Origin of the sequence: Sphingomonas oligophenolica, from assembly GCF_039522915.1 — a bacterium.
In the GTDB taxonomy this organism is placed as follows: Bacteria; Pseudomonadota; Alphaproteobacteria; order Sphingomonadales; family Sphingomonadaceae; genus Sphingomonas; species Sphingomonas oligophenolica.
Genome location: NZ_BAAAEH010000067.1, coordinates 1 through 55,390, shown reverse-complemented (window position 1 = coordinate 55,390; position 55,390 = coordinate 1). Strand labels below are relative to the sequence as shown.

58 protein-coding genes (1 of these 58 cut by a window edge) are annotated in these 55,390 nt (G+C 65.5%); 27 read left to right on the top strand and 31 right to left on the bottom strand.

Translation table 11 applies throughout. The features are described from left to right. Positions 1-1,136, top strand: the 3' portion of a protein-coding gene (gene thiC / locus ABD050_RS28750; RefSeq protein ID WP_343893018.1) for a phosphomethylpyrimidine synthase ThiC. Its footprint begins 820 nt before the window's first position; the window shows 1,136 of its 1,956 coding nt (coding positions 821-1,956); the start codon falls outside the window, past its left edge; its stop codon occupies positions 1,134-1,136. 104 nt (positions 1,137-1,240) lie between these two features. Here thiC and ABD050_RS28745 read toward each other — a convergent pair whose 3' ends face one another. Continuing rightward, positions 1,241-1,903: a hypothetical protein gene (locus ABD050_RS28745; RefSeq protein WP_343893017.1), complete on the bottom strand. Its 663-nt coding sequence runs from the start codon at positions 1,901-1,903 to the stop codon at positions 1,241-1,243. On the opposite strand from ABD050_RS28745, the gene ABD050_RS28740 reads away from it, so the two are divergent. The 4 genes from ABD050_RS28740 (at position 1,892) to ABD050_RS28725 (ending at position 5,153) form a co-directional block, all read left to right on the top strand. After that, positions 1,892-2,455 (top strand): DUF5681 domain-containing protein, encoded by a 564-nt coding sequence (locus tag ABD050_RS28740; RefSeq protein ID WP_343893016.1) that lies wholly within the window; start codon positions 1,892-1,894, stop codon positions 2,453-2,455. The genes ABD050_RS28745 and ABD050_RS28740 overlap by 12 nt on opposite strands. 112 nt (positions 2,456-2,567) lie before the next feature. Further along, positions 2,568-3,020: a GFA family protein gene (locus ABD050_RS28735; RefSeq protein ID WP_343893015.1), complete on the top strand. Its 453-nt coding sequence runs from the start codon at positions 2,568-2,570 to the stop codon at positions 3,018-3,020. A gap of 160 nt (positions 3,021-3,180) precedes the next feature. Next, positions 3,181-3,723, top strand: a complete 543-nt coding sequence (locus tag ABD050_RS28730) for a DUF2199 domain-containing protein (protein WP_343893014.1) — start codon at positions 3,181-3,183, stop codon at positions 3,721-3,723. 431 nt (positions 3,724-4,154) lie between these two features. After that, positions 4,155-5,153 (top strand): SIR2 family protein, encoded by a 999-nt coding sequence (locus ABD050_RS28725; protein ID WP_343893013.1) that lies wholly within the window; start codon positions 4,155-4,157, stop codon positions 5,151-5,153. 127 nt (positions 5,154-5,280) lie between these two features. Here ABD050_RS28725 and ABD050_RS28720 read toward each other — a convergent pair whose 3' ends face one another. From ABD050_RS28720 to ABD050_RS28705, 4 genes are all read right to left on the bottom strand, one after another. After that, positions 5,281-5,547: a Txe/YoeB family addiction module toxin gene (locus ABD050_RS28720; protein ID WP_343893012.1), complete on the bottom strand. Its 267-nt coding sequence runs from the start codon at positions 5,545-5,547 to the stop codon at positions 5,281-5,283. Beyond that, positions 5,544-5,798 carry a type II toxin-antitoxin system Phd/YefM family antitoxin gene (locus ABD050_RS28715; RefSeq protein WP_343893011.1) on the bottom strand — a complete coding sequence of 85 codons (255 nt, stop codon included), beginning with the start codon at positions 5,796-5,798 and terminating at the stop codon, positions 5,544-5,546. Before ABD050_RS28715 ends, ABD050_RS28720 begins: the two co-directional genes overlap by 4 nt. A 332-nt stretch (positions 5,799-6,130) precedes the next feature. Beyond that, positions 6,131-6,553, bottom strand: coding sequence for a VOC family protein (locus ABD050_RS28710; RefSeq protein ID WP_343893010.1), 423 nt, complete (start codon positions 6,551-6,553; stop codon positions 6,131-6,133). Positions 6,554-6,560: 7 nt separating this feature from the next. Beyond that, positions 6,561-7,256, bottom strand: coding sequence for a hemerythrin domain-containing protein (locus ABD050_RS28705; RefSeq protein ID WP_343893009.1), 696 nt, complete (start codon positions 7,254-7,256; stop codon positions 6,561-6,563). Positions 7,257-7,402: 146 nt separating this feature from the next. Here ABD050_RS28705 and ABD050_RS28700 point away from each other — a divergent pair, with 146 nt between their 5' ends. Then, complete coding sequence (locus ABD050_RS28700; RefSeq protein WP_343893008.1) at positions 7,403-7,798, top strand: DUF6632 domain-containing protein; 396 nt, start codon at positions 7,403-7,405, stop codon at positions 7,796-7,798. A 64-nt stretch (positions 7,799-7,862) separates the two neighbouring features. Here ABD050_RS28700 and ABD050_RS28695 read toward each other — a convergent pair whose 3' ends face one another. After that, positions 7,863-8,525, bottom strand: a complete 663-nt coding sequence (locus ABD050_RS28695) for a DUF2490 domain-containing protein (RefSeq protein WP_343893006.1) — start codon at positions 8,523-8,525, stop codon at positions 7,863-7,865. 248 nt (positions 8,526-8,773) lie between these two features. On the opposite strand from ABD050_RS28695, the gene ABD050_RS28690 reads away from it, so the two are divergent. From ABD050_RS28690 to ABD050_RS28655, 8 genes are read left to right on the top strand one after another with little or no spacing between them, the layout of a single operon-like run. Then, entirely contained in the window at positions 8,774-9,268 is a 495-nt protein-coding gene (locus ABD050_RS28690) for a hypothetical protein (RefSeq protein WP_343893005.1), read from the top strand. A gap of 20 nt (positions 9,269-9,288) precedes the next feature. Beyond that, on the top strand, positions 9,289-9,696 hold the full coding sequence (locus tag ABD050_RS28685; RefSeq protein ID WP_343893004.1) for a VOC family protein: 408 nt from the start codon (positions 9,289-9,291) through the stop codon (positions 9,694-9,696). Between the two features lie 60 nt (positions 9,697-9,756). Next, positions 9,757-11,523 carry a DNA helicase RecQ gene (gene recQ, locus ABD050_RS28680; protein WP_343893003.1) on the top strand — a complete coding sequence of 589 codons (1,767 nt, stop codon included), beginning with the start codon at positions 9,757-9,759 and terminating at the stop codon, positions 11,521-11,523. Continuing rightward, positions 11,520-11,948, top strand: a complete 429-nt coding sequence (locus ABD050_RS28675) for a protein tyrosine phosphatase family protein (protein WP_343893002.1) — start codon at positions 11,520-11,522, stop codon at positions 11,946-11,948. The genes recQ and ABD050_RS28675 overlap by 4 nt, the downstream gene beginning before the upstream one ends. After that, positions 11,945-12,334, top strand: a complete 390-nt coding sequence (locus tag ABD050_RS28670) for a hypothetical protein (RefSeq protein WP_343893001.1) — start codon at positions 11,945-11,947, stop codon at positions 12,332-12,334. Before ABD050_RS28675 ends, ABD050_RS28670 begins: the two co-directional genes overlap by 4 nt. A 9-nt stretch (positions 12,335-12,343) precedes the next feature. Further along, a complete protein-coding gene (locus tag ABD050_RS28665; protein ID WP_343893050.1) occupies positions 12,344-13,309 on the top strand; it encodes a sterol desaturase family protein in 966 nt (321 codons plus the stop codon). Continuing rightward, positions 13,243-14,832: a GMC family oxidoreductase gene (locus tag ABD050_RS28660; protein ID WP_343893000.1), complete on the top strand. Its 1,590-nt coding sequence runs from the start codon at positions 13,243-13,245 to the stop codon at positions 14,830-14,832. The genes ABD050_RS28665 and ABD050_RS28660 overlap by 67 nt, the downstream gene beginning before the upstream one ends. A gap of 54 nt (positions 14,833-14,886) precedes the next feature. Then, positions 14,887-15,033 carry a hypothetical protein gene (locus ABD050_RS28655; RefSeq protein WP_343892999.1) on the top strand — a complete coding sequence of 49 codons (147 nt, stop codon included), beginning with the start codon at positions 14,887-14,889 and terminating at the stop codon, positions 15,031-15,033. A gap of 120 nt (positions 15,034-15,153) precedes the next feature. Here the strand turns inward: ABD050_RS28655 and ABD050_RS28650 are convergent, their stop codons facing one another. The 5 genes from ABD050_RS28650 to ABD050_RS28630 form a co-directional block, all read right to left on the bottom strand. Beyond that, positions 15,154-16,617 (bottom strand): ammonium transporter, encoded by a 1,464-nt coding sequence (locus tag ABD050_RS28650; protein ID WP_343892998.1) that lies wholly within the window; start codon positions 16,615-16,617, stop codon positions 15,154-15,156. A 14-nt stretch (positions 16,618-16,631) separates the two neighbouring features. Further along, a complete protein-coding gene (locus tag ABD050_RS28645) occupies positions 16,632-16,970 on the bottom strand; it encodes a P-II family nitrogen regulator (RefSeq protein WP_343892997.1) in 339 nt (112 codons plus the stop codon). A gap of 144 nt (positions 16,971-17,114) precedes the next feature. After that, positions 17,115-17,318: a putative signal transducing protein gene (locus ABD050_RS28640; protein WP_343892996.1), complete on the bottom strand. Its 204-nt coding sequence runs from the start codon at positions 17,316-17,318 to the stop codon at positions 17,115-17,117. After that, entirely contained in the window at positions 17,318-17,869 is a 552-nt protein-coding gene (locus tag ABD050_RS28635) for a pyridoxamine 5'-phosphate oxidase family protein (RefSeq protein WP_343892995.1), read from the bottom strand. The genes ABD050_RS28640 and ABD050_RS28635 overlap by 1 nt, the downstream gene beginning before the upstream one ends. 118 nt (positions 17,870-17,987) lie before the next feature. Further along, positions 17,988-18,932, bottom strand: coding sequence for a DUF5996 family protein (locus ABD050_RS28630; protein WP_343892994.1), 945 nt, complete (start codon positions 18,930-18,932; stop codon positions 17,988-17,990). Positions 18,933-18,984: 52 nt separating this feature from the next. On the opposite strand from ABD050_RS28630, the gene ABD050_RS28625 reads away from it, so the two are divergent. Continuing rightward, on the top strand, positions 18,985-19,320 hold the full coding sequence (locus ABD050_RS28625; RefSeq protein ID WP_343892993.1) for a hypothetical protein: 336 nt from the start codon (positions 18,985-18,987) through the stop codon (positions 19,318-19,320). Here ABD050_RS28625 and tldD read toward each other — a convergent pair. Together tldD and ABD050_RS28615 are read right to left on the bottom strand one after the other, a co-directional pair. Further along, positions 19,317-20,747: a metalloprotease TldD gene (gene tldD / locus ABD050_RS28620; RefSeq protein ID WP_343892992.1), complete on the bottom strand. Its 1,431-nt coding sequence runs from the start codon at positions 20,745-20,747 to the stop codon at positions 19,317-19,319. The genes ABD050_RS28625 and tldD overlap by 4 nt on opposite strands. 19 nt (positions 20,748-20,766) lie before the next feature. Then, a complete protein-coding gene (locus ABD050_RS28615) occupies positions 20,767-21,000 on the bottom strand; it encodes a zinc-finger domain-containing protein (RefSeq protein WP_343892991.1) in 234 nt (77 codons plus the stop codon). Positions 21,001-21,097: 97 nt separating this feature from the next. Here ABD050_RS28615 and ABD050_RS28610 point away from each other — a divergent pair, with 97 nt between their 5' ends. The 3 genes from ABD050_RS28610 to nadB are packed head-to-tail and all read left to right on the top strand — an operon-like array spanning position 21,098 to position 24,203. Further along, positions 21,098-21,661 carry a hypothetical protein gene (locus ABD050_RS28610; RefSeq protein ID WP_343892990.1) on the top strand — a complete coding sequence of 188 codons (564 nt, stop codon included), beginning with the start codon at positions 21,098-21,100 and terminating at the stop codon, positions 21,659-21,661. A 37-nt stretch (positions 21,662-21,698) separates the two neighbouring features. Beyond that, entirely contained in the window at positions 21,699-22,622 is a 924-nt protein-coding gene (locus tag ABD050_RS28605; protein ID WP_343892989.1) for an ABC transporter ATP-binding protein, read from the top strand. After that, positions 22,623-24,203: an L-aspartate oxidase gene (gene nadB, locus ABD050_RS28600; RefSeq protein WP_343892988.1), complete on the top strand. Its 1,581-nt coding sequence runs from the start codon at positions 22,623-22,625 to the stop codon at positions 24,201-24,203. A 94-nt stretch (positions 24,204-24,297) separates the two neighbouring features. Here the strand turns inward: nadB and ABD050_RS28595 are convergent, their stop codons facing one another. Continuing rightward, positions 24,298-25,845 (bottom strand): hypothetical protein, encoded by a 1,548-nt coding sequence (locus ABD050_RS28595; protein ID WP_343892987.1) that lies wholly within the window; start codon positions 25,843-25,845, stop codon positions 24,298-24,300. Positions 25,846-25,902: 57 nt separating this feature from the next. Beyond that, positions 25,903-26,136, bottom strand: coding sequence for a hypothetical protein (locus ABD050_RS28590; protein ID WP_343892986.1), 234 nt, complete (start codon positions 26,134-26,136; stop codon positions 25,903-25,905). A 191-nt stretch (positions 26,137-26,327) separates the two neighbouring features. Here ABD050_RS28590 and ABD050_RS28585 point away from each other — a divergent pair, with 191 nt between their 5' ends. From ABD050_RS28585 to ABD050_RS28575, 3 genes are all read left to right on the top strand, one after another. Next, the gene (locus ABD050_RS28585) at positions 26,328-27,509 is read left to right on the top strand and encodes a serine hydrolase (protein WP_343892985.1); all 1,182 of its coding nucleotides are present in this window, start codon (positions 26,328-26,330) and stop codon (positions 27,507-27,509) included. A gap of 60 nt (positions 27,510-27,569) precedes the next feature. Next, positions 27,570-30,329 (top strand): DNA polymerase I, encoded by a 2,760-nt coding sequence (gene polA, locus ABD050_RS28580; RefSeq protein ID WP_343892984.1) that lies wholly within the window; start codon positions 27,570-27,572, stop codon positions 30,327-30,329. A 62-nt stretch (positions 30,330-30,391) separates the two neighbouring features. Further along, positions 30,392-31,834: a lipopolysaccharide biosynthesis protein gene (locus ABD050_RS28575; RefSeq protein WP_343893049.1), complete on the top strand. Its 1,443-nt coding sequence runs from the start codon at positions 30,392-30,394 to the stop codon at positions 31,832-31,834. A gap of 9 nt (positions 31,835-31,843) precedes the next feature. Here the strand turns inward: ABD050_RS28575 and purH are convergent, their stop codons facing one another. The 4 genes from purH to ABD050_RS28555 are packed head-to-tail and all read right to left on the bottom strand — an operon-like array spanning position 31,844 to position 37,198. Further along, positions 31,844-33,427 (bottom strand): bifunctional phosphoribosylaminoimidazolecarboxamide formyltransferase/IMP cyclohydrolase, encoded by a 1,584-nt coding sequence (purH, locus tag ABD050_RS28570; protein ID WP_343892983.1) that lies wholly within the window; start codon positions 33,425-33,427, stop codon positions 31,844-31,846. 37 nt (positions 33,428-33,464) lie between these two features. Further along, positions 33,465-35,198: a heparinase II/III family protein gene (locus tag ABD050_RS28565; protein WP_343892982.1), complete on the bottom strand. Its 1,734-nt coding sequence runs from the start codon at positions 35,196-35,198 to the stop codon at positions 33,465-33,467. Beyond that, a complete protein-coding gene (gene rpe / locus ABD050_RS28560; RefSeq protein WP_343892981.1) occupies positions 35,195-35,857 on the bottom strand; it encodes a ribulose-phosphate 3-epimerase in 663 nt (220 codons plus the stop codon). Before rpe ends, ABD050_RS28565 begins: the two co-directional genes overlap by 4 nt. Positions 35,858-35,899: 42 nt before the next feature. Next, positions 35,900-37,198, bottom strand: a complete 1,299-nt coding sequence (locus tag ABD050_RS28555) for an RsmB/NOP family class I SAM-dependent RNA methyltransferase (protein ID WP_343892980.1) — start codon at positions 37,196-37,198, stop codon at positions 35,900-35,902. 62 nt (positions 37,199-37,260) lie between these two features. Here ABD050_RS28555 and ABD050_RS28550 point away from each other — a divergent pair, with 62 nt between their 5' ends. Further along, a complete protein-coding gene (locus ABD050_RS28550) occupies positions 37,261-37,428 on the top strand; it encodes a DUF1674 domain-containing protein (protein WP_343892979.1) in 168 nt (55 codons plus the stop codon). 27 nt (positions 37,429-37,455) lie between these two features. Here the strand turns inward: ABD050_RS28550 and ABD050_RS28545 are convergent, their stop codons facing one another. Genes ABD050_RS28545 through tsaD form a run of 3 tightly spaced genes read right to left on the bottom strand, consistent with a single transcriptional unit; the run spans position 37,456 to position 40,008 of the window. Continuing rightward, positions 37,456-37,986: a DUF1697 domain-containing protein gene (locus ABD050_RS28545; protein WP_343892978.1), complete on the bottom strand. Its 531-nt coding sequence runs from the start codon at positions 37,984-37,986 to the stop codon at positions 37,456-37,458. After that, the gene (locus ABD050_RS28540) at positions 37,986-38,963 is read right to left on the bottom strand and encodes an NAD(P)H-dependent glycerol-3-phosphate dehydrogenase (protein WP_343892977.1); all 978 of its coding nucleotides are present in this window, start codon (positions 38,961-38,963) and stop codon (positions 37,986-37,988) included. Before ABD050_RS28540 ends, ABD050_RS28545 begins: the two co-directional genes overlap by 1 nt. Positions 38,964-38,973: 10 nt before the next feature. Continuing rightward, positions 38,974-40,008, bottom strand: coding sequence for a tRNA (adenosine(37)-N6)-threonylcarbamoyltransferase complex transferase subunit TsaD (gene tsaD, locus ABD050_RS28535; protein ID WP_343892975.1), 1,035 nt, complete (start codon positions 40,006-40,008; stop codon positions 38,974-38,976). Positions 40,009-40,091: 83 nt separating this feature from the next. On the opposite strand from tsaD, the gene hemC reads away from it, so the two are divergent. From hemC to ABD050_RS28520, 3 genes are all read left to right on the top strand, one after another. Then, positions 40,092-41,012 (top strand): hydroxymethylbilane synthase, encoded by a 921-nt coding sequence (hemC, locus tag ABD050_RS28530; protein WP_343892974.1) that lies wholly within the window; start codon positions 40,092-40,094, stop codon positions 41,010-41,012. Further along, positions 41,009-41,695, top strand: coding sequence for a uroporphyrinogen-III synthase (locus tag ABD050_RS28525; protein ID WP_343892973.1), 687 nt, complete (start codon positions 41,009-41,011; stop codon positions 41,693-41,695). Before hemC ends, ABD050_RS28525 begins: the two co-directional genes overlap by 4 nt. Positions 41,696-41,764: 69 nt before the next feature. Continuing rightward, positions 41,765-42,679 carry a hypothetical protein gene (locus ABD050_RS28520; protein WP_343892972.1) on the top strand — a complete coding sequence of 305 codons (915 nt, stop codon included), beginning with the start codon at positions 41,765-41,767 and terminating at the stop codon, positions 42,677-42,679. On the opposite strand, the gene ABD050_RS28515 is transcribed toward ABD050_RS28520, so the two are convergent. Further along, positions 42,680-43,483 (bottom strand): DUF72 domain-containing protein, encoded by an 804-nt coding sequence (locus ABD050_RS28515; protein ID WP_343892971.1) that lies wholly within the window; start codon positions 43,481-43,483, stop codon positions 42,680-42,682. 83 nt (positions 43,484-43,566) lie between these two features. Between ABD050_RS28515 and ABD050_RS28510 the strand changes: the two genes are divergently transcribed. After that, complete coding sequence (locus ABD050_RS28510) at positions 43,567-45,222, top strand: FAD-dependent oxidoreductase (protein WP_343892970.1); 1,656 nt, start codon at positions 43,567-43,569, stop codon at positions 45,220-45,222. Between the two features lie 6 nt (positions 45,223-45,228). Here the strand turns inward: ABD050_RS28510 and ABD050_RS28505 are convergent, their stop codons facing one another. After that, positions 45,229-45,426 carry a KTSC domain-containing protein gene (locus ABD050_RS28505; RefSeq protein ID WP_343892969.1) on the bottom strand — a complete coding sequence of 66 codons (198 nt, stop codon included), beginning with the start codon at positions 45,424-45,426 and terminating at the stop codon, positions 45,229-45,231. A 45-nt stretch (positions 45,427-45,471) separates the two neighbouring features. Between ABD050_RS28505 and ABD050_RS28500 the strand changes: the two genes are divergently transcribed. Beyond that, positions 45,472-46,059, top strand: a complete 588-nt coding sequence (locus tag ABD050_RS28500) for a uracil-DNA glycosylase family protein (protein WP_343892968.1) — start codon at positions 45,472-45,474, stop codon at positions 46,057-46,059. 8 nt (positions 46,060-46,067) lie between these two features. Here the strand turns inward: ABD050_RS28500 and ABD050_RS28495 are convergent, their stop codons facing one another. The 7 genes from ABD050_RS28495 to ABD050_RS28465 form a co-directional block, all read right to left on the bottom strand. Beyond that, positions 46,068-46,763, bottom strand: a complete 696-nt coding sequence (locus tag ABD050_RS28495; protein WP_343892967.1) for a response regulator — start codon at positions 46,761-46,763, stop codon at positions 46,068-46,070. After that, on the bottom strand, positions 46,760-49,414 hold the full coding sequence (locus ABD050_RS28490) for a DUF4118 domain-containing protein (RefSeq protein ID WP_343892966.1): 2,655 nt from the start codon (positions 49,412-49,414) through the stop codon (positions 46,760-46,762). The genes ABD050_RS28495 and ABD050_RS28490 overlap by 4 nt, the downstream gene beginning before the upstream one ends. Beyond that, on the bottom strand, positions 49,411-50,001 hold the full coding sequence (gene kdpC / locus ABD050_RS28485) for a potassium-transporting ATPase subunit KdpC (protein WP_343892965.1): 591 nt from the start codon (positions 49,999-50,001) through the stop codon (positions 49,411-49,413). The genes ABD050_RS28490 and kdpC overlap by 4 nt, the downstream gene beginning before the upstream one ends. Positions 50,002-50,011: 10 nt before the next feature. Continuing rightward, positions 50,012-52,042: a potassium-transporting ATPase subunit KdpB gene (gene kdpB / locus ABD050_RS28480; protein ID WP_343892964.1), complete on the bottom strand. Its 2,031-nt coding sequence runs from the start codon at positions 52,040-52,042 to the stop codon at positions 50,012-50,014. A gap of 13 nt (positions 52,043-52,055) precedes the next feature. Further along, the gene (gene kdpA / locus ABD050_RS28475; RefSeq protein ID WP_343892963.1) at positions 52,056-53,759 is read right to left on the bottom strand and encodes a potassium-transporting ATPase subunit KdpA; all 1,704 of its coding nucleotides are present in this window, start codon (positions 53,757-53,759) and stop codon (positions 52,056-52,058) included. A gap of 13 nt (positions 53,760-53,772) precedes the next feature. After that, complete coding sequence (kdpF, locus tag ABD050_RS28470; RefSeq protein ID WP_343892962.1) at positions 53,773-53,862, bottom strand: K(+)-transporting ATPase subunit F; 90 nt, start codon at positions 53,860-53,862, stop codon at positions 53,773-53,775. 593 nt (positions 53,863-54,455) lie between these two features. Further along, the gene (locus ABD050_RS28465; RefSeq protein ID WP_343892961.1) at positions 54,456-55,256 is read right to left on the bottom strand and encodes an SDR family NAD(P)-dependent oxidoreductase; all 801 of its coding nucleotides are present in this window, start codon (positions 55,254-55,256) and stop codon (positions 54,456-54,458) included. Between the last annotated feature and the right edge of the window lie 134 nt (positions 55,257-55,390).

Genomic DNA, 55,390 nt, shown 5'->3' with positions numbered 1-55,390 from the left:
GGATCATCCGCAACAGCCCGGTGCCGATCGGCACCGTGCCGATCTACCAGGCGCTGGAGAAGGTCGGCGGCGTGGCCGAGGACCTGACCTGGGAGATCTTCCGCGATACGCTGATCGAGCAGGCCGAGCAGGGCGTCGACTATTTCACCATCCATGCCGGCGTCCGCCTCGCCTATATTCCGATGACCGCCAAGCGCGTGACCGGCATCGTCAGCCGCGGCGGCTCGATCATGGCGAAATGGTGCCTCAGCCACCACAAGGAGAGCTTCCTCTACGAGCGCTTCGACGAGATCACCGAGATCATGAAGGCGTATGACATCGCCTACAGCCTCGGCGATGGCCTGCGCCCCGGCAGCATTGCGGACGCAAACGACGAGGCGCAGTTCAGCGAGCTCTACACGCTCGGCGAGCTCACCCACCGCGCGTGGAAGAGCGACGTCCAGGTGATGATCGAGGGCCCCGGCCATGTGCCGATGCACAAGATCAAGGAGAATATGGACAAGCAGCTCGAGGTCTGCGGCGAGGCGCCCTTCTACACGCTCGGGCCGCTCACCACCGACATCGCGCCGGGATACGACCATATCACCAGCGGCATCGGTGCTGCGATGATCGGCTGGTACGGCACGGCGATGCTCTGCTACGTCACGCCCAAGGAGCATCTTGGCCTCCCCGACCGCGACGATGTGAAGGTGGGTGTCGTCACCTACAAGCTCGCGGCGCACGCAGCCGATCTCGCCAAGGGGCATCCGGCGGCGAAGATGCGCGACGATGCGGTGAGCCGCGCGCGGTTCGAGTTCCGCTGGCGCGACCAGTTCAACCTCAGTCTCGATCCGGATACCGCTGAGCAATATCATGACGAGACGCTCCCGGCGGAGGGCGCCAAGACGGCGCATTTCTGCTCGATGTGCGGGCCGAAATTCTGCTCGATGAAGATCACCCAGGAGGTGCGCGACTTCGCGGCGAAGCAGAATGCGCCGGCGGATACCTTCCTTGCGGCCGATGCGCCGGCGGATGGGGATGCGGCGCGCTCGCTGTTCGCCAACCCGGTTTCAGTTGCCGAGGCCGAGAAGGGCATGAACGAGATGAGCGAGAAATTCCGCGAGAAGGGCGGGGAGATCTATCTTCCCGCCGAGTGATCGGCGCTCGTTCCGTACTTTCAGGACGGGGATCGGGGCTGGGCCGAGGGAGGAATAGCCCCGATCCATATCGGGGACGGCGCTTCGCCGGAGCGTTGTACTGTTCACGCGAAGGCGCGAAGGCGCGAAGATGTTGCGCGGGAGGGGAAGGCCCTTTCCATTTCGTCGCGCAGCGCGTGATGGGGCCGGCTGCTGCGCGAGACGGTTCCGCCAGTACACACGCTCTTCGCGCCTTCGCGCCTTCGCGTGAAATCACCTTCTTTTTGATTTTCGCGCGGAGGCGCGGAGGCGCTGAGAGGCTTCCCGGAGGGGGGGCCCTCTCTCCCTTTCGTCGCGGACGGACTGGCGGCGCCCTCTGCTCGGGGCGTTTCCGCTCCCACACTCTCTCTGCGCCTCTGCGCCTCCGCGCGAATCACCTCTTCGTGCCGACGGTCGCCGTGTCCGGACGCAGTCGAAGGATCGAGGCTGCGGACTGACCCGCTTTTTACGCTGTTATCGGGCCGGAACAGCGAAAGAACAGCGAAAGAAATTTTTTCGGGCGCTTTTTCCGACGTCTTGTTGGAAATATTTCTCTGTTCGATCAGTCGCTTAAGCCTCGTTTTCGCTGTTATTCGATAACAGCGTAAACGATCCGCGGAACAGCGAAACGCCGCCGCCATAACAGCGAAAGCCAGGGCGCCTTCCAGCGAAGCTCGATTCAACATTGCCGCGAGATCGGCTTTGAGGGGGCGACTCTTCATGAGGAGCACGCTGACATGGCTGACCATGATTTTGAATCGCGCGAGGACAGGGGTGGCATGGCGGGCGCGGGTGCGCCCGGCGGGTGGCGGATCGGGAAGGGCAAGCCGCCGGTCGAACACCAGTTCCCGAAAGGGCGATCTGGGAACCCGGCGGGCCGGCCGCGCCGCTCGGGCGCGCCGGGCGACCGGCTGCGCGGCGCCGACGAGCCGACCCGGCAGACGATCCTCGACGAAGCCTATCGGATGGTCGAGGTGCGCGAGGGCGACACGGTCCTCACCCTCTCCATGAACCAGGCGGTGTTCCGCGCGATCGGCATGGCCGCGCTCAGCGGCAACCAGCGGGCGCAGGAGCGCTGGGCCGCGATGGTGCAAGCGGCGGAATATGAGCAGAAGCGGGCGCAGCTGGCGATCTTCAATGTGATCGAGCGCGAGGAGAAGGAGCGCGCTGCCAAGCGGCGGGAGCGGCTCGGGGTGGAGGATGAATATGATCCTTACGAGGAGGATATCATCGTCGACCAGCGATCGGGATCGGTGGTGATCCGGGATGTCGGGGAGCAGGATGGGGGTGACGGGCAGTGATCTCTGATCAGGTCGGCGCTACCCAAGGCCTGGAACCGGAATTTGAGATTATGGCACGTCACTGTAGGTCAACCGCGATTCAGGCACCGCTGCCGGGAGGGGCGTGGAGGAAATGAGCGTGTTCCGTGAGCAGGGCGGGGAATCCATCTCCCCGCCGCCGAGTACATTGGCCGAAGGCGGCTGCCTGTGCGGCGCAGTCCGCTACCGCGTGACGGGCACCCCGATCGCGCGGACCCTGTGCCACTGTGTCTCCTGCCGCCGCGCGACGGGCGGCGTCAGTGTCGGCTGGGCGGTGTTCGCCAAGACCGACTTCGCGCTGCTTGCGGGCGCGGTGCGCGAATACAGCTCGTCACCGGGCATCCACTGGGGCTCCTGCGCCACCTGCGGCAGCCTCGTCACCTATCGCCGCGACACCCGCCCCGACCATCACGACATCACCACTGCGACCCTCGACGAGCCGGATGCATTTCCTCCTACGGTGGAGATTTGGGTTGGCGAGAAGATCGCGTGGGAGACGCTAGATCCGGCGCTGCCGCACAGGCTGCGGAGCACGTTGAATGAATAGGCCGCGCTGGTAACTTCTGTTCCTCCCTATACTCGCATTGGGGGGCACGGACGTGCTGCGTTGAGAGGAGCATCGGCGAGATGATGGAGAAGTTCTCCGAGAAGGGCGGGGCAACCTGCCTGCCGACCACGACGTGAGGCTCTTCAGCCGCAAGCGACCTATGTCGGCATTGGATCGTCTGCGCGGCGCGGATTGGAACTGCGGATCCTGCGGCATCCTTCATCAGGGAATGTTCGATCTCGCAGCGTTCGCCCCCGATTACTGGGAGGGCCCGCGCACCTATGAACACAACGGCGCGGTCCGCCTCGACGGCGATTTTCTGTCGGAAGATTTCTGCGTCGTGGGCGGCGAGCACTTCTTCGTGCGCTGCGTGTTCGAAATCCCGGTGCACGGCCTCGCGCATAGATTCGGCTTTGGTATCTGGTCGACACTCTCACGCGCCAATTTCGATATCTACCTCGATGGCTTTGACGATGGGGCCTATGCGAACATGGGACCGTGGACTGGCTGGTTCTCCAACCGCCTCGCACTATTCGAGGATACGCTGAACCAGGGGTGCTGGGTTCAACCACGCCTTGGCCGGAAGCGGCCGCTTGTTACCCTGGCGGACGCGGAGCACGAACTTGCGCGGGCGCAGGAGGACGGCATTACACCGGAGCGAGTGCTGGAGTTATATGTGGCGCATGGTCATGTCGTGAGCTGAGTTAGCTGCTTTTCTCGTGTTGGAGTTAAGCGTGGTGTCGCTGGATTCCTAAATTTAGGAGAAAAATCTTGGAGAGCGATCACACGGAGAAAGGCGAGGCATGTGCGTGTGCGATATGTTCGCTAAATATTGAGTTTGATCTCGACCCTCACCTCCTCCGCGAAATTGAGCGCCATAATTGCACTGTATTTGCAGGAGCAGGTATAAGTACAGAAACAAGATATGCTCATCCAAACAGATTCTACAATCAAATAAAATCGGAAACGGACTGCGGGGATGACCTCCCTTTTCCGCAAATAATCGACCTATTCGAGGCCCGGCCTAATGGTCGATAAGAGCTTATTCAAAGAATAATTGACAGATTCGACTATATTAATTCGTTTAGAGAACTTAAGGTCACGGCAACTCGATTCCATCGAGAGCTGTCCACAATGCCATATTTTGGTACTATAATAACAACAAATTGGGATCGTTATTTTGAAGAAGTGACCGGAGCGACTCCTTTTGTGTATGAGAGCGACGTTCCTTTCTGGGAAACAGCAAAGAGACCTGTATTAAAAATTCATGGGTCTATAGATAACTATACTTCAATCGTTTCCTCGACTGAAGATTATGAGCGCTGTGAAGGCAGATTGAGAGATGGGGCTCTAGGCGCAGTCCTAAAGCAGATTTTTGCAACGAAAACCTGTATATTCTTTGGGTATTCGGCAACAGATCAGGATTTTCTAAATATTTATAATACTGTCCGCGCAGGCTTGGGGCCCCTAGCGCGGACACATTATCTTGTTTCTCCCTTTGTTTCGGAAGAAGAAAGCAGCAGACTGAAGCTATTAAATATCATTTCGGTAAAAACCGACGCTACCCATTTTCTGAAAACGATAAAAGATCACATGGTAAGCAAATTTTGCTTCTCTAGAGATGACACTTTTTCCTCGGTAAGTAGTCTTTTAATCGAAGCTTATGATGCCCACTTTAAATTTACTAATTCATTCAGGCCTTCAGAATCCCCTCATTTAGTTTTCTCGGCCGTATATCAAGATGGCTTAATACATGCCCTGCAGAGGATATTGGACTTGGCCCATACGGGACAATATTCAGATCTTCATTATGTCCGTGGTCAGATAAGTAAATATGAGAATATGATTGCTGGCTACAGAAGAAAGAAAGACTATTGGGAAATTTCATATTTCACTGGGTACTTGCTGGGCTTGGAGTTCTTTGAATTGAGCAATTTTGTATCTGATGAAGAGTTACCTCCACCGCCCTTGTTTTTCCACCCTGGAGTTGGTCAAATCGACGAGGCGGAATTTGAGAGAGAAATTCGAAATAGGCAGGATATTCATAAGCTTGCCTTGGCTCAAGCCAAAAGAATTCTGAAAAGAAGTGGTTCAGCCGGCGCAGAGGTTATTCAACATCTTCCTTGGGCATAACCTAAATCCTAAGGTTGCGTTCGCGTCAATGGCGCAGGATTGTCTTACCGTCACGACCTACCGTACATCGATTCTGGTATTATTCCGGTGACCCTCCAATTATGTCTCGCCAGGGCATACGACCGCCTCAATAATGATACCGACACTGCGCAACCTCCAGCGCCCGCTCCACAACGCCTCCCGTCACCCGATACACCAGCCGATGCTCGCGCGTGATCCGGCGCGACCACCAGCCGCTCAGATTGCCGGCGAGCGGCTCCGGCTTTCCCGTTCCGCGGAACGGATCGCGCGTGCACTCCTTGAGCAGCGCGTTCAGTCGGTCGAGCATCTTCGCATCTTCGGCCTGCCAGTAGAGATAGTCCTCCCAGGCCGTCGGCCAGAAGATGATCTTCACGGCTCGATCAGCGCATGTTCCTCACCTTTGCCGGCTTCAAGCCCGCGAATTGCCTCAAGCAGGCGGGCGGCGTTCCGGGGCGACTGGAGCAGATACAGCGTCTCCTCGATCGACTCCCATTCGCTTTGCGCGATCATCACCACGCCTTCGCCCTTGGCTCGTGCGATGGAGATTGGCGCCTTGTCGGCAACGACGCGATCAAGCACTGCCTTCAGATTGGCGCGCGTATCGGAGATGGTCAGCGTTTCCATGGATCGCAACGTACAATATTTTGTACAAAAATCAATCCGGCCCAGCGCTGCCGGTCGGAGTGGAGCAGCACCCCGCCCAGCTGCTCCAGCGGCCAGCGCTCAATCTGATCCATTCGTCCTGAGGTGTCGCGCAGTGGCGTATGGGGAGGGCGTGCGCCCCGAGCGACAACCTGTCCTTCGATACGGGCCCTCGATACGCCTTCGGCTACTCGGTCCCTACTCGGGACGAACGGGGTGGGGGGTTCTGTGCGGCGTAGCTCAGCGGCAGAGCGGCGGGTTGAAGATCCGCGCGTCAGTGCGATTCCACCCTTCGGCACCATGGCGAAAGCCGGTCAGATCCAGCCCGGCGCGTGGACCAGCTCGAGCTTCATCCCATCGGGATCCTCGAAGAAGACCGCGTAATAATCGCCTGAATATTGCGGATAATGCGCCGGCGGATCGAGTATCGTGATGCCCCGCGCCACCAGCAGTTCGTGCAGCCGATCGACCTCTTCCCGGCTCGCCGCGCGCCAGGCGAGATGGTGCAGGCCGGGCGCATGGCGCTCGTGGCGATGCTGGCGCAGCGCGGGATCGCACAGTCTCAGCCCGAGCGAGGCGCCATGCCCGTCGGGGCCGAGATCCCATTCGCAGTGATCGGGCGTGTCGGTGACGCAGCGATAGCCGAGAAACTCGAGCACCGGGCCATAGACTGCCCTGGAAGCAGCCACATCCGAGACGTTCAGATCGATATGATGGAAACCGCCGCGCGCCTGCATGTGCCCGTCACCCGACCGCCGGCGCGGTGAAGCGGGCGAGATCGGCAATCCCCAGCCGCCGCTCGATCGCGGCGACGCGGTCGACGCCCATGTCGAAGCCGTCGCCCTTGAACTGCTTGCGCTCGATCGCCTCGAACTGCTCGGACGCCTCGTCGAGATCATGCTTCGACAGCGCTTTCTTCCACGCCTGAAACACCACCGTATCCTCGAGCGCGGCATGGATTTCATACATGCGGGCAAAGCTCTCCATCGCCCTGGCGACGGCCTCGGTACTGGCGCTCGCGATGCTGCCGGTGCGGCAGCGATCGATCAGGAACAGGTTGATCTCCCGGCCGCGCCGATGCTGGGCGACCAGGGTATCGATCAAAGCCGCCGCCGCGCCGCCCGCCTTCTTCACCGCTGGGAAGACATGCTCCTCCTCCAGCCTGCGCTCGTGATACTCCTCGCCGAACTGGCGGAACAGATCGGCGGCGTCAGCGATCGCCCGCGCGTCGAGCCGCGTGCCGGCGCGCAGCATCGTCGCGGTCTCGCGATAGGCGACCAGGATGCGGCGGAGCACGCCATGCTCGCGCATCATGTCCTCGGTCGCCGAGACGTCCTCGCCGCCCTCCTCATGCCCGCAGCCCGCCAGCGTCGCCAGCGCGCCGGCGCCGGCCAGCGCGAGCAGCGCAGTGCGCCGATCGGTGAAGTCGATAGCGGCCATCCTATGCACTCCCTTGCCCGGCCATCCTTCGGCTGAACGGCGGAGGCCGCGTGGCGTTCCCGGCGCTGCCGGGGCTTCGATTTGCCAGCACGGAAGGCGCGGGCTAGCCTTGCTTCCTTGAGCGCCTCCTGGGGAAGGATTCCGCCATGTTCCAGCGCAGCACATTGCTTCAGATCGCCCTTATCCTGTTCGGGATCGCCTTCTGCCTCCTCTATCCGCTGTCGATCGTCTGGCCGTCGGGCTGGGCGTGGCACGAAGGCCCGCCGGCTGCCTCGCATTATTTCATGATGATCGTCGGCGTCTATGCCACGCTCGGCATCTTCCTGATCCGCGCAGCGCGCGACCCGGCGGCGAACCGGTCCCTGATCTGGTTCACCATCTGGTCGAGCCTCGTCCATGCCGCGATCATGGCGGCGCAGTCGCTCGGCAGCCCGATGCATGGCGGACATATGCTCGGCGATGTGCCCGCCCTGCTGCTCGTCGCGATCGTGCTTGGCTGGCTGATGGCGACCGAGCGTGCGGGCGCCGCAGCGGCATCATGATACCCGCTGACCCGGAAGCCTGCGACCAGACCCCTTAAGCTGCCCCAACGGGCCGAATTCGACCCTAGAAGCGGACATTCAGCGTGACGGGCACCGCATCGATCGAGACGTCACCCGAAGGCCGGTGCAGATACTGGTTGAGATAGCCGACCTCGACCTCGACATGCTTCGCCACCGGCACCGACACGCCGATGAAATTCCGGATCTGATCGAAGGTCTCGCGATTCGCGCTGGTGTGGTTGAGCGCGACGAACGGTTCGGTCCAGGCAACCAGGCTGGTGCCGTTCCGCGCGACCGGGAGGGCAAGACGAAGCTGTGCGCGGAGCCGCCAGTTGGTCGCGTCCGCACCGCGCTGGAAGCGCTGTTCGAGCCGGGTGCGCGACGAGATCGTCACGCCGAGGACGGAGCCCATCGCCCAGTTGAGCTGCTCGACGCTCTGATTCTCGATGCCGGCGGGCTGGCCGAGATGATAGGTCACCACATGGACATAGCCGGCCCAGAGCGTGACCGAGCCGGAAAGGTGGCGGCCCAGTTGAAGCCGCGCCTCGAGCTGCGACGGGCGGGCCGGATCGCCCGAGACCCGGTTGACCAATTCCCCTGACGCCGACCAGCCCCTGGCGACCGGCGCGCTGACGAAGATCGTCGGCCAGGGCTGGACCCGCTGCGCGGCAACCGACGCCGGGGCCGTGGCGAAGAGGCCTGCGGCGATCAGGTGATAGCGGTTCATCGCCGCCGGCCTTAGCGCATCATTACAGTTTTATGACATATTTATTACAGCGCGGCAGAAAGAAAATGAATCCCCGCCAAGGCAGCCGGGCCGCCGGTGCTCAATGCCGGAAGTCGAATCCGACCGAGGGTGAAACCATAGCCGATCCTCCGGCGTGCCGTTCGGCACGGTTGGAACGCCTCCGAAATAAGCTGGCCAAGCGCGTGCCGGTCGGGTTAGGCTCGGTATCCCATCGGCGGAGATCGGCCATGATTTTCGGACTTTCGGTAGCGGCATTCACCAAATTGCACACCCTGATCAGCCTGATCGGCATCGCGGCCGGGCTTGTCTTCCTCGCCGGCCTGCTCGGGCGGCGCTGGCTCGGCGGGTGGAACCTGGCGTTCCTGGCCTTCACCATCCTGACCAGCGTGACGGGCTTCCCCTTCCTGCTGGTGCACCCGAAAATCGGCCCGCCGCATATCGTCGGGCTTATCTCGCTGGTCGATCTCGCGATCGCGCTCGTTGCCCTGTATCAGTTCAAGCGGGTCGGGATCTGGCGGCCGGTTTATACGATCACCGCCGTCATCGCGCTGTACCTGAACTGCTTCGTGCTGGTGGTGCAGTCGTTCCAGAAGGTCCCCTTCCTCCACCCGCTCGCGCCGACCGGATCGGAGCCGCCCTTCGCCATCGCCCAGGGGCTGGTGCTGATCGCCTTCATCATCGCCGGCTTCCTCGCGGTGCGGCGGCCGGTCGCCCTGGTGTGACCGGCTGATCCGACAGGTCGATGCCGCAATCGCTTGCCCATGTCGCGCTGGTCGTCCGCGACTATGACGAGGCGCTTGCCTTTTATGTCGGCAAGCTCGGCTTCACCCTGGTCGAAGACACATACCAGCCCGAGCAGGACAAGCGCTGGGTGGTCGTGGCGCCGCCCGGCGCGCCCGCCGGCGGCGCCTCGCTCCTGCTCGCGCGCGCAGCCACGCCCGAACAGGCCGGCTTTATCGGCAACCAGGCGGGCGGGCGCGTCTTCCTGTTCCTCGCGACCGACGATTTCGCCCGCGATCACGCAGCGATGACGGCGGCCGGCATCAATTTCGTCCGCGAGCCGGCCGTGCATGATTATGGCACGGTGGCCGTGTTCGAGGATCTCTACGGCAATCTCTGGGATCTGATTCAATTCGCCGGCGACCGCTGATCCGGTCTTCACCTCAAAACCATTTCCCGTTTTTCGGCGCCATGCTCTAACAGGCCGCTGATGCTCGACCCTCTCCCCATCCTGCAATCCACTTTCGGCTTTCCCGAGTTTCGCGGGGTGCAGCGCCAGGTCGTCGACCGCGTGCTGGCCGGCGAGAACAGCCTGGCGGTGATGCCGACCGGCGCCGGCAAGTCGCTCTGCTATCAGCTGCCCGCGGTCGCGCTGCCCGGCACCTGCGTCGTCGTGTCGCCGCTGATCGCGCTGATGCACGACCAGCTCCGCGCCGCCGAGGCGATCGGCATCCGCGCCGCGACCCTGACCTCGGTCGACACCAACCAGGCCGAGACGATCGCGCGCTTCAGGGCCGGGGCGCTCGACCTGCTCTATGTCGCACCCGAACGGGCGTCGGGCGAAAGCTTCCGCACCCTGCTCGGCCAGGCGCCGCTCGCCCTGTTCGCGATCGACGAGGCGCATTGCGTTTCCGAATGGGGGCATGATTTCCGGCCCGACTATCGGCTGCTGCGGCCGCTGCTCGACCATTTCCCGGCGGTGCCGCGGCTCGCGCTGACCGCGACCGCCGATGCGCACACCCGCGCCGATATCCTCGAGCAGCTCGGCATCCCGCAGGCCGGCATGATCGTCGCCGGATTCGACCGCCCGAATATCCGCTATCTGATCACGCCGCGCGACAACACGACGCGCCAGATCGCCGACCTGATCGCCGAGCAGCCGGGCCCCGGCATCGTCTATGCCCAGACCCGCAAGGCAGTCGAGCAGCTCGCCGAGAAGCTCGCCGCGACCGGCCGCTCGACCCGCGCCTATCATGCCGGGCTCGACCCCCATGTCCGCGCGCGGAACCAGGCCGATTTCGTCGCCTCGGAGGATATGGTGATCGTCGCGACGGTCGCGTTCGGCATGGGGATCGACAAGCCCGATGTCCGCTTCGTCGCCCATGCCGGCCTGCCCAAATCGATCGAGAGCTATTATCAGGAGACCGGCCGCGCCGGCCGCGACGGTGATCCGGCAATCGCGCACCTTTTCTGGGGCGCCGAGGATTTCGCCAAGGCGCGGCAGCGGATCGGCGAGGTCGAGCCGCACCGCCAGGCCGGCGAGCGCACCAGGCTCAACGCGCTTGGCGCGCTGGTCGAGACGGCCGCCTGCCGCCGCGCCGTGCTGCTCCGCCATTTCGGCGACCATCCACCCGAGACCTGCGGCAATTGCGACAATTGCCTCAACCCGCCAAGCGCGGTGAATGCGACGGAGGTGGCGAGGAAATTCCTCTCCGCGGTGTTTCGCACGGGGCAGAGCTTTGGCGTCGGCTATATCGAAAGCATCCTGACCGGCCAGTCGAGCGAGCGGAGCCTGATGAACGGGCATGAGGCGCTCTCGGTGTTCGGCATCGCCTCGAGCCCGGAGGAAACGGCGCTGATCAAGCCGGTGGCGCGCGCGCTGCTGCTCCGCGATGCGCTCAGGGCGAATGATTTCGGCGGGCTCGAATTCGGCCCCGGCGCCAGGGCGATCCTGAAAGGCGAGACCGAGGTAGCGCTGATCCTGCCGCCGAAGCGCGAACGGCGAGGGCGGCGCGGGAGTGCTGCACCCAACCCGATCGGCGATCCGCTGTTCGAGGCGCTGCGCGCCAAGCGCCGCGAGCTGGCCCAGGAGGCGCAGGTGCCGCCCTATGTCATCTTCCATGATTCAGTGCTGCGCGAGATGGCGACGATGCGGCCGGCCAACCTCGCGACGATGGCCCGCATCTCGGGCGTTGGCGAGCGCAAGCTGCAGGCCTATGGCGATGCCTTCCTCAATGTGATCCGCGAGGCAGCATGATCCGCCCCATCGACGAAACCATCGCCGTCGCCCCCCAGATCTCGGTCGGAGACGTGCCCGGGCTTGCCGCGGCGGGCTTCGTCGCGATCATCAACAACCGGCCCGATGGCGAGGATGCGGGCCAGCCCGAAGGGGCGTCGATCCGCGCCGCCGCCGAGGCAGCGGGGCTGTCCTATACCGAGATCCCCGTCACCCATGCCGGCTTTTCGGGCAATCAGGTCGATGCGATGGCGGCAGCGCTGAGCGCGGCGAACGGCCCGGTACTGGCCTATTGCCGCTCCGGCACGCGCTCCTGCAATCTCTGGGCGCTGGCCCGCGCGAAGCTCGGCGACAATCCCGACCGGCTGATGGCGAAGGCGGCTGCCACCGGCTATGACCTGAGCGGCATCCGTCCGCTGCTCGATGCGCTCGCGGGCGGCAAATGAACTGGGTTCAGCTCGCCGGGTCGATCGTCGCGATCCTGGCGCTGGCGGGGGTCGCGCGGCTGTTGCGGCTGGGTGAGAGCCGGATCTCGAGCGCAGCCGATGCGCGGCGCATCGCCGAGGAGATGCTCGCCGGGTTCGACGCGCATGCGGCTTTGGTCAGCGAGGACGGTGGCGCGGCGCTGGTTGCCGGCAATGGCGCGATCGCCGTGCTGAAACGCCACGGCGCGCAGGTCGCCGCGCGCCGGCTGTTGCCGCCGCTCACATTCCACGCGGCGGTGGAGGGCGTGACGATCGAGACGGGCGAGCGCCTGTTCGGCAGCGTGACCCTGCTCGGCGTGATCGACAGCGATGTACGGGGGCTGGAAGCGTCACTGACAAGAGTGTAAGCAGTGGCGATGCACCTGCCCAATCCAGTCGATTATGCAGTTCCGGCCTTCATCCTGCTCGTGCTCGCCGAGATGCTCGTCGCATGGGCGAAGGACCGCAGGCGCTATGAGCCGAAGGACACGCTGACCTCGCTCGCGCTCGGCACGGGCAGCACCGTCGCCGGTGCGCTGACCGCCACCCTGCTCTACAATCTGGCGGTGTGGCTGTGGCAGTTCCGCCTCTTCGACATCGGCTATGCGTGGTACTGGTTCGCGCTCTGCTTCGTCATCGACGATTTCGCTTATTATCTGTTCCACCGCTCGGCGCACCGCGTCCGCTGGTTCTGGGCGAGCCATGTCATCCATCATTCGAGCCAGCATTATAACCTGTCGACCGCGCTTCGGCAGACCTGGACCGGCTTCATCTCGATCGCCTTCCTGTTCCGCCTGCCTTTGTTCCTGATCGGCTTTCCGCCCGCGATGGTGTTCTTCGTCGGCGGCCTCAACCTGATCTACCAGTTCTGGATCCATACCGAGGTGATCGGGCGGATGCCGCGCTGGTTCGAGGCAGTGATGAACACGCCCTCGCATCACCGGGTCCATCACGCGACCAACCCGCGCTATCTCGATCGCAACTATGCCGGGGTGTTCATCGTCTGGGATAAATGGCTCGGCAGCTTCGAGCCCGAGCGCGACGACGATGCGCCGCGTTACGGCATCGTCAAGAATCTCGGGAGCTTCAACCTGCTCTGGGCCGCGTTCCACGAATGGGTGGGAATCGCGAAGGATGTGTGGGCAGCGCCGGGATTGCGTGCCAAACTGGGTTATCTGGTGATGCCGCCGGGCTGGAGCCACGACGGCAGCCGCGATACGTCCGAGATCATCAAGGAACGCTGGCTCGCAAAAGAGCGGGCGCGGGAGGGGGCCGAGTGGAAGAAGCCGACATCGTCGTCGTCGGGGGCGGATCGGGCGGAGCGGCGGCAGCCGGCCGGCTGAGCGAGGACGGCCGCTGGTCGGTCGCCCTGCTCGAAGCCGGCGGGCGCAACACGGGCCTGCGCACCCGCGTGCCCGGCTTCCTCGCCTTCCAGACCGAGAAGACCAACTGGCAGTTCGAGACAGTGCCGCAGGCCGGGCTCGGCGGCAGGCGTGGCTATCAGCCGCGCGGGCGCGGGCTTGGCGGATCGAGCGCGATCAACGCGATGCTCTATCTGCGCGGCAACAGATGGGATTACGACAATTGGGCGGCGATGGGCTGCCCGGGCTGGTCCTATGACGAGGTACTGCCCTGGTTCAAGCGGGCCGAGCACAATGCGCGCGGCGCCGATGCATATCATGGCGGCGACGGGCCGCTGTTCGTCAGCGACCAGTGCGATCCGCATCCCGGCTCGGTCGACTTCGTCGAAGCGGCGCGGCAGCTCCAGATCCCGGTCAACGAGGATTTCAACGGCCGCACGCAGGATGGTGTCGGCATCTATCAGGTGACGCAGAAAGGCGGCGAGCGCTGGAGCTCGTCGCGCGCCTATATCGAGCCCGGTGCGAAGCGCGAGACGCTCACCGTGCTGACGGACGTGATCGCGGAGCGCGTGCTGTTCGACGAAGGCCGCGCCTGGGGGGTCGCCTATCTCCAGGACGGCAAGGCCAGGGTGATCCGGGCGCGGCGCGCGGTCGTGCTGGCGGGCGGCGTGTTCGGGACGCCGCAATTGCTGATGCTTTCGGGCATCGGCCCCGGCGGCCATCTGCGCGAGCACGGCATTGCGGTGCGGATCGACCGGCCGGCGGTCGGCGCCAATCTCCAGGACCATGTCGATTATGTCGCCGGGTTCGAGACCAGGGGCCGCTATTTCCTGGGCTCGAGCCTTGCCGGAACGCTGAAGATGGCGGGCGCCGTGGTGCAGTGGATGCGGCACCGGCGCGGCATCATGACGACGCCGTTCGCCGAAGCGGGCGGCTTCATCACCGTCGACCCGGCCTCGCCGGCGCCCGACATCCAGCTCCATTTCGTGCCGCTGGTGCTCGAGGATCACGGCCGCATCAAGGTGAAGAGCCACGGCTTTTCCTGCCATGCCTGTGTGCTGCGGCCGGAAAGCCACGGCACCGTCCGGCTGCAATCGATCGACGCGCGCGCCGCGCCGCTGATCGACCCCGCCTTCCTGGCTGACCCGCGCGACATGGCGCTGCTCAAGAAGGGCGTCCGGGCGATGTACCGAATCCTGGAAACGCCGCCGCTCGCCAGTCACAAGGGGCGCGACCGCTATCCGATCGATCTCGACGACGATGACGCGCTGGAGCGGCTGATCCGCGCGCGGGCCGACACCATCTACCACCCGGTCGGCACCGCGCGGATGGGATCGGACGAGATGGCGGTGTGCGACCCTAAGCTGCGCGTGCGCGGGGTGGAGGGGCTCTATGTCGCCGACGCGTCGATCATGCCCAAGCTGATCTCGGGCAACACCAACGCGCCCTCGATCATGATCGGCGAGCGCTGCGCCGATTTCGTGAAGGCCGATCTCGCCGACTGATTTCCCCCGCCTTTTTCCAGCGCGCGTTCAGCTTCGTGCGTATAGCGACACGCGATGGACAGAAAGACGTTGAACCGGATCGGGCTTGCCGCCGCGATCCTACTGGTGCCGGGCGGCCTCATCCTCGGTGCTGGGCTTGCCGCGCGGCGCTATCGCAAGCGGACGGAGGACGCTGACGCCGCGAAGGCCGATAGCCAATAACGTCATCCCGGCGACGCCCCCTACGCACGAGAAAAAAAGGGCCGGTGCGTTGCCGCACCGGCCTTAGGTCGTCCGCAGGAGGAACGAGGTGAGGGGCCGGCCTTCGCCGGCCCCAAACTTTCAATAATGATAGGCGCGCTCGCCATGCTCGGTGATGTCGAGGCCTTCGACCTCTTTCTCTGCCGAGATGCGCATGCCCCAGGTCTTGTCGATCAGGATGAACAGCACCGCGGCACCGATGCCCGACCATGCCAGCGTCACACCGACCGCCCAGATCTGGGTGATCACCTGACCGACCATGTCGTAGGTGCCGGCGATCATCGTCCCGGGCTTGGTCGAATAATCGGCGATGCCCTGGCCACCCAGATAGGGTGCGTCGAGGACGCCGGTCATGATCGCGCCGGTGATGCCGCCGATGCAGTGAACACCGAACACGTCGAGCGAGTCGTCATAGCCGAACATCGACTTCACCTTGCTGACGAAGAAGAAGCAGATCGGCGACACCATGAGACCGAGCACGACCGAGCCCATCGGCCCGGCATAGCCCGACGCCGGGGTGACGGCGACGAGGCCGGCGACCACACCCGAGGCTGCGCCGAGCAGCGACGGCTTGCCGCGCACGATCTGCTCGACGAGCAGCCACGACATGCCGGCCGCGGCGGTCGCGACGAAGGTGTTGATGAAGGCGACGCCGGTGACGCCGTTCGATTCGAGGTTTGAACCAGCGTTGAAGCCGAACCAGCCGACCCACAGCAGGCTGGCGCCGATCATGGTCATGGTCAGCGAGTGCGGCGGCATCGGCTCTTTCGGGAACCCGATCCGCTTGCCGAGCAGCAGGCACATCACGAGACCGGTGATGCCGGCGTTGATGTGAACCACGGTGCCGCCCGCGAAATCGAGCGCGCCCCACTGGAACAACATGCCCGCATCGGCATTGGCGGCATCGAGCGCCGACTTGCCGGCAAGCGCCGCGGTGGCGATTGCGTCCGGGCCATCCCAGCACCACACCATGTGCGCGATGGGGAAGTAGACGAACGTCACCCAGAGCGCGGTGAACAGCATCAGCGGCGAGAATTTCACCCGCTCCGCGACACTGCCGATGTACAGTGCCGGCGTGATGCAGGCGAAGGTCATCTGGAAGCAGATGTACACATATTCAGGGATGTACACGCCGTTCGAGAAAGTGGCCGCCTTGCTGTTCGCGTCGACCCCCATCAGAAAGGCCTTGGAGAAACCGCCGAAGAACTTCGCGGTGACGCCGCTGCCCGTGGTGAAAGCCTCGGAATAGCCATAGGTGACCCAGATCACCGCGACCATGCAGACGATCATCAGCGTCTGCGTGAGCACCGACAGCATGTTCTTGGTGCGGACCAGGCCGCCATAGAAGAGCGCCAGGCCCGGTACCGACATCATCAGCACCAGCAGCGAGGATGTCAGCATCCAGGCGGTATCGCCCTTGTCGATGGTTGCGGCCGGGATCGGCGACGCAGCGGCTGCCGCAGCCTGCGCCCAGGCGGGCATGGCGGCGAAGATCGCCGCTGCCCCGAGACCGGCGATGCCGGCGTATTTCAATGCATGCTTCATCACTGCCCCCTTACTCACAGCGCGGTTTCATCGGTTTCGCCGGTGCGGATGCGCACCGCCTGGCCGACATCGAGAACGAAGATCTTGCCGTCGCCGATTGCGCCGGTGTTGGCCGAAGCCTGGATCGATTCGACCACCTTGGCGGCGAGATCAGCCGCGCAAACGACCTCGATCTTGATCTTCGGCACCATGTTGGTGCTGTATTCAGCGCCACGGTAGATTTCGGTCTGGCCCTTCTGTCGGCCAAAGCCCTTCACCTCGGTCACGGTCATGCCCGCGACGCCGATCTCGGTGAGTGCCTCGCGGACCTCGTCGAGCTTGAATGGCTTGATGATGGCAATGATGAGTTTCACCGGCGCCCCTTTCGCTATTGTCCCGAAGGTGCAGACAGCAATGGTCGTGCCAGAATCGAAAATGGCGCGATTCCGCGTCATTTCCCGAAAGTAAATATTACCGAAAAGTGAAATTTTGTGCAGCTGCGAAGGGCTGCCTAAGATTCAGGCAGCGTCAGCGATGACTTTGCGTGCAGCGGCCTCGTCTTCGTCATCCACCATCACGCGGACCGGGATGAACAGCGCGCTGCCGTCGGCGATGCTCGCATTGCCGTCAAGCGCGATCGCCGGAATCCCCTCTGATTCCAGGCGACCAATCAGGATGAAAGCCAGGTTCCGGTCAAACCGGCCAATTTCGACAAGGGCCATCAGGAAATGACGCGCGTCGGATTGCGGACCGGCAGGCCATCAATGCTCTTCGTCCGCACGGCATATTTGGCGAAGCGTACCTCGTCGCCGTGAGTCGCGTGATATTTGCTGAGCGTCTCCCGTTCGCGCTCGAAGCGCAGATGCGGCACGCCCCAGCCGCAACTCGTCTGCACCTGATCGACCGCAATCTCGAAAATCTGGCGCGTGCCGGGCAGGAGCGTGAAGTGAGTCGCGAGCTCAGCCCAGCGATCGTCCTGCGGCAGGATCGCGGTGCCTCGGCCATAGATACGCAAGATCAGCGCCGGTTTGTCGAATGCGCAGAACATGAGGGTGATCCGGCCATCGGCGGCGAGATGCGCGTTGGTCTCGTTGCCCGAGCCGGCGACATCCAGATAGGCGACGCGCTTGTCGCCCAGCACGCGGAAGCAATCCATGCCCTTGGGGCTGAGGTTGATCCGGGCGCCCGGTGCCGCGGTGGCGACGAAAAAGAGCGGCTGGCGCCCGATAAAGGCCCGGTGATCGTCAGTCAGAGCGTCGAAGAATTCGGCCATGATAGCATCATCCCGTCATGCCGGCGCACGTCGGCATCTCCCTCGATCGAGCGGGACGCCCATAGCGAGGAGAGCTGCGCTTTCGCCGGGGCGACAATGAAAGGCAAGCCTCGCCGGCTCAAACCACGCGCGGCACGCGCGGCCGGCCGAGCGGGCATTCGAGGCTCGCGCGATCCCAGCCGCCGAGATCGGCGGCGACATCATAGGTCGACTGGCAGAAAGCGAGCAGGGCCCTGTCTGGATCGGCGGCGCTGCGCACTGAATCATAAGGCAGGAGGAACTCGCCCATCTCCGCATTATAGGCTGCCTCGGCCGGTTCGACCTTCGCCTCGGCATAGCCGGCGGGCGCGGGATAGGCATAAGCGTAGAAGGCCGCATGCGGATAGGCGTCGCTGCCGGGCCAGAAGCCGATGCTTGCTTCCTCATGGCTATAGGCCTCGCACGTCACGGCATCGGGCAGTCCAGGCAGGCCGCCTGGATGGCGCGGCGCGACACGGCCCGAGAAACGCGTCGAGGCGAGATCGAAGCTGCCCCAGAAAAGATGGATCGGGGACGCCTTGCCGAGAAAGCCGGTGCGGAAGGTCCCGAACACGCGCTGGACCTGGACCAGCGCGCGCCAGAAGCGGCGTGCCGCATCGCCGTCATAGGGACGGGCCTCATGATCCTCGGCAAAGGGGAGCGCACCCGGCATTTCGCTCGGCTTGCCGTCGAATGACGTCTTGACGCCAAGGTCGCCGAGCGCGGCTACCACTGCGGCGTGGAAATCTGCGATGCCGCCCGGTTCGAGAGCAATCGTCCGGACAGCACCATCGCTGTCGGCAAGGATGAGGCGATCAGCGATCAGATCGAAATCGATCTGGAGGATGCGGGGGCCGCACGGGATCGGCGATGTCGTCAGTCCGCGGGCGGTGAGATAGAGCGGGACGTGCCAGCTGTGATTGAGCCACGGGGCCAGCGCGAGCCTGACCTTGCCGATGATCTGCGCGCGGAGCTGGAGCCCGATCGCTGTCTCGCGCCATTCGAGCCAGTCAAGCTCGGGCCAAAGTGCGGATGGTTGCATCATGACACCTAGTAGTCGCCTCTCGCCCGCACTAGCATACCCTAGGAGGGGCGAGATGTTTGTTTTCTGGTGGCAGGGCAGGGGGTTTCTGACACTCCTGACCGTGGTCGCGATGGCGATCATGATCGGCATGATCGCCGATGCGGCTCATTTGCCCTCCTGGACGCGCCTGTTCTGGGCCGTCGTCCTGCTCGTTGCCGCGCCGGTCAACTGGCTGATCGGCACGCGGTTGAATGTCAAGCGACGCGGTTACGCGCCGCCCGCCACGCTCATGCGGCGGTTCCTGTACCGGGCGCCGCATAAATTCATGTCGTTGCCAATGGAGAGCTGGTCGATCGTGATGGTGATCGTGGCGACCGGCCTCGTGCTCCAATCGGCGCTGGTCCGCTAAACCGCCGTACCGCCCACTGTCAGCCCGCTGACCAGCAGGGTCGGCTGCCCGACGCCTGCCGGGACGCTCTGCCCGCCCTTGCCGCACATGCCGACGCCTTCGTCGAGCGCGAAATCATTGCCGATGCCAGTCACCTTGGTCAGCACGCTCGGGCCGTCGCCGATCAAGGTCGCGCCCTTGATCGGGGCGCCGAGCTTGCCGTTCTCGACCAGATAGGCCTCGGTGCAGGAGAAGACGAACTTGCCCGAGACGATATCGACCTGGCCGCCGCCGAAGCTCTTGGCGAAGATGCCGTTCTTCATCCGTGCGAGCAGCTCGGCGGGATCGTCCTTGCCGGCGCGCATGAAGGTGTTGGTCATGCGCGGCATCGGTGCATGGGCGAAGCTCTCGCGACGGCCATTGCCGGTCGGCGCGACGCCCATCAGGCGGGCATTGAGGCGATCCTGGATATAGCCCTTGAGGATGCCGTCCTCGATCAGGATGTTCTCCTGGGTCGGCGTGCCCTCGTCGTCGATCGAGAGCGAGCCGCGCCGGTCGGCGATCGAGCCGTCATCGATCACGGTGACGCCGGGGGCTGCGACGCGCTCGCCGATCCGGCCCGAAAAGGCCGATGTGCCCTTGCGGTTGAAATCGCCTTCGAGCCCGTGGCCGATCGCCTCATGGAGGAGAATGCCGGGCCAGCCCGGCCCGAGCAGCACGGTCATGTCGCCGGCGGGGGCAGCGACTGAATCGAGATTGACCACTGCCTGGGCAAGCGCCTCGTCGATCGCACGGTTCCAGGTCTCGGGCTGCATCAGATCATTGTAGAGATAGCGGCCGCCCATCCCGAAATTCCCGGTCTCGCGCCGGCCATTCTGCTCGACCACGATCGAGACGTTGAGGCGGACCAGCGGGCGGATGTCGGTCGCGACGAAGCCGTCGGCGCGGACGATCTCGACCACGCTCCAGCTGCCCATCAGCGACACCGAAACCTGCGCCACCCGCGGATCGCGCGCGCGGGCGGCGGCATCGATCGTCTGGCAGAGATTCACCTTGTCGGCGAAGGGGACGAGGTCGAGCGGATCACTATCGGTGTAGAGATGGCGGTTGGTGGCGCGCGGCGGCGGCGCCTTGGCGCTCGCTGACGGATCGATCAGCGCCATCGTCCCGGCGGCGCGGCCGATCGCGGCGGCGCTCAACTCATTGGCATGGGCAAAGGCGGTGGTCTCGCCCGAGACGGCGCGCAGGCCGAAGCCGGAATGCGTGTCATAGGAGGCGGTCTTCAACCGGCCGTCATCGAACCCGAATGCTTCGGACTTGCGATACTGGAGATAAAGTTCGCCATCATCGGCCTTGGCGAGCGCTGACGCCGTGAGGCGCTTCGCCTCGGCGGGATCGAGCTGGCCATCATGATAGAGAAAGGAGCGGGGGTCTGAGAGGCTGGTCATGCCCCGCAATATAGGGGGCTTAAATGCTGGCGCCAGCAGGATGATCAGGCAATGTCGATTGGTCGACGCCGTCCGCCGGGCCGCCGATCAGCACGAAGCGCCGGTCGCAATAGCCGCAATCGACATAGCCAAGCTCGTCGATCTGGAGGAACACGCGCGGATGGCCGAGGGCGGCACCGCCGGGAATGTCGCTGGCGCCGTCACAGGCGACACGACTGTGGCTGACGCGGAGGGTTTCGGGCGGGGCGATCATGACGCGCGGATAGCAAGGCCGGGCCGCCGCTTCAATCGCCTCCTTTGCCTGCTCGGGCTTGCCAATCGCATTGATCCTCCCGCAGGTTGGACGGATCATGAAGGGGGTCGGGATGAATTTACGATGTGTCGGCATCGCGGCGGCCCTGCTGATGGCGGCCAATGCCGCCTCAGCGCAATTGATGCAGGACGGTAAGCCCGCCGCACCAAGCCCCAGACAGGCCGAGAGCGGCGGGTTCGCGGTAATTCAGATGGCGTCGGACAACCAGGACCGCTTTCACGCCGAATGGGAAACATCGACGCCGGGTGCGAATCTGACGACGACGACGGAAACGGTCCGCAACGCACCGATCTTCACGTTCCTGGTTTTCACCGGCTGCAAGGCCGACGCCGCCGGCAATTGCAACGTGACAGCCGATTTCCATGTCATCGGCCCGCAGGACAAGGGCTCGGAGGAATATTCGACCGCGAAGGATGCGCCGGTATGGATGAAGAAACCACCGGCGAAAAATATCCTGTTCCTGTCCGACGCGTCGCTCGGACTGCGCATCGAAGACAAGGATCCGCTCGGGGCCTACATCGTGCGCGCCGTCGTCACGGATCATGTCGCCAATATCACGTTGAAAACCGAACAGACCCTCACCGCCGTGGAAGCAAAGTGACTTGCCACCGGCGCCATTCGGCCTAAGGCCCGCCCATATGACCGAAGCAGCGATTGCAATCGAGGGTCTGTGCAAGACCTATGCGGGCGGCAAGCGCGCGCTCGATGACGTTTCGTTCGAGGTGCCGCGCGGCACGATCTTCGGGCTGCTCGGCCCGAACGGCGCCGGCAAGTCGACATTGATCAATATCCTGGCTGGCCTCGTCAACAAGACAAGCGGCAAGGCCTCGATCTGGGGCTTCGACATCGACCAGCACCCGCGCAACGCCAAGGTGTCGATCGGGATCGTCAACCAGGAGATCCTGTTCGACCCCTTCTTCACGCCATTCGAGACGCTCGAGATCCAGGCAGGGCTGTACGGCGTGCCCAAGGCGAAAAGGCGCTCGATGGAGCTGCTTCGCGCAGTGCATCTCGACGACAAGGCCAACGCCTATGCGCGCACGCTCTCGGGCGGGATGAAGCGGCGGCTGATGGTGGCCAAGGCAATGGTCCATTCGCCGCCGGTGCTGGTGCTCGACGAACCGACCGCCGGCGTCGATATCGAGCTTCGCCAGCAGCTCTGGGCTTATGTCCGGTCGCTCAACGCACAGGGCGTGACGGTGGTGCTGACGACTCATTATCTCGAGGAAGCCGAGCAGCTGTGCGACCGGATCGCGATCATCAACCATGGCAGGGTGATCGCCAACAAGCCGACCCGCGAACTGGTCGGCATGGCGACCGAGAAGCTGGTCGAGGTCACGGTCGATCGTGACGTCGCGACGCCACCCCAGGCGACCTGCTTCCAGAAGATCGAGCTCAAGGGCACGCGTACCCTCGCCATCACCTATGCCAAGGACAAGGTGAATGCCGGCGAGGTGCTCGCCGCCGTCCAGGCTGACGGATATGGTATCGTCGACGTTTCGACCCGCGAGGCCGATCTCGAGGACGTGTTCCTGAACCTCACACGGGCGTCAAATGCGTAAATGACCCATATATCCGACGTCCTGATCATCGGCTCCGGCGCCGCCGGCCTCACCGCTGCCCTCAACCTCGCGGACCGGTTCAAGGTGACGGTCCTTGCCAAGGGCGGCCTCAACGAGGGATCGACTGCCTGGGCGCAAGGCGGGATCGCAGCTGTGCTCGAGCCGGGAGACACGTTCGAGAGCCATATCGAGGACACGATGATTGCCGGCGCGGGACTCAATGACCGCGCCACCGTCGAATTCGTCGTCGAGCAGGCACCGCGCGCGATCGAGCGGCTGACCCGGCTCGGTGTGCCGTTCAGCATGGACGGCAATGCGCCGCACCTGACCCGCGAGGGCGGGCACAGCCATCGCCGCATCGTCCATGTCGACGACGCGACCGGCTGGGCGGTTCAGGTCGCGCTGCAGACCGCTGCCGAGGCGCATCCCAACATCACCCTGGTGCCCGACATGGTCGCGATCGACCTCGCCACCAGCCGGCATGAGGAGCGCTATTCGGGCGCGGGCAATGTCTGGGGCGTCTATGCCGTCAACCGCACCACCGGCCGTGTCGAATTGTTCACTGCCCGTGCCACCATCCTCGCGACCGGCGGGGCAGGGCGGACCTATCTCTTCTCGACTGCGCCGCGCGGCGCGACCGGCGACGGCATCGCGATGGCCTGGCGGGCCGGGTGCCGCGTGTCGAACATGGAATTCATGCAGTTCCACCCGACCTGCCTCTATAATCTGGAGGTCAAGAATTTCCTGATCACCGAGGCAGTGCGCGGCGAGGGCGGCCGCCTGCTGATTCCGGAAACCGGCTATCGCTTCATGCCCGATTTCGACGAGCGGGCCGAGCTCGCCCCGCGCGACGTGGTGGCGCGGGCGATCGACCATGAGATCAAGCGGCTCGGGCTCGATTATGTCCATCTCGACATCAGCCATCGCGGCCCCGAGTTCGTGAAGGAGCATTTCCCCAATATCCACGAAAAGCTGCTCGGGCTCGGCATCGACATGACGAAGGAGCCGATCCCGGTCGTACCGGCGCAGCATTATACCTGTGGCGGGATCGTGATCGACCTTGACGGCCGTACCGATCTTCCCGGGCTTTATGCGGCGGGCGAATGCAGCGAATCGGGGCTGCACGGCGCCAACCGCCTCGCCTCCAACTCCCTGCTCGAATGCTTCGTGTTCGGCGAGGCGACCGCGCGGCACATCGCCGCGCACTGGGACGCGCTGCCGCCGCCGCCCGCGATCCGTCCCTGGGACGAAAGCCGGGTCGCCGATTCCGACGAGGAAGTCGTCATCAAGCAGAACTGGACCGAGATCCGACGCTTCATGTGGAATTATGTGGGCATCGTCCGGACGACCAAGCGGCTCGAGCGCGCGCAGCACCGGATCAAGCTGCTGACCGGCGAAGTCGAAGACTATTACGGCCATTTCCGGGTGACGCCCGACCTGATCGAGTTGCGCAACCTGCTCCAGACCGCTGACCTGATCGTCCGTTCCGCGCTGCACCGCCATGAATCGCGCGGGCTTCACTATACGCTCGATTATCCGGAGATGCTGCCCGAGGCAGTGGATACGATCCTCGTCCCGTAACCGGGGATCTGCCGATCCGCGACCGCGCGTCGTGGGCAGTGATGGGCGCTGCGCTGGCATGGCAGCTGGGCGCGGGCGGAGCGGGGGTGAATATTCACTTTGGGCCGCAACCGAAAATCCAGCAAGGAGGCGCCCATATGAGCTGCGTCTTCCAACGCGCGATCGGGGTTAGCGGCCATTGCCCCGCAAGGGGGGTGGTTCCCAGTCCGGCCGCCAGCCAGCGCACCTGACGCACGCTCCCGCCATACCAGCGTGCGTGTGCGCCGAAATCATTGCGCAAGGCAATCGCATGGACGATTCTTCCATCCGGAAGCTGGTGATAGTCGAAAATATTACGCTGGAGGCGCCCGTCTTCCGCGATGACCGAGCGTGCGAAGTACACTCTCGCCCAATCGAGGCGGCGCGGAATGGCGAAATCGATCCGACGCGCCGCCTCATCCGTTCTCGCAGGGACGGGCATGACGCGAAATCCCGTTGCCGCAATCATTGCCAGCACGGTGGCGGTCGCTATCCGCGGACGGGATTTCGCATCGCGTATCAGGATCCATGCCATGATGCCCAGCAGTGGCAATATCCATTTGAAATAATGGATATTGCCATATTGCCACAGTCCGCTTGGCAGAAGATCGATATAAGCGACGAGGATCAGCGTATAGGCGGCCGCCGCTGACAGCAGGCATGCCGCATACCCGCGCTGCGCCGCATCATCGCGGGTCGCGAGCGTGAAAAGGCTGCCGCAGAGCCCAAGAAATACCCAGGGCATTCGGCTAAGCAAAGCCCTGCCGCTTGGAAACCACGGCTCCGGATCGATGAACAGGACGGACGCTTTCCAACCAAGCGTCGCGAAGGAGAACCCAACATCGGCGGACATGCGCACATAATCGGTGTTGTTGGGGCCGTAGATTGAAAGATGGAGCAGCGCATAAACGCCAAGGATCAGAGTCGCGCCGAGCCCCGCAGCCAAGACCAACCGCCACTCGAGCAGGCGGTGCCGAGCAAGAGCAAATGCCGAATATCCCCCCAAGAACAGAACGACCACGGCATCCGTGGGCCTGGTCAGCGGAATCATCGCGGCGCCGAGCCCCATCGCGCTGGCGTCGCGCATTCGGATCGGCATCCGCCCAACCGCGATATCGCCGGTCTTTGCCATCAACCACCAGATCAACGCGGCCGACAGCGTCGTTGTCCAAGGCTGCACCCAGCTATGCCATAATTCGCTTGGCCACAGTACGGTGGCAAGGAGGATAAGCAGCGCCGTTCCGGGCTTGACGCCGAGATGGCCGGCCACCCGGGCAACTGATTGCGCCATGATACCGACGCAGATCAGGTCAACCGGCAGAAACGGATTGTTGGGCAGCACGAAGACGAAGGGCGCGGCAATAAATGCATAAAGCAGCGGGTACCAGTGGCTGGCGGGCGACAGGTCGTCCGAGGCAAAGGCCTGGGCGGATCGCAAATAGGCGCTCTGATCGGCCCAATGCTGCCATGTGTGGCCGGTGAAAAGGCCGATCGGACCTGATTTGAGGATGCACAAGAGGAAATAAACGGTTGTGGCGAGAATCCCCGGCCACCAGCGCGCCCAAATATACGCTGTTATCCCTCGAAACGGGCGACCATCGCAGGCTGTTGCTACGCCGCTCACGGCGCCCGTCTTAAGGCCGGATCTGATCGAAACAACTCCCCAGTTACAGTCAGTTGATTATTTCTGACGTTCCGGGGAGACGGTGCGCGATGATTGGCTATCACTGCTTCCACCACCGCCTTCATCAGCGCCTGGCGCTGAGGGATCGGCCTGGCCGTATCGCCGATCATCACGCTGCGGCTGTCCGGCGCCATCAAGGCGAGCGCGCTGGCGGTCGGCTGCGGCGATTCGAAACGACGCAATTTCTGTGTCTATATCCGGCCGGGCGACGCCGCTTTCGAGATCAACCATGTGATCGAGCGCCGCGATATCTGAGGCGGCGAAAGGCCATCCGGCAGCGTCGTCGAACTCTCTAATGAAATCAGCAGGCTGGAGCGCGGGTCCAAGGACCGCTTTACCGCGCGCCCTGTTCGCTTCACCGCAACGCTCGAGCGATAGGGATTCCGCAAGGAGATTCCGTGTCTAATGGTGTAGGAAGGGGGATGGGGCTTTATTTGGTGACTCAGATTCTACCATTTCATCTTCCAAAGCCGGCAGCGGCAATCCTGCTCGCCGCCGCCCTTTGCGCGTGCGGCCATGACACCCGAACTCATATCGCCATCGGCGCGCCGGCCGCGCCCCGGCCGATACCGATGCCTTCGCCAGCCTATAGCGTGGTGATTCCCGTACCGGCGCCCACACCCAGACCGATCAGGGCACCCGAGGCGCTTGTCTCCAACATCTCGATGCTCACCCGCAATTTCAATGGCCGGGTCGGCATTGCGGTGCGCAGTATCGACCAGGGATGGACGGTCGACAGCAATGGCGACATCCGCCTGCCGCAGCAGAGCGTCAGCAAGCTGTGGGTGGCGATGACGGTGCTCGACTATCGCGATTCGGGGCGGCTCAGGCTCGAGGATCCGGTCGTCCTGACCAAGGATGACTTCACCCTGTTCCACCAGCCGGTCGCAGCGTTGATCAAGGGCGACGGCTATCACACCACGATCGGCGAGCTGCTGCACCGCGCGCTGACGATGAGCGACAATACCTGCAACGATCGGCTGCTGCGCTATGTCGGCGGCCCTGCGGCGGTCCGTGACTTCATTCGTCGCAAGGGGCTGGGCGATATCCGCTTCGGCCCGGGCGAGAAATTGCTGCAGAGCGCGACCGCCGGGCTCGAATGGAAGCCCGAATTCGCCTTCGGCAACGCCTTTACCCGCGCCCGCGCTCGCCTGCCCCAGACAGCGCGGATCCAGGCGTTCGAGCGCTATGTCGCCGATCCGCCGGACGGCGCCGCACCGGAAGCGATTGCCGGCGCGCTCGCCAAGCTCAAGCGCGGCGAGCTGCTGTCGAAGGATTCGACTGACCTTCTCATCGGGACGATGGAATCGTCGAAGACGGGCAAGCAGCGGATGCATGGCGCGGTGCCCGCCGGCTGGAGCTTCGGCCACAAGACCGGCACCGGCCAGGATCTCGGATCGCGCACCGCCGGCTATAATGATGTCGGGCTGCTGATGGCGCCCGATGGCCACAGCTATGCGATCGCCGTGATGATCGGCGACACGCCGAAGTCGATTCCCGAGCGCCAGGCGCTGATGCAGGGCGTGGTGATGGCAGTGGTCGCGAGCAACAATGGGGGTCAGAGCCTCGCCTCGGCGGGGCGCAGCACCGCGCCCGAGCGTTGATGACAGCGAATTAATCGCGACGGGCTTGGGGCAAGCGCCTCACGCTGCTATCCCCCGGCAATGGCGTCCAACCACCTCTATCTCGTCGACGGTTCCGGCTATATCTTCCGCGCTTATCACCGGCTTCCGCCGCTGACGAACGTGCATGGCGAGCCGGTCGGCGCGGTCTATGGCTATACCACCATGTTGTGGAAGCTCGCCGACGAGCTCCACAAGGCCGACGGGCCGACTCATATGGCTGTGATCCTCGACAAATCGAGCCATACTTTCCGCAATGAGCTGTACGACCAGTACAAGGCCCAGCGCCCGCCGCCCCCCGAGGATCTGATCCCGCAATTCCCGATGATCCGCGATGCGACGCGCGCCTTTTCGCTGCCGTGCATCGAGGAAGAGGGGCTCGAAGCCGACGATATCATCGCGAGCTATGCCAAGGCCGCGCTGCGCGAGGGCTGGTCAGTCACGATCGTCAGCTCGGACAAGGACCTGATGCAGCTGATCGAGCCCGGGCTCGACCTGTACGACACGATGAACAACCGCCGGCTCGGGCCCGAACATGTCCTGGAGAAGTTCGGCGTGATGCCTGACCGGCTCGGCGACGTGCTCGGCCTGATGGGCGACAGCGTCGACAATGTGCCGGGCGTGCCCGGCGTCGGCCCGAAGACCGCCGCCAAGCTGATCCAGGAACATGGCGACCTGGAAGGCGTGCTCGCCGCCGCGCCGTCGATGAAGCCGGGCAAGCTGCGCGACAATCTGATCGAACATGCCGACAATGCACGCCTGTCGCGCGTGCTGGTGACGCTGAAGGACGACGCGCCGCTGAAGGATTCGCTCGAGGAGCTCGCGCTGCAGGGCATTCCCGAAGCGCCGCTGCGCGCTTTCCTCGAACATCACGGCTTCAAGTCGCTGCTCGCCAAGCTTTCCGCCGTCGCCGATGCCCCGGTCGAGGCGCCGAAGAGCGTACCACAGGAGGAAGACCCGCCCTGTGACCATGACGGCTACGAGACGGTGGTCGACGTGGCGGCACTCGATGCGTGGATCGCAAAGGCGCGCGCCCAGGGCTGGATCGCGATCGACACCGAGACCACCGGCGTCGATGCGACGCGCGCCGAGCTGGTCGGGATCAGCATGGCGCTCGAGCCGAACAAGGCCTGCTACATTCCGCTCGCGCATGGCGGCACCGGGCTGTTCGCGGAAAAGCCCGATCAACTCACGCCCGCCATCGCGCTGGAGAAGCTGGGGCCGCTGTTCGAGGACCCAGCCGTCCTCAAGATCGGGCATAATCTCAAATATGACATGATCGTGCTCGGCCGGCTCGGCATCGACGTGGCGCCGCATGATGACACGATCCTGATGAGCTTCGATCTCGATGCCGGCCTGCACGGCCACGGCATGGACGAGCTCGCGGCGACTCACCTCTCGCACAGCTGCATCGCCTTCAAGGACGTCGTCGGCACCGGCAAGAGCCAGCGAAGCTTCAACGAGATCGATCTGAAGGCGGCCACCCGCTATGCCGCCGAGGACGCCGACGTGACGCTCAGGCTGTGGCGGCGCTTCAAGCCGCGGCTCGTCGCCGAGGGCGCGACCCGGATCTATGAGATGGTCGACCGTCCGCTCGCCCCGGTGATCGCGCGGATGGAGCGGCACGGCGTCAAGGTCGATCGCGAGAAGCTCGCCCAGCTCTCGACTGAGTTCGCGCACTCGATCGCAGCGCTCGAAACCGAGATCCACGGCCTTGCCGGCGGGCCCTTCACGATCGGCAGCCCCAAGCAATTGGGCGACGTGCTGTTCGAGCGGATGGGCATCAAGGGCGGCCGCAAGGGCAAGTCAGGCGTCTATTCGACTGACGTCACCGAACTCGAACGGATCGCCGCGGACAAGGACTCACCCGGCAAGGTGATTGCAGCGCGGGTGCTCGACTGGCGCCAGCTCTCCAAGCTGAAGAGTACGTACACCGACGCGCTCCAGGCGCAGATCAACCCCGAGACCGGCCGCGTCCACACCAGCTACTCGTTGACCGGCGCCCAGACCGGGCGGCTTTCCTCGACTGACCCCAATCTCCAGAACATCCCGATCCGTACCGAGATCGGCCGCCAGATCCGCGACGCCTTTGTGGCGGAACCCGGCAACGTGCTGCTTGCCGCCGATTATTCGCAGATCGAGCTACGGCTGGCAGCGCATATGGCCGATGTCCCCGCGCTCAAGGAAGCCTTTGCCAGCGGCGCCGACATCCACAGCATGACGGCACAGGAATTGTTCGGCGAGGTCAATCGCGACACCCGCGGCCGCGCCAAGACGATCAACTTCGCGATCCTCTACGGCATTTCGCGCTGGGGGCTGGCCGGGCGGCTCGACGTGACGGCGGACGAGGCGCAGGGGATGATCGACCGCTATTTCGAGCGCTTCCCGGGTATCAACCACTATATCGTCGAGACCACCGAAAAGGCGCGCGACAAGGGCTATACCGAGACCTTGTTCGGCCGGAAGACGCATTTCCCTCGGATCAAGTCCAAAGTGCAGCATGAGCGCCAGGGGGCCGAGCGCGCCGCGATCAATGCGCCGATCCAGGGCACCAGCGCCGACATCATCAAGCGCGCGATGGTGCGAATGGGGCCGGCCTTGGCCGATGCCGGGCTGCCGCATGTCCGCATGCTGCTCCAGGTGCATGACGAACTGGTGTTCGAGCTGCCCGAAGGCGATGTCGACGCGGCGCGGCCGGTGATTGAGCGCGTCATGGCGACTGCGGCCGAGCCCGCCATCACACTCAGCGTGCCGCTCGGCATCGAGATCGGTGTCGGCGCAAGCTGGGGTGCGGCGCATTGACCGTAGCTGACGGTATCCCGGATGACCTGAACGCGCTGGCCAAGGGGGGACGGACCAACATCATGGGGTTCCTGCTGCGGCTCGCGGCGCGCCTCCCCTTTCTGTTCATCGCCGGGCGCATCTACGGGCCGGATCTGGTCGGGCGATTCGCGCTCGCCGTCGTCGTCGTCGAGCTCGCCGCCTTGCTGGCGACGCTCGGGCTGAAGCGCGGGCTGGCGCAGGCGCTCTCCTCGACCGACCGGCCGCATATCCATGTCGTCGCCGATGCGATGACGGTGGTGTTCGTCGTCTCGATCCTGCTCAGCGCCCTGCTGATCGCCTTCCCGCAGGTGATGTACCCCGACAGCAAGGTCGAGGGAATGGAGCCATGGCTGCCCTGCATCGTCTTCGCGGTCGCCTGGTCCGATGTGAGCCTCGCAGCGCTTGCCTATCGCCGCAACGTGCAGGCGACGGTGAACGCGCGCGCGATCGTCGAACCCTGGACGATCAGCGCTGGCGCCTGGATCTTCTCGTTCATCTCGCTGCATGACGGCCTCATCCTCTCCTATATGTGTTCGATGACGGCAGCGCTGATCGCGTCGCTCATTCCGTTTTTTCGCAGTTATGGCTTGCCGCGTGGCTGGACGCCGCATGTCGGCAGGCTGTTCGCGCTCGCCCGCCGCAACGCGCCGCTCGCCGGCGCCGACGCAATCGAATGGGGCACGCGCAATGTCGATCGCTTCATCCTCGGCGTGATGTTCGAGCCGAAGATCGTCGGCATCTATTATATGGCACAGCAGGTCGCCTCGATCCCGGGCAAGCTCAAGACCAGCTTCGATCCGATCCTCGGACCGGTGATCACTTCGAGCCTGGCGCGGGGCGACCGCGAGGCGGTTGCCAACCAGGTCCGCCAGGTAGGGTTCTGGATTCTCGCGGCGCAGGTCGGGCTGGCGCTGATGGGATCGATCCCCGGCGAAGCGGTGATGGGCGTGGTCGGGCCCCAATTCGTCGCCGGCACCGCGGCGCTCGGCTTCCTGCTGACGGCGGAGGCGGCCGCCTCGACGGGCGCGGTTTCCGAATCGGCGCTGATCTATATCGCGCGCGTGCAGAATCTGATGATCTCGATCGGGATGCTGTGCTTCCAGATCGGCCTCAGCTTCGCGCTGATCCTGATCATGCGCGGCATGGGCTGGCCCACCAACTATCAGGCGGCGGGGCCGGCCATCGCGCTGTTCACGTCGGTCGGGATCACCTCGATCATCAAGTCGACCTATTTGTCGCGCCTGCTCAAGGCACGGGTGTCGGGCCTGCGCCTGCCGCTGGTCTGGGCAGCGCTGACCGCGATCATGGTGGGCACTGCCTTTACTGCCCTGCCCAAGCGATTCGAATGGGCCGAGCTGCTGATCGGCATCCCGGCGATCTGCGCCAGCTATCTGTTCGTGCTGTTCCGCTGGGCATTCGGGCCCGAGGACCGCGCGCTGTTTACCAAGTTGCCCAAGATCGAGGAAGCGACGCTCCCCACCTGAGCGCTTCGCTCAGTGCCGGAAGTGCCGCATTCCGGTGAACACCATCGCGAGCCCGGCATTGTCCGCCGCTGCGATCACCTCGTCGTCGCGGATCGATCCGCCGGGTTGGATCACGGCGGTGGCGCCCGCCTCGACCGCTGCAAGCAAGCCATCGGCGAAAGGGAAGAAAGCGTCCGACGCAACCGCCGAGCCGATGGTGCGCGGTGCCGGCCAGCCCGCCTTTTCGGCCGCATCCTTCGCTTTCCAGGCGGCGATGCGCGCCGATTCGAGGCGGTTCATCTGCCCGGCGCCGATCCCCGCCGTAGCCCCGTCCTTCGCATAGACGATCGCGTTCGACTTGACGTGTTTGGCGATGGTCCACGCAAAACGGCAATCCGCGAGTTCGCGCTCGGTCGGGGTACGCTTCGTCACGACCTTCAGATCGGGCGCGGTGCCGCCGTCGCGGGTCTGAACGAGCCAGCCGCCGGTGATCGACTTTGCCGTCAGGCCGTGGCGCGCCGGATCGGGCAGGTCGCCGGTGAGCAGCAGGCGCAGATTCTTCTTTGCCGCGAAGATCGCCAGCGCTGCCTCATCGGCATCGGGCGCAACCACGACCTCAGTGAAAATTCCCGAGATCGCCCGCGCGGTTGCTTCGTCGAGCGCGCGATTGAGCGCGATGATGCCGCCAAAGGCCGAAACCGTGTCGCAGGCAAAGGCCTCGGCATAGGCCTGTTCGATCGTCGCCGCGGTGGCCACGCCGCACGGGTTGGCGTGCTTGACGATCACGACCGTCGGCGCTGCGTCGCGGAACTCCGCGACCAGTTCGAGTGCCGCATCGGCATCATTGTAATTATTGTAGCTCAGTTCCTTGCCCTGGACCTGCCGTGCCTGGCCGATGCCGCGGACCTGCGGGCCGGCCGCTGTGTAGAAAGCGGCCTTCTGGTGCGGGTTCTCGCCATAGCGCAGCGCCTGGCCGCGCTTGAGCGTGATCGGCATGGTCTCAGGAAGGACCTCTCCCTGGTCGACAAAGCCGAACCAGCTTGCGATCATCCCGTCATAGGTCGCGGTCGCCGCAAAGGCGCTCGCGGCAAGACGCTTGCGCAGCTCATATGACGTCGTGCCGCCGCCGGCATCCATTTCGGCGATCAGCGCCGGATAATCAGCCGGATCAGTGACGATCGCGACAAAGGCGTGGTTCTTCGCCGCCGAGCGGACCATCGACGGCCCGCCGATATCGATATTCTCGATGATCTCCGGCCGCTCAGCCCCCTTCATCACTGTCTGCCGAAAGGGGTAGAGGTTCACCACCACCAGATCGATCGCGCCGATATCATGCTCGGCCATCGATGCGACATGCGCCGGATCGTCGCGCACCGCGAGCAGGCCGCCATGAACCTTTGGGTGGAGCGTCTTGACCCGCCCGTCCATCATCTCGGGAAAACCGGTCAGATCCGAGATATCGCGGACCGCGAGGCCGGCGTCGCGCAGCGCGGCCGCTGTGCCGCCGGTCGAGACGAGCTCGACCCCGTGCCGTGCCAGCGCCTGACCGAGGTCGACGATTCCGGTCTTGTCGGATACCGACAGCAGCGCGCGCGCGATCTTGATGGGAGCCATGAAATCTTCCTGAGAGAGTCGCGGCCCCTCTGCCGTCTCAGGTCGCTCGCTTCAAGGCCCAGCTGACGCTTGCACCGCCGGCGGGCGATTCGCCCGAGACGACGAGCTGCTGAGTCGCCTGCGGCCGGCCCTCGCCGTCGATCCACAGGCTGTCCTCGATCGCGAGCGTGCCGCCGCGGCAGCGGAATTGCCACAAGGCGCCGCCGGGCAAGCGGAGCAACGCTGCCATGCCATCGGCAGTCGGCGAAACGGTTACGCCCTGGCCGAGATGAAAGCGGATCGCGAAAGGCGTCGCGACGAGCTTGCGGCGCTTGCTGGCGGGCAACAGCATATCCTCGCCGCGTATCTCCCGCCCATCGCCCGACAGGATGATCTGGCGGCGATGGAGAAAGCCATAGCGCCTGGCATAGCCGTCATGGCTCGCTTCGATCCGGCTCGAGCTCTCGCTCTCCTGTCGGGCCAGCTCGACCTCGCCGACGCCGCGGCCGAGCGTACCGTCGGCGTGGATCGCCGTCGAATTGCTGTCACCAACGATCAGCGTCGAATGCGCCGCGGTGGTGCGCAGCCCCTCGGCAAGCGCGGCCGGAAGCTGAGCGAGCGCAGCGCGGGCGCCGCCGCAATTGACCACCAGCCGGTTCGGCCCATCGGAGAATTCGAACGCAAGCGTCGAGGCGCACCCGCCCTCAACCAGCCGGGCGACCGGCGGCGGGGCTGCATCCATGATCAGCACGGCGCTGCCTGCGGCGAGCCGCTGATATCCCCAGTCGCGCGCCTGGCGAAGCGGACGGGCGCGCACGCCCGTCGCGGCGATGATCGCATCGATCGTCTCGCCCGGCACCGGGCCGCCGCCCTGCCAGCTCGAAAGGCCGCGATCGCCATGGCAGACGCCAAGCAATGCAGGCACCATCCGCGCCAACACCGTCCCGATCGTGACCGGCTCCTCGAGGCGCCGTGCGGCATAGGTTTCACGCAGCATCGTCAACAGCATGATGATGTCGAGCTGCGCCACCGGCGAACGCGAGACGTTGCCGCCATCCTCGAAGATCGAGATCCCAAGCGCCTTGGCGAGCGCTGCCTCGGTGGCGCCGCGCCTGGCGTCACCGCCGGGGATCAACAGCCCGGCAGCAACCACCCCGCACAAGGCGGCGACGCGCGGGGCGCCCGGAGTGAGCTTGTCGGCGCCGCGATCGATATGCCGGGCGCCCCGTGCGAGCGTATTGAGGACGAGGGACCGATAGACGAGATCGCCGCTCGACAGGATCAGCGGCGCGTGCGCCGTCCAGAACAGGATCCGCCTGCCCCAGAGATCAGCCCGCCACGCAGGTTCGCTGACCGTTTCGGCATGCGCGGCGAGCCAGCGGCGCATCATATCCTCGGCAATCGGCGTCGCCTGGGCGCGCGTCGCGACCGTCGAGAGATCGCGCAGCCAGGCGAAACTGTGGAAATAATCGCTGAAGCCGCGGCTGAAATCGGGCCTGGCGAGATTGAGATCGACGATCCCGCACCGCTCGCCCCGGAAGCTGAGCTCGCCCTCGAGCAGAGCATTGCCGCGGCGGGCATCGCCGAGAAAGGGATCGTCCGGAACCGCGATCAGCTTCAGCGGATGACGACCCTTCAACCTCAGTCCATGGATCGGCGTGCGCCAGGTGAGGCGATGGAAGCGCTCGGTGAGGCGTTCGGCAAGCGACAATCCCTTGTCTCCCCCGAGACGAATCAGCCTTTTGCCTTCCTCGATGCCGTCGGCGCCGGAATCGGGGCCGCCGCCCGTCACCCACCCCTCAGGGCGCGGATATTGGCGGCATAAGCCGATGCCCCGCCGCGAAAGGTCGCCGTGCCCGCGACCAGCGCATCGGCGCCCGCCGCGATCGCAGTCAGTGCGGTTTCGGCGTCAATGCCGCCGTCGACCTCGAGATCGATCGTCAGGCCGGCCTTGTCGATCATCTTGCGGATGCTTTCGATCTTGCGGAGCGCGCTCGGGATGAAGCCCTGGCCGCCGAAACCGGGATTGACGCTCATCACCAGCACCAGATCGACCTCTTCGAGCAGATAATCGAGCGCCTTGGCCGGGGTCTGCGGCGTCAGCACGACGCCGGCACGCTTGCCGAGCTTGCGAATATGCTGGAGGCTGCGGTGCGTATGCGGCCCGGCCTCGACATGGATGCTGATCGTGTCGGCACCGGCCTCGGCGAACTGGTCGAGAAAGGCGTCGACCGGCGCGATCATCAAATGAACGTCGAGCGGCTTGGCGGTGTGCGGGCGGATCGCCTTCACCACGGCGGGGCCGATCGTGATGTTGGGGACGAAATGGCCGTCCATCACATCGACATGGATCCAGTCTGCCCCGGCTTCGTCGACGGCGCGCACTTCCTCGCCGAGCCGCGCGAAATCGGCTGAGAGGATCGAAGGGGCGATACGGACTGGCTGTTGCATGACCGGACCCTCTAGCACGGCTGAGTCGGCCCGCAAGGAAACTCAGCCGCCGCGGCGCAGCCGGGCGATGAAGAAACCGTCGCAACCGCCTTCTTCAGCGAGCATGCCGGGCAGGGTGCGAACCCAGCCGCGCTGGTGCGGCACGATGCCGGCGGGCAGCTCCGCAACCGCGACCGGATCGATCGCGAAATCCGGCTGGCTGGCGAGAAACGCCATCAGCTGCTCTTCACCCTCGGCCTTTTCGAGCGAGCAGGTGGCGTACACCAGCATGCCGCCGGGCTTCACCCATTTCGCGGCGCGGGCGAGGAGCTGGGCCTGGACCCGGGCCATCTCGGCGATCACCCGCGGATTCACGCGGTGGAGCACATCGGGATGGCGTCGGAAGATGCCGGTCGCGCTGCACGGCGCATCGAGCAGAACCGCGTCCGCAGGTTCGGCCGGCGACCATTTCAACAGGTCGGCGGCAATCACCTCGGCCGCGAGATGGGTGCGGGCGAGATTGTCGCGAAGTCGCGCCAGACGACTTTCCGAGGAGTCGACCGAGACGACCGACCAGCCGGCGCTGGCGAGCTGCATCGTCTTGCCGCCGGGCGCCGAGCAGAGATCGAGCACGATCCCTGATCCCTTGCCGATCAGGCGCGCGGGAAGCGAGGCAGCGATATCCTGGACCCACCAGGCGCCTTCCTCGAAGCCGGGAAGCTCGGGCACATGCGCGCCGGCGAGACGGATATGGCCGGGGAGCAGCGACAGGCCGCCCATTTCAGCCGTCAGTTCCTCGGTTCGGGCAGGATCGGCCAAGGTGAGATCGAGCGGCGGCGGCACGGCGATCGCCCGTTCGGCCGCGGCGACCTTCTCCTCGCCCCATGCATTCTGCCAGCGCGCCTCGACATCCTCGGGCAGCGTCGGGAATTCTTCGAGCGTCGCGCCGCCGCGCATCAACGTGCCGAACACGCCGTGAACGAGCTTGCGCGGACCGCCATCGACCAGAGGCAACACCGTCGAGATGGCGGCATGAGGCGGCGTGCCGAGCGCGAGCGCCTGGACCAGCGCGATCCGCAGGGCAAAGCGCGCCTTGGCGTCATCGGGGAGGCGGCTCCGGGTCGCTGAATCGATCAGTGCGTCCAGATCGGGCAGCCGGCGCAGCGCCTCGGCCGCAATGGCATGGGCAAGCGCACGATCGTCGCTGCGCTCTATCCCCTGAGTCGCGCGGTCGAGCGCCGCCTCGAGCGGCAGGCCCTGGCGGAGCACTGCGTCGAGCAGCTTCAGCGCGGCACGCCGGGCCGGGACGCCGGGCGGGTCAGCGGCGGGGTGGTTGGCGTTGCGGTTGGGAGGGCGGGTCAAGGCACTTGAACTCATATCGTGAAGGGAGGATGGGGCAGCTACAGCATCCGGGATGAACCGCCATGGGCCGCCGCCCGCCACATGTGAAGCCGCCGGCTTATCTTTCCAGGAACAAGCCGGTGCCCAAACCCGATCCCAAGCCGGCCTCCGGGACCCAGGAGGATCCGCTTGGCCTCGACCCGACGCGCTATGGCGATTGGGAACTCAAGGGCATCGCCGTCGACTTCTGAGTCGATCAGGACCCGCGACTGCCCTGTCTATTCGAGCAGGTCCTTCAGCTTGCCGACCGTATTCCAGTTCCGCATCGTCGCGAGCTTCGGGAATTTGAGCTTGGCCATCGCCTGGGGCAGCTTCGAATGGCCGACGTCCTCGGGGAAATCGATATAGAGTTCGCGCCCGATCGCTTTCAACCGCTCGGGGCCGTCATAAATGTCCGGGATCTTCTCGATCAGCCCGTCAGGCACCGGGTCGCGGTGGAACGATACCAGCAGGTGATTGGGATGGTCGCGCGCCGCGTCGTGAAAGGGATTGGCGTCGCTCACCCTCTTCAGGTCAGCATGGTTGCGGACGACGACATCGGTCTTCAACCCATAGGCCGCCAGCGCCGCCTCAAGTCGCTTCTCGAGCGTAGCGCCGTCATCCTCGTCGCAGCTGAAAACCACATTACCCGAAGCAAGCAGGGTCCTGACGTCATGATAGCCAAGGCTTTCGATCAGGGCCTTGAGTTCGGTCATCGGGATTTTCTTGCCCCCGATATTGATCCCCTTGAGCAGGGCCGCCCAGCGCATCAGCGATGTTCCCGGGTCAGCGGGCGGGCGAGCAGCGCTTCGACGACATCGCGCACATCGGCGCCGTCGAGCAGGGCGCAAACCGCCTCGGTGACGGGCATGTCGACCCTGGCCTCCATCGCCGCCTCGCGCAACACCGGCGCCGTGAACGCGCCTTCGGCAACCGTGCGGCGATCAGCGAGCAGGTCGCGCGCCGCATGGCCCTGGCCGAGCCCGACGCCGAGCGAGAAGTTGCGCGAGCTGGTCGAGGAGCAGGTCAGCACGAGATCGCCCAATCCCGAAAGCCCGGCAAGCGTCTCGGCCCGCGCGCCGCGGGCGAGCCCGAAGCGGGTCATCTCGGCAAAGCCGCGCGCGATCAACGCGGCGCGGGCATTCTGGCCGAGCCCGGCGCCCTCGACCACGCCGCAGGCGATGGCGAGGACATTCTTGACCGCGCCGCCGATCTCGGCGCCGATGACGTCATTCGAGGCATAGGGCCGGAAGGTCGGGCTGGCGAGGCGATCGGCGAGCTGTTGCCCGATCGCCTCGTCGGCGCAGGCAAGCGTCACCGCGGTGGGCTGACCGGCGGCGACCTCATGCGCGAAGGTCGGGCCTGACAGGACGGCGATCGCCGCTTCGGGCCGGACCTGATGCGCAACCTCGCTGACGAGCAGCCGCGTCCCCGCCTCCATGCCCTTGGCGCACAGGACAAGCGGGGCGCTGCCGACCGGGGTTTCGGCAAGGATGGCGCGGACGAATTGGGTCGGGACGACGACAAGGAGCGCATCGCACGCCGCCGACAGGCTGAGCTCACCCGTCGCCCTGATCGAGGCCGGCAAGGCAATGCCGGGGAGGAAAAGGGGATTCTCGTGCCCGGCGTTGATCGCCTCGACGACGTCGGGCTCGCGCGCCCAGAGCAGGACCGGTTCGCCGTCGCGCGCGGCGACGCTGGCGAGCGCCGTGCCCCAGGCGCCGCCGCCGATTACCCCAATTTTCACGAGCCGATCCTCATGCCTTCACCCCCGCGCCACGTACCGCCTCGGCATCCGGATCGAGCGGCCAGCGCGGGCGGGCCGGCACGTCGAGCGGATCGGTGAGACCCGCGGCGAAACGCTCCGCGCCCGCCCAGCCGATCATCGCCGCATTGTCAGTGCACAGCCACAAGGGCGGCGCGACGAAACGCAGGCCATGCGCCTCGGCCAGCGCCTGGAGCGCACCGCGCACCGAACGATTGGCAGCGACGCCGCCGGCAACGACCAGGGCGGTTGCGCCATCCGCACGCGCCAGCGCCCTTGCGGTGCGATCGATCAGGCAATCGACGACTGCCGCCTGAAACGACGCCGCGATATCTTCCGCCGACCAGGTGCCGGCATCGCGCGCGCGGGCAACCGCGCTCTTCAGCCCGGCAAAGGAGAAATGCGGTTCGTCCGAGCCTTTCAGCGGGCGCGGCAAGGGCACGGCGCGGGGATCGCCCTGTTCGGCGGCACGCTCGACAGCCGGGCCGCCGGGAAAACCGAGGCCGAGCAGCTTGGCTGTCTTGTCGAACGCCTCGCCGGCCGCGTCGTCGATCGTGGTGGCGAGGCGGCGATAGGAGGCGACGCCTTCCACGAGCAGCAGCTGGCAATGGCCGCCCGAGGCCAGGAGCAGCAGATAGGGAAAATCGAGATCGGGATCGGACAGGCGCGGCGACAGCGCATGGCCTTCGAGGTGATTGACCGCGATCAGCGGCTTGCCGACCGAATGGGCAAGCGCCTTGCCGGTGACCAGCCCCACCATGACGCCACCGATCAGCCCGGGGCCGGCGGTGGCCGCGATCGCATCGACATCCGCCAGCGTGACGCCGGCATCGGCCAGCGCTGCCTCGACCAGCGGGATCAGCGCCTCGACATGCGCGCGGGCGGCGATTTCGGGGACGACGCCGCCATAGGGCCTGTGCTCGGCCTCCTGCCCGAGCAGCCGGTGCGCGAGCACGCGCCGGTCGCTCGTCACCAGCGCCGCCGCGGTTTCGTCGCAGCTCGATTCGAGGCCGAGGATCAAACTCATGATGGCGAGAACCCCTAGCTGTTCGTCCCGAGCTTGTCGAAGGGCGGTTCTTTCTTCTAACCGGGACTCGAACGGAGTGTGTCTTGCCCAATCCCCTGTTGCGCCTCGGTACCCGCGGTTCGCCGCTCGCGCTCGTCCAGGCGCATATGGTGCGGGATGCGCTGTGCGCCGCCCATGGCTGGCCTGAAGATGCCGTCGAGATCGTGCCGATCCGCACCACCGGCGACCGGGTGCAGGACCGCGCGCTGGCCGAGATCGGCGGCAAGGCGCTGTGGACCAAGGAACTCGACCGCGCCCTGACGGAGGGCGAGATCGACTGCGCAGTGCATTCGATGAAGGATGTGGAGACGCTGCGTCCCGACTCGATCCGGATCGCGGCCATGCTGCCCCGCGCCGATGTCCGTGACCGGCTGATCGGTGCCGCGAGCATTGATGCGCTGCCTGAAAACGCAGTGATCGGCACCAGCTCGCCGCGCCGGAGCGCTCAGCTGCGGCGGCTGCGCCCCGATCTGCGGCCGGTGCTGTTCCGCGGCAATGTCGATACGCGACTGGCCAAGCTCGCCGCGGGCGAGGTCGACGCCACCTTGCTCGCGGCGGCCGGGCTCGACCGGCTCGGACGCGACGATGTGGGCGCAGCCATCCCGAATGACGTCATGCTGCCTGCGCCGGCCCAGGGCGCCGTCGGGATCGAGGCGCGCGCTGCCGATTCGCGGGCGCTGGGCTGGCTCGCCGCGATCGGCCACGCCCCGACCTTTGCCTGTGTGATGCTCGAACGCGCCCTGCTCGCCGCGCTCCAGGCTGATTGCCATTCGCCGGTCGCCGGGCTGGCGGTGATCGACGGCGAGACGGTGACGATAAGCGCCGAATTGCTCGCCGAGGATGGCAGCGCGCATGTCACGGGCGAGCTGGCCGGCGCCGTGACCGAGCCGGGCATGGCCGAGGCGCTGGCGCGCGACCTGCTGGCGCGCGCGCCGCCATCGGTGCGGCGGCTGTTCGCGGCATGACCGGCCCGCTCGCGGTGCTGCGCCCCGAGCCGGGCAACACCGCGACCGCGGCGCTGATCGAAGCGCTGGGCCTGCCGCCACTCCGCCTGCCGCTATTTGCCGTCCAGGCGATCGACTGGAGCCCACCTGATCCCGCGGACCATGACGCCCTGCTGCTGACCAGCGCCAACGCAATCCGCTTCGGTGGTCCGGGGCTCGCGCCGCTCCAGCATCTGCCGGTCTTCGCCGTTGGCCCGAAAACGGCTGAAACCGCGCGCGCAGCCGGCTTCGACGTCTTGGCGGCAGGGCAGGTCGATGCGTCCGCGCTGCTCGCGCTGGCCGGCGCGCGCGGAATATCGAGGGCGCTTCATCTCGCCGGCCGCCATCGCACGATCGAGGCCGGTGGCCCGGTTTCACGCACCATCGCTGTCTATGCAAGCGAGGACACACCGGTTTCCGCCACACAGGTCCAGAACCTGCGGGGGTCGATCGCGCTGCTTCATTCGGCTCGCGCCGCGAAGCGGCTGGCCGCCCTTGCCGACCTGTATGGCGTTCCCCGCGCCTCGATCGGCATCGCCGCGCTGAGTCCGGCGGTGGCCGCAGCCGCAGGGCCGGGCTGGGCAACGATCGCCGCCGCGGCGGTGCCCACCGACCCGGCGTTGATCGAGGCAGCGCGGAAGGCGTGGTCGCAAGATCGGGCCTGAACAAGGGGGCTGTGAACAATGGTTCGCGCGCCCGATTGACCGGCCCCGCCCGGGCGGGGATAAGACGGCATGGACGATGACCTGCCGATCGCGACAGCGCCCTCCGACAAGCCTGCATGGCGCAACGCGGCGATCCTCGGCGTCGTGGCGTTCCTGGCCGGGCTCGGCGCAATGGCGTTCATTCTCCATAACTATGCCAGCTGGTTTGCACCCAAGCCTGTCGCCACCGTGACATTGCCGCTCGGGACCACCACCGGCGGCAAGCAGACACCTGTGGTGATCGTGCCGGGCAATGCCGGCGCGCCGGCGCCGGCGATCGACCTCGAAGCCCTGACGGTTCGCGAGAATGATCTCGCGACGCGGCTTGCCGATCTCGAGGCACGCACCAACAATGTCGGCGCCGAAGCGCGGGTCGCCTCGGGCTATGCGACGCGCGCCGAGGGGCTGATGATCGCCTTTGCCGCACGACGGCAGATCGATCGCGGCCTGGCGCTTGGCTATCTCGAGAATCAGCTGCGCGACAGGTTCGGTACGACCCAACCCCAGGCCGTCGGCGCGATCGTCCAGGCGGCGAGCGAGCCGGTCACGATCGAGGATCTGCGCATGGGCCTCGACACGATCGGCCCCGAGCTGGCGACGGGCGCCGCGACTGACGGCTGGCTGACGAGCTTCCGGCGCGAGCTCGGCAATCTGATCGTGCTGCACCGCGCCGACACGCCATCCCCTTTACCAGCCGACCGGCTGACACGCGCGCGGCGCATGCTGCAAACAGGTCAGGTGGAGGCGGCGCTGGCCGAGGTGGCGCGGATGCCGGGGGCGGCGCAGGGCGGACGCTGGATCAGTGCGGCCCGGCGCTATATCGGCGCACGCCAGGCGCTCGACACGATTGAAGCCGCGGCGATCCAGGGGCAGGCGACCGTCGCCGGCGCCCGCGCGCCGGCGCGCGACGTGCCGGGCATGGGCTCCACGCCCCCCAATCACTGATCAGCCGGCTCTCAGCCGCTCCAGAAACGCCATCGCGCCCGCCGGCGCGCGCACTTTCGCGCCATTGATGAAGAAGACGAAGGTGTCGCGTACTGTCTTCGCCGGTGCATCTTCGACCACATAGGGCAGCCCGTCGGGCCGTCCGCCGGACGCCCAGCTTTTCGCGATGCCGGCCCAGCGATCGATTTCCGAAGGGGAATAGCCGGTCGGCTCGGCCTCGACTGCATTCTCGAGCCGCGCATAGACGAAATCACCCGTCACATCGGCGATCGCCGGATATTCGGCCGAATCGGCATAGACGATCGCGACTCCGGCGGCGTGGGCCATCGCGATGAATTCGGGCACCGCGAAGCTTTCGTGCCGCACCTGGATGGCATGGCGAAGCGAAACGCCTTGATGCGCGGTGGGCAGCAGCTTCAGGAACGCACCGAAATCACCCGCCTCGAACTTCTTGGTGGCCATGAACTGCCAGAGGATCGGCCCGAGCTTCTCGCCGAGCTCGACGATCCCCTGCCCGACGAACTTCTCGATCGAGTCGCCTGCTTCAGCCAATATCTTGCGGTTGGTGCAGAAGCGTGACGCCTTGACCGCGAAGACGAAGCCCTCGGGCGCGGTTTTCGCCCAGCCGGCAAAGGTCGCCGGTTTCTGCGTGCCGTAATAGGTGCCGTTGATCTCGATCGCCGTCACGGCGTGCGAGGCGAATTCCAGCTCGCGTTTCTGGGCGAGGCCTTCGGGAAAGAAGGTGCCCCGCCAGGGTTCATAGGTCCAGCCGCCGATCCCGGCGCGAATCGTTCCAGTGCTCATTCGCACACCCTAATTCGGCGGCCGGCTTTCGCGAAGAGGGGCGGGGCTGCTATCGTCGCCGGGTAACCGTGCGAGAATCGCGAATGGCAGCTGAACGGACCGAGATCGACCCGAGCGACCCGCTCGAACGCGAAGCACAGACCTTCCCCGTGCTGAGCGAGGCGATGGTCGCGCGGATGATGCCCTATGGCCGCGAGGAAGCGGTGGTACGGGGCACGGCGCTCTATACGCGGGGCGAACGCAGCGTCGATTTCTTCGTCGTGCTCGCCGGATCGATCCAGGTGCTCGACACTGACGAGCACGGCGTCGCTTCGGTCTTCACCACCCATCGCGCCCGCCAGTTCACCGGCGAGCTCGATCTGTTCAACAACCGCGCGATCCTGGTCAGCGGCCGCGCCGGCGAGGACGGCCGGGTGCTGCGCATCAGCCCGGCCAGTTTTCGCCGCATGGTCTCAGCCGAGGCCGATATCAGCGAGCTCATCATGCGCGCCTTCATCCTGCGCCGGGTCGGGCTGATCCGCCACAGCCATGGCGGCGTCACCCTGATCGGATCGGGCCATGCCGCAGATACGCTCAGGATGGAGCGTTTCCTCGAGCGCAATGCCTATCCGCATCGCCTGCTCGACATCGATGTCGATCCCGACGCCGGCGGCTTTCTCGATTGCTTTTCGATTACCCCCGATCAGCTTCCGGTCGTGATCGGCACCGATGCGAAGGTGCTGCGCAATCCCTCAACGCCCGAGCTCGCCGACGCGCTTGGGCTGACCGAGAGGCTCGATCCGGCGCGCATCCATGACGTCGTCGTGGTCGGCGCCGGGCCGGCCGGGCTGGCCGCGGCCGTCTATGCCGCGTCGGAGGGCCTCGACACGATCGTGATCGAGGGCATGGCGCCGGGCGGGCAGGCCGGGACAAGTTCCAAGATCGAGAATTATCTCGGCTTCCCGACCGGGATCTCCGGCCAGGCGCTGGCTGGCCGCGCCCAGGTGCAGGCGCAGAAATTCGGCGCGCGCCTCGCGCTGGCCCGGCCGGTCGTATCGCTGGATTGCGCCACCGAGCCCTATGTCGTCACGCTCGAGGATGGCCAGCGTGTCTCCGCGCGCGCGGTGATCGTCGCGAGCGGCGCCCGCTATCGCAAGCTCGACGTGCCCGATTATGCGCGGTTCGAAGGCCAGGGCATCCATTATGCGGCGACAGCGATGGAAGCCAATCTGTGCGCCGGCGAGGACGTGCTGGTGGTCGGCGGCGGCAATTCGGCCGGCCAGGCCGCGGTGTTCCTGTCGCGCGTCGCCCGCCACGTCCATATCCTGGTGCGCTCGCACGGCCTCGCGGCGACCATGTCCGACTATCTCGTCCAGCGAATCATGTCGTCAGCGCAGATCTCGCTGCATGCTCATTCGACCGTGACCGGGCTGGAGGGCGAGTCCTATCTCAGTCACGTCACCTGGACCGACCTGCGGACCGGCGCTGAACAACGCCACGACATCGCCAACATGTTCGTGATGATCGGCGCCGAGCCCAATACCGACTGGCTCGACGGCTGCCTCGCGCTTGACGCCAGGGGCTTCGTCCAGACCGGCGCCGAGGCCCCGGGCGCAACCTCCGGCTATGCGACGAGCAAGCCCGGCATCTTCGCGATCGGCGACGTGCGTTCGGGATCGGTCAAACGGGTCGCGTCGGGCGTCGGCGAGGGATCAGTCGTGGTCTCGGCGGTCCACCAATATCTCCACCCGGCGGCATGACGTCACTCAGTCATGCTCGACATAGTCATAGCGATCGCGGATCCGGCGGTTGAAGAAGCCGCCCTTCGACGTGACCCGGCGCATCGCCGCCACCTCGTCTTCAGGGACGGCAAAATAGCTGTAGCGCCGGCCGCTGACGAACTCGATATCGAGCCGGTGGTCGGCGACGTCATAATCGAACGAGCGGATGACGCTTGAAGGCATGCGGATTCAACGCGCGGATGCCCGAAGCCGTTTCAGGGACCTGTCATGATCGATCGCGAACAGGCGCTTCACGAGGAGGTCAGCGCGTGCACCTTGTGCGCGCGCCATCTGCCCGCCGGCCCCCGCCCGGTCGTCCAGTTCGGTTCGACCGCCTCCATCCTCGTCATCGGCCAGGCGCCCGGCGCGAAGGTCCATGCCAGCGGCATTCCCTGGGACGATGACAGCGGCAACCGGCTTCGCGAATGGACCGGGCTGTCAAAGGCCGAGTTCTACGATTCCTCCCGGGTCGCCCTGGTGCCGATGGGCTTCTGCTACCCGGGCAAGGGGCCAAGCGGCGACCTGCCGCCACGGCCCGAATGCGCGCCGCGCTGGCATGACCGCATCCTGGCCCTGCTTCCGCCGGATCGCATCACCCTGCTCGTCGGCAGCTACGCCCAGGCGCGCTACCTGCCACAAGCCCGTGGCAGGACCCTGACCGAGCGGGTGCGCGATTTCGCTGCCTTTGGCCCGCTGCTCGTGCCTCTGCCTCATCCATCGTGGCGCTGTCTGGGCTGGCAGAAGCGCAATCCCTGGTTCGAAAGCGACCTGTTGCCGGACCTGCGCGCGCTGGTTCGGTCACGCATCGACAGTTGACGTCAGATTCAGCCTTCGTCGCTCATCAGACGATAGCCGACGCCCAGTTCGTTGACGATGATGCGCGGGCTTGCCGGATCCTCCTCGAGCTTGTGGCGGATATTGCGGATGACGACGCGCAGATATTCGATGTGGCGATCATAGTCGTTCGCCCAGACCGAGCTGAGCAGCTGCTGGTGGGTGATCACCCGGCCCGGGAAGCGGGCAAGTGCCGCGACGATGCCGAATTCCTTTGGCGTCAGATGGATTTCCTCGCCGCCTTTGTCGATCCGGCGGTTGAGCAGGTCGATCGTCACGCGCCCGGCCTTGACCATGGTCCGCCCGCCCTCGCTGGTGATCCGGTTGCGGATCGCGGCGCGGGCGCGGGCGAGAAGCTCCTCGGTATCGAACGGCTTGGTGACATAGTCGGTTGCGCCGAGATCGAGCGCCGTCACCTTCTCGTCAGTCGCATCACGCGCGGACACGATCAGGATCGCCGCGCGCGATTGCTTGCCGATCACCGGAATCAGCTCCATGCCGTCACGATCCGGCAGGCCGAGATCAAGCAGGATCGCCGCCGGGTCGGCGCCGGCAATTGCCGCAAGCGCCTCGCGCGCGCTTCCCGCCTCGGTGACGTCATAGCCGGCGCGCTCGAGCGTACCGCGCAGGAGACGCCTGATCTGCGGCTCGTCGTCGACGATCAGGACGGTCGCACGGTTGCTCATGCCGCTGCCTCTGACTCGCGGACGAGCAGCTTTTCCGGGAAGCGGAGGGTGAAGCGGGCGCCGTGCGGGTTTTCGTGATTGGCGGCCGAAACCGACAGGCCCATCGCCTCGGCGAAACCCTTGACGATCGCGAGGCCAAGGCCGGTGCCGCCCTTGACCCGGTCCGATCCCTCGAGGCGGAGGAAGGTCTCGAAAACCTCGCGTTCGCGGCCGACTGGCAGGCCCGGGCCCTGATCGATGATCGACAGGGTCAGCGCATCGGGCAGCCTTCGCCCCTCGATAGTGATGGCAGTGCCCGGATCGGCATAGCGGCCGGCATTGTCGAGCAGATTGATCAGGCAGTGATGGAAGAGCTGGGGATCGACCCGGACCAGCGCCAGGCCCGGCGACACGTCGAGCTTGATCTCATGTCCCTCGAGCGTGAGCCTCGTGTCGTGGACCGCGGCGGCGACCGCGTCGGTCAGGTCGACTGCCTCGATGCCGAGCTTGAGCGCGCCCGCCTCGACCCGCGCCATGTCGAGCAGGTTGGCGACGAACCGGTTGAGCCGCATCGCCTCGCTTTCGACCGTGTCGATCAGCGCCGGGGTCGCTTTCTGCCGCAGGCCCGGCACAGCAGTCAGGATCGAGGTAATCGGGGTGCGCAGATCATGGCTGACCGAGGAGAGCAACGCAGCCCGCAGCCTGTCGCGCTCGCGCAGCTGGGCGACGTCACGCATCTGTCCCTCAAGCTGGAGCCGTTCGAGCACGAGGGACGCCTGGTCGATCAGGCTCATGAACAAGGGCAGCTTGTCGGAGCGCAGCGGCTCGCCATTGTCGCGCGCCAGCCCGATCGTGCCCAGGGTGCGGTTGGCCGTCTTGAGCGGGGTGAACAGCCAGTCCGATGACGTCAGCGTGTCCGATCCCCGTCCGGCGGGCAGGCCGTTCTCGAGCGCCCAGCCGGCAGCGGCGATGTCGATCGCGCCGAGATGATTCTCGGGCGGCCAGGCGGCGCGGACAGTCGGGCCGTCGGGTGACGTCATGAGCAGCACGGTGCGGACGTCGAACAGGCGCGCGACCTCGGCGCAGATCGCCTGCATCAGTTCCTCGTCATTGCCGGTCGCGGTCAATTGCCGCGAGAAGCCAGCGATCGCTGCATTCTGCCGCGCGCTCGACGCGGCGATATCGGCCTGGACCCGCGCCCGCGCCGCGAAATGGCTGGTGACGAGCGCAACCGTCAGCAGCACCACCAGGGTCACGACATTTTCCGGGTTGCTGACGGTCAGCGTGCCGGTCGGCGGCAGGAAGAAGAAGTTGTAGGCGAGCGACGATACCAGCCCGGCGGTGATCCCTGGCCAGCGCCCGAAAATGCTGGCCGCGACCAGCACGGGCACGAGATAGAGCAGGGCGACATTGCCGACCTGGAGCCAGTTCGACAGGCCGAGCCCGATACCGGTCACCGCGGCGATCATCAGCAGCGTCCAGCCATAGGCGCTTTCGAAGCGCAGCGGCTTGCGCGGTCGCGGCGGCGACGGCGATGTCCCTTCCATCGGCAGGACATGGACAGCGACGCCGGGGGTCCCCCGGACCACCCGATCGACCACCGAACCATGGCGCAGCTCGAACCAGCGCGACCGGTTCGACTTGCCGACGATCAGCTGGGTCGCGCGCACATCCGCCAGCACGCTGATCAGCCCCTGCAGCACGGTCGGCGCCGGCAGGCTCATCACCTGGGCGCCGAGCCGGCTGGCCAGGTTCATCGTCGCTGCGAGCCGGCGATGCTCCTCGGGCCCGAAATCGGCGTATCGCGGCGTCTCGACATGGACCGCGGTCCAGGGCGCCCGGAGCGAATCGGCGATCCGCTTTGCTGCCCGTACGAGGAAGTCGCCGCCCGGCAGTTCGCTGACCGCGACGACGATCCGCTCGCCACCCGCCCAATTGCCCGCCAGCGCATGGCTGCGGACATAGTCGAGCATCTGCGCATCGACCGCCTGCGCGGCGCGCCGCAAGGCGAGCTCGCGCAGGGCCGACAGGTTGGACTTGGAGAAGAAGTGGGTAAGCGCCCGGGTCGCCTCGTGTGGGATATAGACCTTGCCGTCCTTGAGGCGCTCGATCAGCTCGTCGGGCGGGATGTCGACCACCTCGATCTCGGCTGTCTCGAGCACCTTGTCGGGCACCGTCTCGCGTACCCGGACCCGGGTGAACGACGCCACGACGTCATTCAGGCTCTCGATATGCTGGATGTTGATGGTCGAGAAGACGTCGATCCCCGCCGCCAGCAGCTCCTCGACGTCCTGGTAGCGCTTGGGGTGGCGGCTGCCGGGGGCGTTGGTATGGGCGAGCTCGTCGACCAGCACGAGCTGCGGCCGGCGTGCGATCAGGCCGTCAAGGTCCATCTCGGTAAGGGTGCGACCCTCATAGTCGACCTCGCGACGCGGCATGATCGTCAGGCCCCGCGTCATCGCCTCGGTTTCGGCACGGCCGTGAGTCTCGACCACGCCGACCACCACGTCGACGCCGTCCCGCGCACGCGCCGCGCCTTCCATCAGCATCTCGTAGGTCTTGCCGACGCCCGGCGCAGCGCCGAGAAACACCTTCAGACGACCGCGGCCCTCCTGCGCGGCGGCGCGCAGAAGGGCCTCGGGATCTGGCCGTTGTTCGTCTTCGGCGTTCACGAGGCGGGTTTAGCGCCCAGCCCGTCGAGTTGTCGATTGAGCAGGAACAGATTGACGTGCGCGTCGCCCAGAAAGGGCAGGAACGGCCGGTCGACCGATTTCTCGACCATAGCGCGCACCTGGGCCTCGGCCAGCCCGCGCGCACGGGCGACGCGAGCGACCTGGAACAAAGCCGCCTCGGGGCTGATATCGGGATCAAGCCCCGAGGCGGAGGCCGTTACCAGGTCGGCGGGGACAGCTTTGCCTGGTGCGGATGCGGTGGCGGTGGCGATATCGGCCTTGACCCGGTCGCTCAGCGCCTGGCTCGCCGGACCGAGATTGGAGCCCGACGAGGCAAGCCCGTCATAGCCCTTGCCGGCGGCCGAGGGTCGGCTGTGGAAGTAGCGATCGCTGGTGAAGGCCTGGCCAATGACGGTCGAGCCGACCACCGTGTCGCCATCGCGGACGAGGCTGCCATTGGCAGCACCGGGGAAGACGGCCTGGCCGATCCCGGTCAGGGCCAGCGGATAGGCAAGACCTAGCAGGAGCGCGAACAATGCCGTCATCACGATGGCGGGGCGGAGAGAGGAGGTGAAATCGTTGCCCATGATAGGTTCCTCAGGCGAGACCCAGGCCGTTGACGGCCAGATCGATGATCTTGATGCCGGCGAAGGGCACGAGAATGCCGCCCAGGCCGTAGATGGTGAGGTTGCGGCGCAGCAGCGGCCCGGCCCCGACCGGCCGATATTTCACGCCCTTGAGCGCAAGCGGCACGAGGCACGGGATGATCAGCGCGTTGAAGATGATCGCCGACAGGATCGCCGATTGCGGGGTCGCCAGCCCCATCACGTTGAGCACGGCGAGGCCGGGATAGAGCACGATGAACATCGCCGGGATGATCGCGAAATATTTGGCGACGTCGTTCGCCACCGAAAAGGTGGTGAGCGCGCCGCGCGTCATCAGTAGCTGCTTGCCGAGTCCGACGATCTCGATCAGCTTGGTCGGATCGCTGTCGAGATCGACCATGTTGCCCGCCTCGCGCGCCGCTTGGGTGCCGGTGTTCATCGCAACGCCGACATCGGCCTGGGCGAGCGCGGGTGCATCGTTGGTGCCGTCGCCGCACATCGCCACCAGGCGGCCACCCTGCTGTTCAGTGCGGATCAGGGTGAGCTTGTCTTCGGGCGTCGCCTGGGCGAGGAAGTCGTCGACGCCCGCCTCCGCCGCGATCGCCGCCGCCGTGAGCGGATTGTCGCCGGTGATCATCACCGTGCGAATGCCCATCCGCCTGAGCTCGCTGAAGCGCTCCTTGATGCCTGCCTTGACGATGTCCTTCAGATAGATCGCGCCGAGCAGCCGCCCGTCCCTGACCACGGCGAGCGGCGTGCCGCCGGCGCGGCCGATCTCATCAGTGATGCGGCGCAGTTCGGTGGCGGGGGGTGTCGTGCCGACTCCCGGGTTGGCCCTGAGCACTGAATCGACCGCGCCCTTCTGGATCAGCGAGCTTCCCAGCTGGACGCCCGAGATGCGGGTCTGCGCGGTGAAAGGGATCACCGCCGCATCGGCCGGAAGCGCGGTGGCAGCGACGTTGAACCGCTCCCGCGCGAGCGTCACGATCGAGCGCCCTTCGGGCGTCTCGTCGGCAAGGCTGGCAAGCAGCGCCGCTTCGGCGAGCTCGCTCACCTGGACGCCGGCGAGGGGACGGAATTCAGTCGCCTGGCGGTCACCGATCGTGATCGTGCCGGTCTTGTCGAGCAGCAACACGTCGATATCGCCCGCAGCCTCGACCGCTCGTCCCGATTTGGCGAGCACGTTGAAGCGCACCAGCCGGTCCATGCCGGCGATGCCAATCGCCGAAAGCAACGCTGCGATGGTCGTCGGGATCAGGGTGATCAGCAGCGCGGCGAGCATCACGACCGGAACATTGCCATTGGCGTAGCTGGCAAAGCCCGGAATCGTGCCGACCGCGATCAGGAAGATGATCGTCAGCCCGACGAGCAGGATGGTGAGCGCGATCTCGTTCGGCGTCTTCTGACGCTCGGCCCCCTCGACCAGCGCGATCATCCGGTCGAGAAAGCCCTGGCCCGGGTTCACCGTGACCCGGACCTTGATCTCGTCCGAGATGACCCGCGTGCCCGCGGTGACCGCCGAACGGTCGCCGCCCGCTTCGCGGATCACCGGTGCGCTCTCGCCGGTGATCGCTGCCTCGTTGACCGAGGCGACGCCCTCAACGACTTCGCCGTCGGACGGGATGAGGTCGCCGGTGGTGACGAGGACGACGTCCCCCACCCGCAAGGCGCTCGCCGGGACTGGTTCGGTTCCGGTTCCGACGACTCGATTGGCCATGAGATCTGCCTTGGTGGCGCGCAGCGAGGCTGCCTGCGCCTTGCCCCGCCCTTCGGCGATCGCCTCGGCGAAGGTGCCGAACAACACCGTCAGCCACAGCCAGACGGCGAGCTGGGCCTTGAATGAGGTCGCCAGGCTGTCATGCCCGACGACGAGCAGGATCGTCAGCAGCAGGGCAACGCAGGCGGTGGTGAACATTACCGGGTTACGGATCAGCTGACGCGGATCCAGTTTGATGAAGGCGTCGCGGATCGCCGGGGCGATCAGCTCGGCGGTGAACAGCGACTTGGTTGCGGCGCGAGCCATTTCCTGGCGCTCCTTAGGACAGATGGCCGCTGATCATCTGGAGATGATCGGCGATTGGGCCGAGCGCGAGGCTCGGCAGGAAGGTCAGGCCGCCCATGATCAGCACGATGCCGACGAGGAGGCCGATCCAGAGCGGGCCGGTGGTCGGGAAGGACCCGGCGGATTCGGGCACGTACTTCTTCGCCGCCAGGCTGCCGGCAATTGCCAGCATCGGCACGATGATGAAGAAGCGGCCGATCCACATCGCCACCGCCAGCATGCCGTCATAATAAGGCGTGGCGGCGGTCAGGCCGGCAAAGGCGGAGCCGTTGTTCCCGACCGCGCTGGTGAAGGCGTAGAGGATCTCGGAGAAGCCGTGCGGCCCCTTGTTGAGCGGACCCGCAAGCCCAGCCGGCAGTACCGAGCTGATCGAGGTGAAGCCGAGGATGATCAGCGGCAGCACGGCGATCGCCAGCACGGCGAGCTTGACCTCGCGTCCCTCGATCTTCTTGCCGACATATTCGGGCGTCCGCCCGACCATCAGCCCGGCGACGAACACGGCGATGATGGCGAAGAGCAGGAAGCCATAGACGCCCGCCCCCACGCCGCCGACGACGACTTCGCCGAGCTGGATGTTGAACAGCGGCACCAGGCCGCCGATCGCGGTGAAGCTGTCATGCATCGCATTGACCGCGCCGCACGATGCATCCGTGGTGACGACGGCGAACAGCGCTGAGGCGGCCGCGCCGAAGCGGACTTCCTTGCCCTCCATGTTCGCGCCGGCGACTCCGAGATGATGGAGCACCGGGTTGCCGATCGCTTCCTGCGAATAGCAGAGCGTAACGCCCGCCAGGAAGAGAAGGACCATCGCACTGAGGATCGCCCAACCCTGGCGGGTGTTGCCGACCGCCTTGCCGAAGCACCAGGTCAGGCCGAAGCCGATCACGAAGATCGACAGCATCTGCACGAAATTGGTCAGCGCGGTGGGGTTCTCGAAGGGATGCGCCGAATTGGCATTGAAGAAGCCGCCGCCATTGGTGCCGAGCATCTTGATCGCTTCCTGGCCGGCGACCGGGCCGAGCGCGAGCGTCTGCTTGACCCCTTCCAGCGTGGTCACGTCGACTGAGCCGGCGAGCGTTTGCGGCACGCCGCTCGCCATCAGGAACAGCGCATAGACGATGCAGATCGGCAGCAGCAGATACAGGGTGATGCGCGTGCAATCGGCCCAGAAATTGCCGATCGTCGCCGACTGGCGCCGCGCGAAACCGCGGAAGAAGGCGAAGGCGAGCGCGATGCCGGTCGCTGCCGACAGGAAATTGTGAATCGTGAGGCCAAGCATCTGGCTCAGGTTCGACAGGGTCGATTCGCCCGAATAGCTCTGCCAGTTGGTGTTGGTGGTGAAGCTCACCGCCGTGTTCATCGCGAGATGATCGGGCACCGCAGGCAAGTTCAGCGGGTTGAGCGGCAGATGCGCCTGGAGCCGCAGGACGGCATAGGTGAAGATCAGCAGCGCGACGTTGAACACGAGCATGTGGACGGCGTAGCGTCGCCAGCTCTGCTCGGCGTTCGGATCGATGCCGGACAGCTTGTAGAAGCCGCGCTCGACCGGGCCGAGCACGACATGGAGCGGGGTAGGCCGCCCCTCGTACAGCGCGAAGAGCCACAGGCCCATCGGCTTGGTGAGGGCAAGGAGAACGCCGACGAACGCGGCGATCAGGATCCATCCCTGGAGTGTCATGATGCTGCTCCCGTCAGAATTTCTCTGGCCGCAGCAGGACTGCAACCAGATAGAAGAGGAGGCCGATCGCGGTGATCGCCGCGAGCCAGAGGTCGAGGGTCATCTGCGTTCACCCTCACGCATTGTCGCACAGGCGGACATAGGCGAGCGTCAGCGCCAGCAATCCGACTACGACCAGAATCCAGAGAAAATCCTGCATGATATGTTCCAATCAGAAGGAGACGTTGAGCGTGTGAATCGTCGAGGCGACGTCGGCCCATGAGGACCGGCGGCGCGGCCAGCGCGCGCAAGGGCATTAAATCGTTGCGCCGTACGCATTCGAGATCGGAAAGAACCCGATTGCATTTGTTTTGCGTAGGGATTGGGACGCAGCTCGGATTTTCCGCTGTTCGCCGCTGTTCATTGGAAAAGTTTTTTCGCCGCTGTTACGTTGGATTTTACGGCTGGCTTATTCGCCCATTATCAACAGGTTGTGGGCGATCCCGCTGTTATCGAACAACAGCGGCGGAACAGCGGGAGGAACAGCGGCCGTTTCGCCATAACAGCGGCAATAACAGCGACGCGGTTGGCCGGAACAGCGGGCGTGCGCGCGCCATGATATCGTCATGTCAAGGAGCGGAACAGCGCCGCCGCGGCGGCGCGTCCACTCACTCAATCTCACAGTCCCGGTTGCGGATGAATCGATGCCGGCTCAGCTCAGCCCTGTTCGGCCGCCATGCCTGAAAAGCCGATGCAATAGCCGCCATCGACGGGCAGCAGGGTGCCGGTGACGTAGGAGGATTCGTCGCTGGCCAGGAACAGGGCTGCGCTGGCGATCTCGCTCGCGAGGCCCCAGCGGTCCATCGGGATGCCGGGCACGCGGAAGATGCCGGGCGGCGGCTCCGGATTGTCCTTCGACATCGGCACAAGCCCTGTCCAGATCGTGCCGGGAAGGATGGCGTTCACGCGGATGTTCTGCATCGCATAATCGAGCGCTGCGCATTTGGTGAGCTGGCTGACCCCGGCCTTTGCCGCGCCATAGACGCCATGCCCTTTCCAGCCGACCATCCCGGTGGCCGAGCCGATATTGACGATCGCGCCGCCGCCTGTCTTCAGCATGGCGATCGCGCCATATTTCATGCCGAGAAAGACGCCCTTCAGATTGACCGCGTGGATGCGGTCCCAATTCTCGATGGTCTGTTCGTGGAGCGGCATGATGCCGCCGCCGAACCCGGCATTGTTGACGAGGATGTCGACCCGGCCGAACGCCTCCTCGGCGGTCGAGACCATGTTGCGGATATCGCCTTCCTCGGCGACATCGACATGGAGGCCGATCGCGCCGCGCCCGATCGCCCGGGCCACCTCATCCTGCGCGCCGCTGATATCGGCGCAGAGCACCCGCGCCCCTTCCTCGGCGAAGCGCTCGGCCATTGCCTTGCCCATGCCGGAGCCGGCGCCGGTGATGATCGCTGTCTTGCCTGGCAGGCGCATGATCTCGCTCCAATCCTGCCGCGCCATTGTTAGCGCAATTGCCGGATGGCGCTGATGGCCGGTCCGGATAATCACGCGTGCATATCGCGGCGTAAAAAAGGGCGATCCGAAGATCGCCCAGTTGTTCCGGGGAGGACCCGGAATTCTATTTTCCGAAGCGA

Bases quoted from the DNA above. Each gene is read 5' to 3' on its own strand.
- ABD050_RS28585 (WP_343892985.1), top strand. From the start codon at position 26,328: ATGGGGCTTTATTTGGTGACTCAGATTCTACCATTTCATCTTCCAAAG.
- recQ (WP_343893003.1), top strand. From the start codon at position 9,757: ATGCTCGACCCTCTCCCCATCCTGCAATCCACTTTCGGCTTTCCCGAG.
- kdpB (WP_343892964.1), bottom strand. From the start codon at position 52,042: ATGGCTCGCGCCGCAACCAAGTCGCTGTTCACCGCCGAGCTGATCGCC.
- ABD050_RS28505 (WP_343892969.1), bottom strand. From the start codon at position 45,426: ATGCCTTCAAGCGTCATCCGCTCGTTCGATTATGACGTCGCCGACCAC.
- ABD050_RS28710 (WP_343893010.1), bottom strand. From the start codon at position 6,553: ATGCAGGCGCGCGGCGGTTTCCATCATATCGATCTGAACGTCTCGGAT.
- ABD050_RS28730 (WP_343893014.1), top strand. From the start codon at position 3,181: ATGTCGGCATTGGATCGTCTGCGCGGCGCGGATTGGAACTGCGGATCC.
- ABD050_RS28735 (WP_343893015.1), top strand. From the start codon at position 2,568: ATGAGCGTGTTCCGTGAGCAGGGCGGGGAATCCATCTCCCCGCCGCCG.
- ABD050_RS28515 (WP_343892971.1), bottom strand. From the start codon at position 43,483: ATGAGCACTGGAACGATTCGCGCCGGGATCGGCGGCTGGACCTATGAA.
- ABD050_RS28575 (WP_343893049.1), top strand. From the start codon at position 30,392: ATGGGGTTCCTGCTGCGGCTCGCGGCGCGCCTCCCCTTTCTGTTCATC.
- kdpA (WP_343892963.1), bottom strand. From the start codon at position 53,759: ATGACACTCCAGGGATGGATCCTGATCGCCGCGTTCGTCGGCGTTCTC.
- ABD050_RS28465 (WP_343892961.1), bottom strand. From the start codon at position 55,256: ATGGCGCGGCAGGATTGGAGCGAGATCATGCGCCTGCCAGGCAAGACA.
- ABD050_RS28635 (WP_343892995.1), bottom strand. From the start codon at position 17,869: ATGGCCGAATTCTTCGACGCTCTGACTGACGATCACCGGGCCTTTATC.
- ABD050_RS28665 (WP_343893050.1), top strand. From the start codon at position 12,344: ATGCACCTGCCCAATCCAGTCGATTATGCAGTTCCGGCCTTCATCCTG.
- ABD050_RS28715 (WP_343893011.1), bottom strand. From the start codon at position 5,798: ATGGAAACGCTGACCATCTCCGATACGCGCGCCAATCTGAAGGCAGTG.
- ABD050_RS28520 (WP_343892972.1), top strand. From the start codon at position 41,765: ATGGACGATGACCTGCCGATCGCGACAGCGCCCTCCGACAAGCCTGCA.
- ABD050_RS28685 (WP_343893004.1), top strand. From the start codon at position 9,289: ATGCCGCAATCGCTTGCCCATGTCGCGCTGGTCGTCCGCGACTATGAC.
- purH (WP_343892983.1), bottom strand. From the start codon at position 33,427: ATGGCTCCCATCAAGATCGCGCGCGCGCTGCTGTCGGTATCCGACAAG.
- ABD050_RS28550 (WP_343892979.1), top strand. From the start codon at position 37,261: ATGGGCCGCCGCCCGCCACATGTGAAGCCGCCGGCTTATCTTTCCAGG.
- ABD050_RS28705 (WP_343893009.1), bottom strand. From the start codon at position 7,256: ATGGCCGCTATCGACTTCACCGATCGGCGCACTGCGCTGCTCGCGCTG.
- kdpF (WP_343892962.1), bottom strand. From the start codon at position 53,862: ATGACCCTCGACCTCTGGCTCGCGGCGATCACCGCGATCGGCCTCCTC.
- ABD050_RS28690 (WP_343893005.1), top strand. From the start codon at position 8,774: ATGATTTTCGGACTTTCGGTAGCGGCATTCACCAAATTGCACACCCTG.
- ABD050_RS28695 (WP_343893006.1), bottom strand. From the start codon at position 8,525: ATGAACCGCTATCACCTGATCGCCGCAGGCCTCTTCGCCACGGCCCCG.
- nadB (WP_343892988.1), top strand. From the start codon at position 22,623: ATGACCCATATATCCGACGTCCTGATCATCGGCTCCGGCGCCGCCGGC.
- ABD050_RS28650 (WP_343892998.1), bottom strand. From the start codon at position 16,617: ATGAAGCATGCATTGAAATACGCCGGCATCGCCGGTCTCGGGGCAGCG.
- rpe (WP_343892981.1), bottom strand. From the start codon at position 35,857: ATGCAACAGCCAGTCCGTATCGCCCCTTCGATCCTCTCAGCCGATTTC.
- ABD050_RS28500 (WP_343892968.1), top strand. From the start codon at position 45,472: ATGATCGATCGCGAACAGGCGCTTCACGAGGAGGTCAGCGCGTGCACC.
- ABD050_RS28630 (WP_343892994.1), bottom strand. From the start codon at position 18,932: ATGATGCAACCATCCGCACTTTGGCCCGAGCTTGACTGGCTCGAATGG.
- ABD050_RS28740 (WP_343893016.1), top strand. From the start codon at position 1,892: ATGGCTGACCATGATTTTGAATCGCGCGAGGACAGGGGTGGCATGGCG.
- ABD050_RS28745 (WP_343893017.1), bottom strand. From the start codon at position 1,903: ATGGTCAGCCATGTCAGCGTGCTCCTCATGAAGAGTCGCCCCCTCAAA.
- kdpC (WP_343892965.1), bottom strand. From the start codon at position 50,001: ATGGGCAACGATTTCACCTCCTCTCTCCGCCCCGCCATCGTGATGACG.
- ABD050_RS28545 (WP_343892978.1), bottom strand. From the start codon at position 37,986: ATGCGCTGGGCGGCCCTGCTCAAGGGGATCAATATCGGGGGCAAGAAA.
- tldD (WP_343892992.1), bottom strand. From the start codon at position 20,747: ATGACCAGCCTCTCAGACCCCCGCTCCTTTCTCTATCATGATGGCCAG.
- polA (WP_343892984.1), top strand. From the start codon at position 27,570: ATGGCGTCCAACCACCTCTATCTCGTCGACGGTTCCGGCTATATCTTC.
- ABD050_RS28615 (WP_343892991.1), bottom strand. From the start codon at position 21,000: ATGATCGCCCCGCCCGAAACCCTCCGCGTCAGCCACAGTCGTGTCGCC.
- ABD050_RS28495 (WP_343892967.1), bottom strand. From the start codon at position 46,763: ATGAGCAACCGTGCGACCGTCCTGATCGTCGACGACGAGCCGCAGATC.
- ABD050_RS28510 (WP_343892970.1), top strand. From the start codon at position 43,567: ATGGCAGCTGAACGGACCGAGATCGACCCGAGCGACCCGCTCGAACGC.
- tsaD (WP_343892975.1), bottom strand. From the start codon at position 40,008: ATGAGTTTGATCCTCGGCCTCGAATCGAGCTGCGACGAAACCGCGGCG.
- ABD050_RS28700 (WP_343893008.1), top strand. From the start codon at position 7,403: ATGTTCCAGCGCAGCACATTGCTTCAGATCGCCCTTATCCTGTTCGGG.
- ABD050_RS28590 (WP_343892986.1), bottom strand. From the start codon at position 26,136: ATGGTTGATCTCGAAAGCGGCGTCGCCCGGCCGGATATAGACACAGAA.
- ABD050_RS28675 (WP_343893002.1), top strand. From the start codon at position 11,520: ATGATCCGCCCCATCGACGAAACCATCGCCGTCGCCCCCCAGATCTCG.
- ABD050_RS28725 (WP_343893013.1), top strand. From the start codon at position 4,155: ATGCCATATTTTGGTACTATAATAACAACAAATTGGGATCGTTATTTT.
- ABD050_RS28625 (WP_343892993.1), top strand. From the start codon at position 18,985: ATGTTTGTTTTCTGGTGGCAGGGCAGGGGGTTTCTGACACTCCTGACC.
- ABD050_RS28640 (WP_343892996.1), bottom strand. From the start codon at position 17,318: ATGGCCCTTGTCGAAATTGGCCGGTTTGACCGGAACCTGGCTTTCATC.
- ABD050_RS28605 (WP_343892989.1), top strand. From the start codon at position 21,699: ATGACCGAAGCAGCGATTGCAATCGAGGGTCTGTGCAAGACCTATGCG.
- ABD050_RS28610 (WP_343892990.1), top strand. From the start codon at position 21,098: ATGAAGGGGGTCGGGATGAATTTACGATGTGTCGGCATCGCGGCGGCC.
- ABD050_RS28525 (WP_343892973.1), top strand. From the start codon at position 41,009: ATGACCGGCCCGCTCGCGGTGCTGCGCCCCGAGCCGGGCAACACCGCG.
- ABD050_RS28655 (WP_343892999.1), top strand. From the start codon at position 14,887: ATGGACAGAAAGACGTTGAACCGGATCGGGCTTGCCGCCGCGATCCTA.
- ABD050_RS28670 (WP_343893001.1), top strand. From the start codon at position 11,945: ATGAACTGGGTTCAGCTCGCCGGGTCGATCGTCGCGATCCTGGCGCTG.